Below are 56,065 nucleotides of genomic sequence, written 5' to 3'. Positions count from 1 at the left end.
CTTGAGCTGGGCGTCGAGGTCGGCGACCCGGGCGTAGTCGGTGGCGTTCGCGGCGAGCTGGTCGAGCAGGGCGGCCTCCTTCTGCTCCAGCTTGCCGACCTGCCGCTCCAGCCGGGCGAGTTCCTTGCGGGCCTGCCGGGCCCCGGCGGCGGACATGCCGGTGGCGGCGGACGCGGCGGGCGTCGCGGGACCGGTCACGACCGGCGTCGGGGCGCTCCGCCCGGCGGCGCGGGCGAGGTACTCGTCGACGCCGCCGGGCAGGTGCACCAGCCGGCCGTCGCCGAACATCCCGTAGACCACGTCGGTGACCCGCTCGACGAGGTAGCGGTCGTGGCTGGCCACCACGACCGTGCCGGGCCAGGAGTCGAGCAGGTCCTCCAGGGACGCCAGGGTGTCGGTGTCCAGGTCGTTGGTGGGCTCGTCGAAGAGGAGCACGTTGGGCTCCCCGGCGAGCAGGCGGAGCATCTGGAGCCGCCGTCGCTCGCCACCGGAGAGGTCCCCGACCGGGGTCCAGAGCCGGCGGTCGTCGAAGCCGAACGTCTCGGCGAGCTGGGCGGCGGAGAGTTCCCGGTCGCCGAGCTGCACCCGGCGGGCGACCTCCTCGACGGCCTCCAGGACCCGCAGGTGGCCCGGGAGTTCGGCCAGCTCCTGTGAGAGGAACGCCGGTCGGACGGTGGAGCCGGTGACCAGGCGACCGCCGTCCGGCCGGGTCACCCCGGCGAGCATCCGCAGCAGGGTCGTCTTGCCGGCCCCGTTCGCGCCGAGGATGGCGATCCGGTCGCCGGGGCCGACCTGCCAGGTGACGTCGTGCAGGATCTCCTTCGGGCCGGCGTGCAGGGTGACCTGCTCCAGGTCGTACACCTGCTTGCCGAGCCGGGCGGTGGCGAGCCGTTGCAGCGACATGGTGTCGCGCGCCGGCGGCACGTCGGCGATCAGCGCGTTGGCGGCGTCGATCCGGAACCGGGGCTTGGAGGTCCGGGCCGGCGGGCCCCGCCGCAGCCAGGCGATCTCCTTGCGGAGCAGGTTCTGCCGGCGGGCCTCGGTGGCCGCCGCGACCCGCTCCCGCTCGGCGCGGGCCAGGGTCCAGGCGGCGAAGCCACCCTCGTAGGCGCGGACGGCCTGGTCGGCGACCTCCCAGGTGGCGGTGCATACCGCGTCGAGGAACCACCGGTCGTGGGTGACCACCACCAGCGCGCCCTTCCGGCCGAGCAGGTGCCTCGCCAGCCAGTCGACCCCGCCGACGTCGAGGTGGTTCGTGGGCTCGTCGAGGATCAGCAGGTCACTCTCGCGGACCAGCAGCGCGGCGAGGGCCACCCGGCGGCGCTCCCCACCCGACATCGGGCCGACCGGCTGGTCGAGGCCGAGGTGGGGCATGCCGAGGCCGTCGAGGATGGCCCGGACCCCGGCGTCGCCGGCCCACTCGTGCTCCGCGCCCATGCTCTCGTCGAGCCAGGCGGTGCCGAGGACGACGTCCCGCACGGTGGCGTCCGGGGCCAGCGTCAGGGTCTGCGGCAACCAGGCGACCCGCAGGTCGCGGCGGTGGGTGACCCGGCCGTCGTCCGGCTCCTCCTGCCGGGTCAACATCCGCAGCAGGGTGGACTTGCCGGCTCCGTTGAGGCCGACCACGCCGATCCGGTCGCCGTCGTCGAGTCCGAGCGAGACGTCGGTGAGCAGTGGCCCGGCGGCGCCGTACCCCTTGGACACGCGGTCCAGGTTGACGATGTTGGCCACTCCCCCACCTCTCATGATCAAGGCGTCCGGATGCCGGAGGGGCACCACGGGACGCCGGCCCCAAGCCTAGCCGCCCGGACCGCCGCGCCCCGACACGAGATCGACTCCGCCCCGGGCCCGGGGCGTGGGGGTCAGCAGATGCGGGCGCCGGCGACCGGGCCGTGGGCGGGACGGGCCTGGCGGCACACCCCGGCGACGGCCAGTTCCCCCGCGATCCGTTCCGCGTCGTCGGCGTTCCTGGCCAGGAAGACACAGGTAGGACCGGATCCGGAGACGAGGCCGGCGAGCGCGCCGGCGGCCTCCCCGGCGCGGAGCGTGGCGGCCAGTGCCGGCCGCATGGACAGGGCGGCGGCCTGGAGGTCGTTGCCGAGCACGGCGGCGAGCACGGCCGGGTCCCGCTGGCGCAGGGCGGCGAGGAGCGGGTCCGTGCTGCCGATCGGTGCGGGCGCGTCGCCGGTGTCGCGGAGCCGGTCGAGTTCCCGGTACGCCTCGGGCGTGGAGAGGCCACCGTCGGCGATCGCCACCACCCAGTGCCAGGAGGTAGGGCGGACCAGGACGGGGCTGACCGCCTCGCCCCGGCCGGTGCCCAGCGCGGTGCCGCCGTGGACGAGGAACGGCACGTCGGAGCCGAGTCCGGCGGCGATCGTGGCGAGGTCGTCGCGGGACAGCCCGGTACCCCAGAGCGCGTCACAGGCGACCAGGGTCGCGGCGGCGTCGGCGCTCCCCCCGGCCAGCCCGCCCGCGAGCGGGATCTGCTTGCGCAGGTGCAGCCGGGCGTGGGCGGGGCGGCCGGTCTGCTCGGCCAACGCCCGAGCGGCCCGGATCACCAGGTTGGAGTCGTCCAGGGCCAGCTCCCCGGCCCCTTCGCCCTCCATGGTGAGGGTGAGGGTGTCGCCCCGACGGGCGGTCAGCTCGTCGTGGATCGAGATGGCGTGGTAGACGGTGTTCAGCTCGTGGTAACCGTCGGCACGCAGCGGCCCGACCCCGAGATGAAGGTTGATCTTGGCCGGTACCCGGACCCGGACCGGGCCGCTGGCCCCCCGCTGCTGGTCGTCCCCGTCCGGTCGCCACGCCCCGGTCACCGGGTGACGTCCCGGACGCGCAGGCGGATGTCGAACGGCTTCTCCACGATCAACTCCTCGGCGAAGTCGGCGGCCGGCCCGTGGCGGGCCCCCGACCAGGTCGTCGGTACCCGAGTCCGCCTGACGGAGGCGGACTCGCGCGTCAGCCTACTGTGCGGGCGGCGTACCGGCGGGAGCCGACGCGGCGATCGCGGCGAACTGCGCCACCGTCAGCTGCTCGCCCCGGGCACCCGGATCCACACCGGCGGCGGTGAGCGCCGCCGCCGCCCGGTCCGCACCCTGCGCCCAGCCGGCCAGGGCGGCCCGCAGGGTCTTGCGACGCTGGGCGAACGCCGCGTCCACCACGGCGAAGACCCGGGCCCGGGACACGTCGGGCCGGGGCGGCTCGTGCCGGGTGAAGGCGACCAGACCGGAGTCGACGTTCGGAACCGGCCAGAACACGTTCGGCGGGACGCGACCGGCCGACCGGGCGGACGCGTACCAGGCGAGCTTGACCGAGGGGATGCCGTACACCCGGGAGCCGGGGCCGGCGACCAGCCGGTCGGCGACCTCCTTCTGCACCATCACCAGGCCGCTGCGGAGGCTGGGCAGCTCGGCGAGGAGATGCAGCACCACCGGCACCGCCACGTTGTAGGGCAGGTTGGCCACCAGCGCGGTCGGCGCCGGATCGGCCAGCTCGGCGGCGGTGACCCGCAGCGCGTCGGCACGGTGCACGGTGAGCCGGGCGGCGGCCGGGCCGGCGAACCGGGCGGCGGTCTCCGGCAACGCCCCGGCCAGCGTGGGATCGATCTCCACGGCGTGCACGTGCGCCACGGCCGGCAGCAGCCCGAGGGTGAGCGACCCGAGCCCGGGGCCGACCTCCAGGGCCACGTCGTCCGGGGTGAGGCCGGCGGCGGTCACGATGCGGCGCACCGTGTTCGGGTCGTGCACGAAGTTCTGGCCGAGCTTCTTGGTCGGTGCCACGCCCAGTCGGGCGGCCAGATCCCGGATCTCCGCCGGGCCGAGCAGGTCTACGGCCATGGCCCCACACCCTACGTCGCCCGCCGCCCACCCCCCGGCGGGGTGGTGGGCTCGCGGACTCACCGCCACGGGCCGAAGACCCGTTCCCCGTTCGCCGACAGGTGTGCGCAGAGGTCGTCCAGGTCGGTCCCGCTGGTGGCGGCCAACGCGCGGACGGTCAACGGGACCAGGTAGGAGGCGTTCGGCCGCCCTCGGTGCGGCATCGGGGTCAGGTACGGCGCGTCCGTCTCCACCAGCAGCTGCTCCGGTGGGGTCAGCGCGGCGGCCTCCCGCAGCGCCTGGGCGCTGGCGAAGGTGACCGTGCCGGCGAAGCTGAGCAGGTACCCCCGACGCACGCACTCGGCGGCGAACTCCGCGTCGCCGGAGAAGCAGTGCAGGACCACCGTGTCCGGCGCGCCCTCGTCGTCGAGCACCCGCAGCACGTCGGCGTGCGCGTCCCGGTCGTGGATGACCAGGGGCTTGGCGTACCGCTTGGCGATGGCGACGTGCGCCCGGAAGCTCTCCTCCTGCGCGACGCGCCCCTCCTCCCCGGTCCGGAAGAAGTCCATTCCGGTCTCGCCGACGCCACGGACCCGGTCCCGGGCGGCGAGCGCCTCGATCCGGCGCAGCGCCTCGTCCAGGTCGGCCAGGCGGGGGGCCTCGTTGGGGTGCAGGGCGACGGTGGCGACCACCGCCGGATAGCGGTCGGCGACGTCGGCGCCCCAGCCGGAGGAGTCGACGTCCACGCCGACCTGGACCAGCCGGTCGACGCCCACCGCGGCGGCCACCTCGATCACCGCGGCGACCGGATCGTCGGCGGGGCCGCCGGGCGTACCGGCCTCGCTGACCGTGATGTCCAGGTGGGTGTGGCTGTCCGGGACGGGGTGGGGCAGCGGCTCCGGGGCGGGCGGGAACTCACCGGCCCGGCGGGCGGCACGCTGGCGGCGGGATTCGGTCGGCTCACTCATCGCCGATGAGCATCACACACCGGCGGCGACCAGCGTCCCCCACCCGCAATCCCCCGTTCATCCCTGCGGTGCCCAGGGCGTTTACCGTTCGGCCGGTGAGTGCCCCCACCCAGACCGGCGACGCCGCCCCGCCACGGGTCGGCCCGCGCGTGACGTACCGGGGGACGGCGTACCCGGCGGAGGAGATCGCCCGGGGCGCCGCGTACGAGATCTTCAGCGGGGTGGAGCGGCCCGGCTTCGAGTGGGCGCCCCGCCCCGGCGCGCCCCTGCCGTGGCGGCGGTTCGTGCACGCGACCGAGGTGACCGCCGTGCACGACGGACCGGGGCAGGCGGAGGAGGAACCGGACGCGCCCCTGCTGGTGCCGTTGCACCGGGACCGGACCTGGTCGCAGGTCCAGCAGCTCACCCAGCAGCCGTCCGCCGCCGAGGACCCGGTGCTCGCCACGCTGCGCGCCTCGGCCGTCGTCCGTCGGGGCACCCGGATGGTGAAGGTGCTCTCCGCCCGCCAGCTCACCGCCCACGTACGGGGCCTGCTGCCGCACGGCTTCTGTCACCGTGAGCACGACGTGGCGCACCTGCGCACCCCGTCGGCGCTGGCGGTGCTCCGCACCGACGGCGGTCCCGCCCAGGACGTGATCTACGCGCTGCGCTGGCGCGCCGTCGACCCGGCCGACTACGACATGCCCAGCGGCGCGGCGCACCGGGGCCTGGTGGAGCTGGCGTCCACGGACCGGATCGGTGCGGCGGTGCTCGGCACCGGGTTCGCGCCGAGCAGCACCCAGGTGGTCCCGGAGTTCGTCACCCGCGACTTCGCCGACCTGCCGATGCCGGCGAACGCCACCCTGGTCGCCTACCCGGCGGAGGGGGTGGAGGTGGTGCTCTACGCCTACCAGGCGGAGCAACGGGGCTGGCTGCGGATGGTCGGGCCGCGCTGGCGGCACCTGCTCGCCACGGTGCCCGACCTCTCCCCCGACCAGGAGTACCTGCCGATCGCCGAGCCGGCCGCGTCGACCCGGCTGGTCGGCGGCTACGCCGGCGGTGAGTACGAGGCGGTGGCCGACCTGCCCGGCGGATTCCGGGTGCAGGCGTTGACCCGCTCCGCCCGCTATCCGGTGGAGTCGGTGGCCCGGCGGCTGCGGTACGCCCGGTGGCGTGACGCGGCCTGCGTGGTGCTGCGGGAGGAGACCGGCTGGCTGCGGCTGCGGCTGTGCCGGCCGGGTCCGGAGGCGGTGGCGGCCACCGGCGCGCAGTGCCACGAGCGGGGCGTCTACGAGACCTGGGCCCCGGCCGCCGACGTCGCCGACGACCGGGTCGTCGACCTGCCGTACGCCCTCTGAGGCCCTGCCGCCGGTCACGGACCCGCCCACCGGGGCGGCGGCACGCGGTGCATAACCCCGGGCGGTACGGGAAGACGCCGACGTCAGACCGTCACGTCTCGGGGGAGGCCGCATGCCCTTCATCACCGTCAGCTCGGAGAACTCCGGGCCCATCGACATCTACTACGAGGACCACGGCGCCGGGCAACCGGTGGTGCTCATCCACGGCTTCCCGTTCAACGGCGCGACCTGGGAGAAACAGACCATCGCCCTGCTGAACGCCGGCTACCGCGTGATCACGTACGACCGGCGGGGTTTCGGCAACTCCGGGCAGCCGACCTTCGGGTACGACTACGACACGCTCGCCACGGACCTGAAGATGCTGATGGACCAGCTCGACCTGCGCGACGCGGTGCTGGTGGGGCACTCGATGGGCACCGGCGAGGTCACCCGCTACCTCGGCGCGTACGGGTCGGACCGGGTGAGCCGGGCGGTGCTGCTGGCCCCGCTCGCGCCGTTCCTGCTCAAGACGGCGGACAACCCGGAGGGCGTCGAGCAGAAGCTCTTCGACGGCTTCAAGCAGGCGATCGCCGCCGACCGGTTCGCCTTCCTGACCAGCTTCTGCGACAGCTTCTTCAACTACCAGCAGAACAGGGGCAAGCTGGTCAGCGAGGAGGCGTACCGGGCGCACTGGCAGATCGGCGCACAGGCGTCGGCGAAGGGGACCCTGGACTGCGTGGACGCCTGGTTGACCGACTTCCGCGCCGACCTGCCCCGGATCGACGTACCGGTGCTGATCGTGCAGGGCGACGCGGACGCCGTGCTGCCGTTCCCGGCCACCGGCCAACGGCTGGCGTCGATGCTGCCGGAGAGCACCCTGGTCACGTTGCGCGGCGCGCCGCACGGCATCCCGTGGACCCACGCCGAGCAGGTCAACCGGGCGATGATCGAGTTCATCGGCACCCGGGCGATGGCGCACGCCTGACCCGACCGATCCACCCGGCCGGGGCGCTGACCCGCCGCCCGACGTCCGTCCCGGCCGGGGCACCGCCGCTCGACGTGGGGCCCGGCCGCTGGCGGTGTGCCGGGCTCTCGGCGTCGTCGCCCGTTGCCCCCGGGACCACCGGCCCCGGGGGCGTTCGGCGGTCAGCCGCCGAGACGGGCCAGTTCCTCGTCGACGATCGACGGGTCGAGCTTGCGGAAGACCGGCTTCGGCGCGGCCAACGGCCGGCCCGCCTCCAGCGGTACGGACTCCCAGCGCGTGCCCTGCGTGTAGTCACCGGTCAGCACCGGGTACGCCGGCCCGCCGTCGAGGTCGTCCACCTCGACGACGGACGGCATCGGGGCGTGTACACCGGTGCCGCCGAGCAGCTCGTGCACCTTCTGCGCGGAGTGCGGCAGGAACGGGGTGAGCAGCGTGTTGGCGTCGCTGACCACCTGGAGGGCGACGTGCAGGATGGTGCCCATCCGGGGCTTGTCGTCCGCCCCCTTGAGCTTCCACGGGGCCTGGTCGGAGAGGTACCGGTTGGCCTCGGCGACCACCTTCATCGCCTCGCCGATGGCCTGCTTCTGCCGGTGCCGGGCGATCAGGTCGCCGACCGTGTCGAAGCCGGCGCGGGCCACCGCGAGCAGCGCCTCGTCGGCCTCGGTGAGCCCGGCCGGGTCGACCGGCGGGACCGCGCCGAAGTTCTTCGCCGCCATCGAGATCGACCGGTTGACCAGGTTGCCCCAACCGGCGACCAGTTCGTCGTTGTTGCGGCGGAGGAACTCGGCCCAGGTGAAGTCGGTGTCGTTGTTCTCCGGGCCGGCGACGGCGATGAAGTAGCGCAGCGCGTCCGCGTCGTACCGTTCGAGGAAGTCCCGGACGTAGATGACGACCCGGCGGGACGAGGAGAACTTCCGCCCCTCCATGGTCAGGAACTCGCTGGAGACGACCTCGGTGGGCAGGTTGAGACGCCCGAGCGCGCCGGGCTCGCCGTCCTTCGCCCCCTCCCCGGAGTAGCCGGAGAGCAGCGCCGGCCAGATCACCGAGTGGAAGACGATGTTGTCCTTGCCCATGAAGTAGTAGGCGCGGGCGTCCTTCCCCTCGGCGTCGGTGGACCACCACTTCCGCCACGCCTCCGGGTCGCCGGAGCGGCGGGCCCACTCGATCGAGGCGGAGAGGTAGCCGATGACCGCGTCGAACCAGACGTAGATGCGCTTGTCGGGACGCTCCCGCCAGCCGTCGAGCGGAATCGGCACCCCCCACTCCAGGTCGCGGGTGATGGCCCGGGGCTGGAGGTCGTCGAGGAGGTTCCTGGAGAAGCGCAGCACGTTGGGCCGCCAGCCCTCCCGGCTGTCCAGCCACTGCCGCAGCACGTCGGCGAGGGCCGGTAGGTCGAGGAAGAAGTGCTCGGTCTCGACGAACTGCGGGGTCTCACCGTTGATCTTCGACTTGGGGTCGATCAGGTCGACCGGGTCGAGCTGGTTGCCGCAGTTGTCGCACTGGTCGCCCCGGGCGCTGTCGTACCCGCAGATCGGGCAGGTGCCCTCGATGTACCGGTCGGGGAGGGTGCGCCCGGTGGACGGGGAGATCGCGCCCATGGTGACCTTCGGGACGATGTACCCGTTGCGGTGCATCCCCTCGAAGAGTTCCTGCACCACGGCGTAGTGGTTGCGGGTGGTGGTCCGGGTGAAGAGGTCGTACGACAGCCCGAGGCCGTGCAGGTCCTCGACGATCACCCGGTTGTACCGGTCGGCGAGGTCGCGGGCGGTGACGCCCTCCGCGTCGGCCTGCACCTGGATCGGCGTGCCGTGCTCGTCGGTGCCGGAGACCATGAGCACGTCGTGGCCGGCCATCCGCATGTACCGGGCGAAGACGTCGGAGGGGACGCCGAAACCGGAGACGTGGCCGATGTGGCGCGGACCGTTGGCGTACGGCCAGGCTACCGCCGCAAGTACGTGACTCATGACCAGCAAGCCTAGTGACCACCGGGAACCGACCGCGAACCAATAGGCCGTACCGGCTGGGCGATCCGCCCGGGTCGACCGGACCACCGCCGCACTCCCTGTCCGCTTTGTCGCCGACACGCGGTGTGAGCTGCGTGTTCACCACGACTAATCGGTGTCCAATGAACGTCGTGACTGGCAGAGGAGCCGCCCGCGAGCACGAGCAGCCACCCCCCGGTCGCGCCGTCGGTGCACCCGGGCCCCCCACCCCCGACCGCGCCGACGACGACCCCGGGTCGCCACCTGCCGACCCCGCCGATCCGGCGGCCGGCGGTACGTCCGGCGACCGACAACCACACCAACTCCCCGGTCGACGGGCTCCGGGCGGCGGCGTACCTCCGCGCCCCCGGCCGCATCCCCGGGAGGATCCGGCCCCGGACCAGCCGCCGCACGGACCGGAGCGGACCGAGGCCGGGGACGTCCCCGACCCGACCGCCGGCGCACCGGACGCCCCACCCACCGGGGCCGGGACGACGACCGGCGCGGTGACGCTGACGGCGGCGACCGGGGTGGAACCCACCACCGGGGCTCCGGTCGGGGCGGTGCCGCACCGGGTACCGATCCGCCAGCACCTCGACGTGCCGCGTCCGGACGGGTCCGACGACGACGGCGTCGACGGGAGCGACTTCTGGCTGCCGATCGAGGAGGTGCACTGGGACGGCACCCCGATCCGGGTCGAGCAGTCGATCGACGACGGACGCGCGGCGTCGGCCGTCCGGGCCCGCGACCGGCTCCGGACGAGACCCCGGGTGGTCCGCCAGCGGGATCCCCTGCCCGGCCTGGCGGGGCTGCTCGGCCTCAGCCTCCTCGCGGCCTTCTTCGCCTGGGTGAGCGCGGAGCCGTTCTGGCTGGCCGTGGGGCACGGCACGACCGGCACGGTGGTGGGCGAGTGCACCGGTGACGGCCTGGCCCAGCGGTGCCGGGGCACCTTCGCCGCCGCCGACGGCCGATTCGTCGCCCACGGCGTCCGCATCGGCGGGATCGACACGGACGGCCAGCGGGCCGCGACGGCGGTGCCGGCCCGGATGACCGGGCCGGACGGCGCCACGGCGTACGCGGACGGCGGCGGCACCCTGCACCTGCGCTGGCTGCTCGGATTCGGCCTGGTGGCGGCGTGCGCGGCCGGGATTCCCCGGGTGACCGGTACGGCCGGACTGACCGGACGACGGGCCCGCCGGTGGGCGATCACGGCAGCCGCCGGCGGCCCGCTGGTGGTGACCGTGGGCTTCCTGGTCACCGCGTTCTGAACCATGTGTCCGGCACGGCACCGCGCACCGCCCGAGCCGCCGCCCGTCGCCCGACCGGGCGGGGCCCGTCTCCGGCGGTCCGCCCCCGGGTCAGCGGAAAACTCATCGACAAACGTCCCGGTAATGGAGACAAGGCCTCCACCGGGGACCCGCGCGGCCTACGATTCCGACGTGACCCAGGCGTCGACAGCGCAGAGCGCGAGCGAAGGCCAGCCGGAGAGTGGCCCGGCGGAGCGGACGGACGACTCCGCGGAGCGGCCCGCAGCCGTCCCGCCCGGTGCCGCCGGAGGTGGCCGGCTGCCGGAGTTCGTCCGTCGCCGGCTGGCCACGGTCGACAACCGGCTGGACGGGCGTTCCTGGCTCGCCACGGCCGTGGTGGTGGCGATCGCGGGGATCCTGCGGCTGGTCGGGCTCGGCGACATCAAGGGCAAGATCTTCGACGAGACCTACTACGCCCGGGAAGGCTGGGCTCTGGTCGAACACGGCGTCGAGTGGAACTTCAAGGACAACGGCCCGTCGTACGTGGTCCACCCGCCACTCGGCAAGTGGCTGATCGGGCTCGGCGAGTGGGCCTTCGGCTACCAGGACACCGAGCACAACATCTCGGTACCGGGCCACCTGTTGACCACGAGCCCGGAGTTCGGCTGGCGGATCTCCGCCGCCGTCATCGGCACGCTCTCCGTCCTGCTGCTGGTGCGGATCGGCCGGCGGATGTTCCGGTCCACCGCGCTCGGCTGCGCCGCCGGCCTGCTGCTCGCCCTGGACGGCTTCCACCTGGTGCTCTCCCGCACCGCCCTGCTCGACATCTTCCTGCTCTTCTTCGTCCTCGCCGCGTTCGGGGCGCTGGTGCTGGACCGGGACGCACGACGGCAGCGGTGGGCCACCGCGATCGACGCCGGCCTCGACCCGTCCCGCCCCGGCCGGGCCGGTCGGCCCCCGTTCACCGTCCCCTGGTGGCGGCTGGCCGCCGGGGTGCTGCTGGGGTGCGCGATCGGGGTCAAGTGGAGCGCCCTCTACTTCGTGCCCGTCTTCGCGCTCCTGGTGGTCCTGTGGGAGGTCGGGGCCCGCCGGTCGGTAGGGGCCCGTCGCCCGTGGCGGGACGCCCTCCTCGACGAGTTGCCCTGGCTGGTGCTGGCCGGGGTCGCGATGCTCCTCACCTACCTCGCCACCTGGTCGGGCTGGTTCCTCTCCGACGACGGTTACTACCGCGTCGCGGCGCGCTACCCGAACACCCCCGGGCTGAGCGACACCCCGGTCCTCGGCGCGTTGCAGAACCTGTACACGTACCACCGGGCGGCGTTCGACTTCCACACCGGGCTGAGCACCCCGCACAAGTACCAGTCCTGGCCGTGGCAGTGGCTGCTGCTCGGCCGTCCGGTGGCGTTCCACTGGTCGGGTGAGGGCAACTGCGGCGCGCCGAGCTGCGCCAGCGAGATCCTGCTGCTCGGCACCCCGCTGCTCTGGTGGTCGTTCCTGCCGGCGTTGGCCGCCGTGGTCTGGCTGGGCATCGCCCGGCGGGACTGGCGGGCCGGGGCGATCCTGCTCGGTGCGGCGGGCGGGCTGCTGCCGTGGTTCTGGTTCGCCCTCGACGGACGCGTGATGTTCTCCTTCTACGCCGCACCGGCCCTGCCGTTCCTGGTGCTGGCGGTGGTCTACGTGCTCGGCGCGATCGTCTCGCCCGCCGAGGCGCGCGCGCCGGCTCCGCCGGGATCGCCCGCCGCCCAGGAGGCGTACGACCGGCGGCTGTTCGGCGGCGTGGTCGCGGGGGCGTACGTGCTGCTCGTGGCGATCTGCTTCGCCTACTTCCACCCGGTCTTCGTCGGCACGTTGCTCCCCTACGCCGACTGGTCGGCGCGGATGTGGCTGGACGGCCGCTGGATCTGACCACCGCCCGTGCCCGCTGTGCGGGTGGCAGGGGCTCCTCGCAGGGCAGGAACCACCTGTAGGGGCCTCTGCCACCACCCGGGTGGGGTGGGCACAACGAAGCGCGCCCCGATCGCCTGCCACGGGGGAAGCGGGCGATTGGGGCGCGCAAGAGAGAGCTTAACCACCCCTGGTTCATCGACACAACGGGTGCGCCCGGTTCAGATTCCCGGTCCCCGCCCGGCCGGACAAATAGTTTACATCCGTCACATAACGGTCCGTGGTCCGGCGTGGACGAAGCGGCTCGCCGGCACCGGTCAGCCATCGTCACACCCCTATCCCGCGCCGGGCGATGTATTGATAATTTTCTCTATCAGTTCACGCGGTCGGGGATCCGTGGAGATCTTCGGCACGTCGAATGACGGCAAGACCGCAATCGGATGGAGATGTCGTGAACCGCACCCTTCGTTGGCTCGGTGGCCTGTCCGCCGCCGTCGCCGTCGCCTCCCTCGGCCTCACCGCCCCCGCCCAGGCGGCCACCGTGTCGGTGCCCCTGCGCACCCTCGTCGCCGACCTCCCCGTCGCCAGTGAGAACCGCACCGGCTACTCGCGGGACCTCTTCCCGCACTGGACCGACGCCGACGGCGACGGCTGCAACACCCGGTACGAGGTCCTGATCGCCGAGGCCACCACCCGCCCGTCGGTCGGCTCGGGGTGTCAGCTCTCCGGTGGCCGCTGGTTCTCCTACTACGACGGAGCGACCTGGACCAACCCAGCCGACCTGGACATCGACCACATGGTGGCGCTGGCCGAGGCCTGGGACTCCGGGGCCCGGAACTGGACCACCTCCCGCCGCCAGTCCTTCGCCAACGACCTGGGGGACGTCCGTTCCCTGGTCGCCGTCACGGACAACGTCAACCAGGCCAAGGGCGACCAGGACCCGGCGAGCTGGCTGCCGACCCGCGAGCGGTGCCGGTACGTCACCGAGTGGGCCGCGGTGAAGACCCGCTGGCGGCTGAGCGTGGACACCGCCGAGAAGAACGCCCTCACCAGCCAGGCCGCCTCCTGCTCGAACAGCCTGGTCACCGTCACGCACGCCTTCTGAACCCCGACGTCCGCCGTCCCGCCGGGCGGAGTTCCGCCCGGCGGGACGGCGGGGGCGGGTGGTCGGCACCCGGGAGCAACGCGACAATGAGCCGGGCGTCGATGTCCGGCCCGGTCCGCCGCCGGTACCGTGGGACCGGCTCGACGTCGACGTCGCCCGGCTGCGGTCGTACCTGAAGGGGGAGCCTGATGCGTGACCTGCTGCCACCGCCGGTCGTCGTGGTCGTGGCGGGACCGGCGGACTTCACCGGTGAGCTGCTCGACGCCGAGCGGGCCTGCCTCGGCGAACGCGCGGTGGAGAGCCGCCGGCGCGACTTCACCGCCGGCCGGGTGTGTGCCCGGCGGGCGATCGCCGCCCTCGGGCTCGATCCGGTACCGGTGCCGTCGGCCGCCGACCGGTCGCCGGCCTGGCCGGCGGACGTGGTCGGCACCATCACCCACACCAGGGGCTACTGCGCCGCCGCCGTGGCCCGCGCCGACGAGATCCGGTCGGTCGGCATGGACGCCGAGCAGCACAAGATCCTCGACGCCGGGGTGCGCCGGCTGATCCTCCGGCCGGAGGACGTGGCGCACTGCGAGCGGCTGCCGGCCGGCGTCTCCTGGCCCGCGCTGGTCTTCAGCGCCAAGGAGACCGTCTACAAGGTCTGGCACCCGGTGGTCGGCACCTGGCTCGACTTCCAGGACGCGTGGATCGAGATCGACCCGGACGCCGGGACCTGGGTGGCCCACGTCTCGCCGGCGAAGGTCGAGGCGGCCCGGGAGAAGACCACCGACCCGCCCGGTCTGATCACCGGCCGGTTCACTGTGGACGGCGGCCTGGTCCGCACCGCCGCCGTGCTGCCGCACCGCTGACCGACCCGGTCCGCCGAGCGCGGCCGGACCCGGGACGGGGTCCCGGACGGCACGGGTCGGTCAGGCCGAACGAACGATCCGTTCAGCCGACGACCGCCGGGGCGGGGCAGGGAAGGATGGTTCGGTGCGTCGGCGCACCCGGTAGAGCGCGCCGAGCCCTGACCCTCTGCATCCGGGAGCACCGTGAGTCACCCCCCAGGCCCGCCGCAGGATCCCTTCCCGGGCCCGCCCCAGGATCCCTTCCAGCCGGACCCTGATCCGTACGCGTACTCCGATCCGCCGTACTACCCGGATCCGACAGCTGAGCCGTCGCCGTACCCGCCGGCCGGGTCGGCGTACCCCGGCCACCCCCGGGAGCAGACCACGCCGGTGCCCCCGTACCCGACCAGCGGAGCGCCCGACGCGGGGTACCCGCCGGTCTCCGGGGCACCCGGCTACCCGCCACCCGGCTCGGGCGGCCCCGGCTACCCGCCACCCGGCTCCGGCGGGCCCGGCTACCCGCCACCGGTCTCCGGGGCGCCCGGCTACCCGGGAGCGCCGGGGCACCCACCGGCCTCCGGCGTGCCCTACCCGCAGGGGCCGACGCCGATGGCGTCGTACCCGCCCGGTCCCACCGGCCCGTACCCCGGCCTGCCCCTGCCGCCGTCGACCGCCTCCGGCGGCGGCGGCGGCAAGAGCACCGCGCTGATCGTGGTCCTCGTCACGGTCGTCCTCGTCATGCTCTGCTGCGTCGGGGGCGTCGTCGTCGTGCTGGCCAGCGACGACAGCGCCGACCAGGCCTCCGGCCTCGGGCGGGCATCGACGCCGGGGAACTCCTCCGCTCCGCTGGTCCGGCCGACCGAGGACCAGCCGTTCGGCGCGGCCGCCCCGACCACCGCCGCTCCGCAGCCGAGCAACAGCGGCAAGGACGGCGAGACCTTCAACATGAAGGTCGGCGACACGTTGGTGATCACCGACGACGAGGGCACCGTCGAGATCATGATCAGCCGTTTCACCACCTCGAACAAGGGTTGCCGGTCCTTCGCGCCCGATCCGGACGAGGGGATGTACCTGATCGCCGACGTGTCCGTCCGGGTCACCAAGGGCACCGCCTCGGTCAACCCGTTCTACTTCGAGTGGGTCGGCCAGGACGGCAAGACCGCCAACGGGCTGGTCGGCGCGCTCTCCGGCTGCGGCACCCCGCTCTCCTCCGGGGTGAACCTGCGGACCGGCAGCAAGCGCAGCGGCACCGTCGTCTTCGACGTGGCCGACAAGAAGGGCGTGGTCGAGTACCAGCACAACTTCGAGGCCGCCGGCTCCTGGAAGCCCTGACCGCCGTCATTCGTCGGGGCCGGTCCGCCGTGGCGGACCGGCCCCGACGTCTGTCCGCCCCGGGCACCTGACCGGCCCGGTCCCGCCGCACCCTCGGGATCGCGGCCGTCAGGCCGGGGAGCGGCGCGCGGTGCCCCGGCCGAGCAGCGCCGCGACCGCCGTGCCGGCGGCCGATCCCAGCGCCATCAGGGCCGCGCCGATCGGCCAGAAGCCCGGCTCGGGGCCGGTGACGGCGCTGACGACGAACGCCAGGGTGAGCGCGGTCGGGATCGCCACCAGCGCCGCGACCACCTGACGCCGACGGCCCGCCACGAACGCCAGCGCTGCCACCACCAGGGCCAGGCCGACCACCTGCCACGCCTCGTACGGCCCGGTCTCGGCACCCGTCACCGGATTGAGATCCTTCTCCCGGTCCCAGCCCAGCAACGCCAGGTAGGCCAGGGCGGTGGCGGCGCCGAGCGCCACCGTCCAGAGCACCGGCCGGGCCGGGCCACGCGACTTCTCGTCCATGCGATCCACCCTGCCGATCATGCGCCGAACACGAGCAGAGTACGCATACCCGGTCGCGACCGTGCCATCACGGAGGAACGCTCGCGAGGTCGCGATGGACTCCGAGGTGGGCGGGCGTCGTGTCCCGATACGCCGACCGGCGTTCTGATACATCGGGGCTGGTTCTCTGGCACCCAGCGACAAAAAGACGCCTGACGATACGTCGGCTGTTCTTCCGCCCCCATCCACCTCGATAGATTTCGGAAACCCATCCGGGTCTTCCCACTCGGCCAGCGAGTGTCGGACCGGCCTGGGCAGAAGGAGGCCTGGAGATGGATGTCCCGCGCAGGACTGCCGGCACCCCGTCCCGGCGGCGAGGACGGGTGACCGCGACCGTCATCGCCGCCACCACGCTGGTCGCCGCCGTCCTCGCCACTCCGGCCGCCGCGGCGCCCGGGTCCGACCGGGCCCCGGGCCCCGTCGGGCGGATCCTGGGCGCCGACGGGCCGACCACCGTGCCGAACAGTTTCGTCGTCGTCCTGAAGGACAGCGCGGTCGGCGGCCCGGCCGGCACCCGGCAGTCCGCCGTGTCCACACTGGCCGCCGACGTGGCGCACCGATTCGGTGTCCGACCCGACCAGGTGTGGGGCGACGCGCTCAACGGCTTCTCCGTCCGCGCCCCGGAGGCCGTCGCCCGCCGGATCGCCGCCCACCCGGCCGTGGCCTACGTCGAGGCCGACCAGACCGTCCGGGCGGCCAACCAGTCGAACGCCCCGTGGCACCTGGACCGGCTCGACGCGTACTCCGGTCTGGACACCACCTACACCTTCCAGAGCCGGGGCACCGGCGTCCGGGCATACGTCATCGACAGCGGCATCCGGATCACCCACCAGGAGTTCGGCGGCCAGGCCCAGTACGGCTACGACGCGACCGACGGCACGCTGCCCGCCGACGACTGCGCCGGGCACGGCACCCACGTGGCCGCCACCATCGGCGGCACCACCTACGGGGCGGCGAAGGACGTCGTCCTGATCGCGGTCAAGGTCCTCAACTGCGCGGGCAGCGGCACCATCTCCGGCGTGCTCACCGGGATCAACTGGGTGCTCGCCAACAACGTGCCCTCGGGTCCGCCCGCCGTGGCGAACGTCGGGGTGACGAGCGGTCCGAACACCTCGTTGAACACGGCGGTGGCGAACCTGGTCACCGACGGGATCGTGGTCACGGTGCCGGCGGGCAACTCGAACGTCAACGCCTGCACCGTCTCGCCGGCGTCGGTGCCGTCCGTCCTCACCGTCGGCGCCACCCAGACCAACGACAGCCGGGCCTCCTTCTCGAACTGGGGCAGCTGCCTGGACCTCTTCGCCCCCGGCGTGAACGTCCTGTCGGCCACGCACACGTCGAACACGGCCGTCACGCCCCTGAGCGGGACGTCCCACGCCTCCCCGGCGGTGGCGGGGATCGCCGCGCGGGTGCGCGGCACCAACCCGACCTGGACCCCGGCCCAGGTGCACGCCTACGTGGCCAGCGTCGCCGTTCCGGTCGTCACCAACCAGGGCACCGGCTCGCCCAACCTCCTCCTGCACATGTCGCCGCTGCTCTGACGGCACGTGTCACACCGGTGCCGAGCCGGCCGAACGCACCACCGTCACGCACCACCGTCAGGAGTACCGCAACGACCCGAGCAGAAGGAGGTCCGGACATGACACCGTCCCGCAGGTCCACCGCACGTCTCCGCCGAGGTGCCCTGGCGGTCGTGGCGGTCCTCGCGGCCGGCACACTGGTCGCCGCCGCCCTGACCACCCCGGCCACCGCCGGTCCGGTAGCCACGTCGACCGTCGGCCAGATCATCGGTGCCGACCGCCCCACCGCCATCCCCGGCAGCTACCTCGTCGTCCTCAAGGACAGCGCCGTCGGCGGCCCGGCCGGCACCCGGAAATCCACCGTCACCCGCCTCGCCACCGACATCACCCACCGGTTCGGCGTACGACCCGACCACGTCTGGGGCGACGCCCTCAACGGCTTCTCCGTCCGCACCACCGACACCATCGCCCGCCGCATCGCCACCCACCCCGCCGTCGCCCACGTCGAAGCCGACCAGAGCGTCCAGCCGGCCAGCGTCACCCAGTTCAACGCGCCGTGGAACCTCGACCGGCTCGACCAGTACTCCGGTCTCGACAGCACCTACACGTACGAGAGCGACGGCAGCGGGGTCCGGGCGTACGTCATCGACAGCGGCATCCGGATCACCCACCAGGACTTCGGCGGCCAGGCCGAGTTCGGCTGGGGTGTCGGCGGCTACGTGCCGAACTGTCACAGCCCTCAGGCCACCCACATCGCCGCCACCATCGGCGGCACCACCTTCGGAGTGGCCAAGGACGTCGTCGTGGTCGACGTACGGATCACCCCCTGCACCGGTGGTGGTGGCGGCCTGCCCGACCTGATCAACGGCATCAGCTGGGTGGTCGCCAACCACCTGCCCGGAGCGCCCGCGGTCGCCAACCTCTCGTTGATCGGCGCCCTCAACCCGTCGGTCAACACGGCGGTGGCGAACCTGATCGCCGACGGCATCACGGTGGTCGTGCCGGCGGGCAACTCCAACGCCAACGCCTGCAGCTACTCCCCGGCCTCGCTGACGACCGCCATCACCGTCGGCGCCACCCAGTCGAACGACAGCCGGGCCAGCTTCTCCAACTACGGCACCTGCCTGGACCTCTTCGCCCCCGGCGTGTCCGTCATGTCGGCCTCGAACGCCTCGAACACCGCCGTCGCCACCCTGAGCGGCACCGCGCAGTCCACCGGGAACGTGGCCGGGGCCGCCGCCCGGGTGCTCGAAGCCAACCCCACCTGGACGCCCGCGCAGGTGCACACCTACCTGACCAGCACCGCCAACCCGGTGGTGACCGGCGCCGGCACCGGCTCGCCCGCCCGGCTCCTCCATCTCTCGCCCCTGCTCTGACCGCCCTGACCGAGCCGGTCCGTCGACCCCCGCGCGGCGGTCGACGGACCGGGCAGAGAGGAACCCGGACATGCAACCCATGAGCGGAGCACCATCCGTCCGTCGTCGACCCGGCGTGGTGGCCGTCGCCGTTCTCGCCGCCGGCACGCTGGTCGCCGCCGGCCTGATCACCCCGGCCGGCGCCACCACCGGATCCGCATCGGCCGTCGGCCGGATCCTCGGCGCGGACAGTCCGACCGCCATCCCCGACAGCTACATCGTCGTGCTGAAGGACAGCGCCGTCGGCGGCCCGGCCGGCACCCGGAAACCCACCGTCACCCGCCTCGCCACCGAGGTGACCGACCGATTCGGCGTACGACCCGACCACGTCTGGGGCGACGCCCTCAACGGCTTCTCCGTCCGCACCACGGAGACGATCGCCCGGAGGATCGCCGCCCACCCCGCCGTCGCCCACGTCGAGGCCGACCAGACGGTCGAACCGGCCACCACCCAAGCCAACGCCCCCTGGAACCTGGACCGCCTCGACGCGTACTCCGGCCTGGACACCACCTACAGCTACCAGAGTCAGGGCAGCGGGGTCCGGGCGTACGTCCTCGACGGCGGCATCCGGACCAGCCACCTGGAGTTCGGCGGTCAGGCCTACTTCGGCTGGGGCATCGGTGGTTACCCGACGAGCTGCCACAGCCTGCACGCCACCCACATCGCCGGCACCATCAGCGGCACCACGTACGGAGTGGCCAAGGGGGTCGTCGTGGTCGACGTGCGAGTGACCGGTTGCACCGGCACGGGGACCTGGACGGACCTGATCAACGGTGTCAACTGGGTGGCCGCCGACCACCTGCCCGGCGCACAGGCGGTCGCCAACATCTCGCTGACCGGCAGCCTGAGCGCCGCGGTGAACGCGGCAGTGGCGAACCTGGTCGCCGACGGCGTGACGACGGTGGTGGCAGCCGGCAACGCCAACGCCAACGCCTGCAACTACTCCCCGGCCTCGGTACCGACCGCGATCACCGTGGGAACGACCATGGCGAACGACACCCGGGCCACCTTCTCCAACTACGGCCCCTGCCTGGACCTCTTCGCCCCCGGCGCGACCATCGTGTCGGCCTCCAACGCCTCGGACACCGCCGTCGCGACCCTGAGCGGCACCTCGCAGTCCACCGGGCACGCCTCCGGGGCCGCCGCCCGGGTGCTCGAAGCCAACCCCACCTGGACGCCGGCCCAGGTGCACGGCTACCTGACCAGCACCGCCAACCCGGTCGTGATCAACCCCGGCACCGGCTCACCCAACCAGTTCCTGCACGTCTCGCCCCTGCTCTGACCGCCCGGACCGAGCCGGTCCGTCGACCCCCGCACGGCGGTCGACGGACCGGGCAGGAAGGAACCCGGGCGTGGTCAACCAGGGTAGCGGCTCAGCAGACCGTCTCGCGTACCTGTCGCCGACGTACTGGAGGACTCGCGTCGCCCCGGCGCGTCAGGCCGCCTCGTCGGCCCGGCGCGCCGGGTTGGCGTCCGTGGCGGCCCGGACGAACTCCCGGACCCGGGCCGTCGTGTTGCTCTCCAGCCAGACCAGGCCACGGTGGATCGGCGGCGCGTCGTGGATCGGCACGTACGCCACGTCGGGACGCGGGTTGTACCGGCGGGTGTGCTCACCCACCGGCAGGACGCCCCGGCCCAACGCCACCAGGGAGATCATCTCCGCGAAGGTCCGGCCCGCCGGCCCCTTCGGCACCGGCCGTCCCGACGGGGTCCGGTCCGGGGTACGGTCGCGCTTGAAGGCGGCTGAGGTGACCGCCGGGTACTGGATCACCGGGTGGTCGGCCAGCACCTCCAGGGAGACCGACTCCGCCCCGCTCAGCGGGTGGCCGGCGGGGACGGCCAGCAGTCGACGCTCCGCCAACAGCGGCGGACCGCACGCCATCCCGTCGAACGGGAACGAGGCGATGAGCAGGTCGACCGAGCCGTCCACCAGGCTGGCCCGGGAGTTCGCCAACTGCGCCTCGTGCACCTCGACCGCGCACTCCGGATGACGCTGCGCGAAGAGGGTCACCGCCCGGAGCAGGGTCGGTGCCGTCCACTCGCCCAGGAACGCCACCCGCAGCCGTCCGGTGACCCCCCGACCGGCTTCCACGGCCCGACGTACCGCCTCGGTCATGCCCGCGACCAACGGAGCCAGGTCGTCCGCCAGCTGCCGGCCGATCGGGGTGAGCCGGACGACGCGGCTGGTCCGGGCGAAGAGCGGTGCGCCGATCCGGCGTTCCAGCTTCCGGACCACCTGGCTGATCCGTCCGGTGGTGACCCGCAGGCGTTCGGCGGTCCGGCCGAAGTGCAGCTCCTCGGCGAGGGTCAGGAACATCTCGATCTCGTGCCGCTCCAGCGGCAACCCGTTCGGGCTGGCCGGGTCCGGCCCCGCACCGCCCGGTGCCGCTCCGCCGTCGACGCCCATCACCCACCTTTCGTTGACTCTCGCTAAACGATCGTAGCGTGATCGGCTCTTGGTCCCTCGCCCGTCAGGGCGAACAGTGGAACGCGTCGACCCGCCGACCCCGGACCGGTCCGCCGCAGGCTCGCGGACCGTCCCCGCCCGGAACGGAACCCCGCCATGGACCACACCGCCCCCGACCACGCGGCAGCAGCACCGACATCGGCTCCGGCCGGGTCGCCGACCGGCTCCGACCGAACCACGACCCGGGCACCGGAGCGCACCGTGCTCCGCGTGACGGCCTTCGACCACCTGGTGCTCCGCGTCACCGACGTGGAACGCGCCCTGGACTTCTACTGCGGGCGGCTCGGGCTGGAGCCGGTCCGGGTCGCCGAGTGGCGGGAGGGCAGCGCCCCGTTCCCGTCGGTCCGGGTCGCCGCGACCACCATCATCGACCTGGTACGCGGCGACGGCACCGCGCCGCTCGACCACCTCTGCCTGGTGGTGGAACCGCTCGACTGGCAGAGCGTGGTCGACTCCGGCCGGTTCGACGTCGTCGACGGCCCCGGCCCCCGGTTCGGCGCGCGGGGCACCGGTGAGTCGCTCTACGTCCGCGACCCGGACGGCAACACCGTCGAACTGCGCTGGTACCCCCGGGAGGGTGCCCCCGCCGAGCAGTCAGCCGGCTGACCGGGACCGGCACACTGGGCCGATGACCGATGACCTCGACGCCGCCCGTTACGCCCGGATGCGGTGGAACGCACCTCTCTCGGAGGAACACGCCGCCCTGCTCCTCGACCGGCTCGCCGTTCCGGACGGTGCCCGCCTGCTGGACCTCGGTTGCGGCTGGGGTGAACTGCTCCTCCGGGCGGTCAGCGGCACATCCTCGACGACAGGCGTCGGCGTCGACACGAACGAAGCGGATCTCGCGCGGGGCCGCACCCTCGCCGTCGAACGGTCACTGGACAGCAGGGTGACCTTCGCGCAGCAGGAGGCGTCCGCCTGGCGGGAACCGGCCGACCGGGTGCTCTGCATCGGCGCGTCGCACGCCTTCGGCGGCACGGCTGCGGCCCTCGACGCGCTCACCGAACTCGTGCCGGCGGGCGGACGCCTGCTGTTCGGCGACGGTTTCTGGGAGCGCCCACCCTCGGCCGAGGCCACCGGGATCTTCGGCGACCAGACCATGCCGCTGGCGGACCTCGTCGAGCAGGCCCGGACGCGGGGCTGGCGGGTGCTGCACCTCAGCACCGCCGACCAGCGGGAGTGGGACGACTTCGAGAGCACCTGGCGGGCGGGCCGACAGGAATGGTTGCTGGCGCACGCCGACGATCCCCGGGCGGCCGGGGTCCGCGACGAACTCGACACCCAGTTACGTCAGTACGTAAGCGGCTACCGGGGCGTGCTCGGTTTCGCCTACCTCGTCCTCGGTCGCTGACCTGCCCACGGCCGGTCGCTGACCTGCCCACGGCCGGTCGCTGACCTGCCCACGGTCGGTCGCTGACCTGCCCACGGCCGGAATCCGTGCCCTCGACGGCTCCGGGCACGGCGGTCCGCCGGCCGGTTGCGCACGTGCCACGGCTCCGGGCACGGCGGCCCCCGGTCCGCAAGGGCCGTGGCGCGGAGCCCGACACCCCTAGGATGCCGCACATGCGACATCGGCTCGGGGTGGCGGGACTGCTGGTGGGCGTGGGACTGGCCGCCGGCTGCACGGTGGACGACCATGACGCGCCACGGCCGCCGGAGGAGATGTCCCGGAAGCGGACGCAGGCGATGCTCCGGGAGGTCGCCGCCGACGCCGTACGCAAGCAGTTCGGCGACCTGCCGGCACCGCACCGCGAGTCGGAGCTGCCCTGTGACAGCGCGCGCTGGTTCGACGACGACCGCGCCTACGTCATGCAGGCCGTCTGGGATCTGCCGCTGGCGCCGGAGGACCACGAGCGGACCCTGCGCGCGCTGTACAACGGCGCCGGAGCGGCCGGCAGCCGCTTCACCGAACTCGGCGACGGGCGGTTCTCGGTGTACGGCTACGACCCGGAAAAGTCCATCGGGTACTCCGTGACGAGCGGCGAGACCCCGACCACGGTACGGCTCTGGGCCAGCTCGGCGTGCTTCCTCGACCCGGATTGACGGGCTTGCCGTCGTCTCCTGGTGGTCGATCCCTGCCCCGCCGGTCGGTCCGCTGCCGAGGCCCGGAAGGTCACACCATGTGGCCCGGCCGGTCGTAAACCCGGAATCTCCCCTCGCCCAAGCAGAGGATCAGGTCCTCTGTCGTTACGCTCTGGTCCACCTGACTCCACTGTGGACCGTGCCAGTGGCCAGGTTCCATGAACGTCACACCCAGTCCAGGGGGACAGCTTGACCAGAAGGTTGCTCAGCATGATGTCGGCGCTCGCCATCGCCGCCGGTGGTTCCCTCGCTGCTGCCGGCCCAGCCCAGGCCGCCACCCCGCCCGTGATGATCACGAAGGTCTACTACAACTCGCCGGGCAGCGACACCGGTTCCAACTCGAGCCTGAACGGCGAGTACATCCGGCTGACGAACACGCGCAAGGCGGTCACCAACTTCAAGGGCTACCACGTACGCGACAAGACGGGCTACACCTACTCGTTCACGAGTGACTTCAGGGTCGCCGCCGGCAACAGCATCATCATCTACACCGGCAAGGGCACCAACGCCGGCAGCAAGCGCTACTGGGGCCGCTCCGGGTACGTGTGGAACAACGACGGGGACACCGCCTACCTGCGGAACTCCTCGGGCAGCCTCGTCGACAGTTGCAGCTGGGGCAAGGGCAGCGGCTCCACCAACTGCTGACCATCGCCCGTCCGGTCCGGTCCAGACCCGGCCGGTCGTCGGCACCGGGTGCGGGTCGTCCTGACGAATGGCCGGACGTTCTCCTACTCGTCGCGCTGCGACAGCCACGTGACGGGGGCTTGCGGAACACCTCCACAGGCCCCCGCCCACCGGTTACCGGCGTGCCCCGAGGCCGTGGGCCAGCAGCACGTTGGCCATACCCTGCTCACCCCGGGCGTTGGGGTGGAACGGGGCAGCCGCGTTCAACGGGATCAGCCCCTCGACCCACCGGGTTCCGCTGCTCTTGCAGGTGTCGTAGCCGATCGACGGGGCGTAGACGTCGGCGTAGCTGGCGTTGTTCGCGGCGGCGGTGCTGGCGAGCATCGCGTTCAGCGACTTCTGGACGCCGCGCAGGTACGGCACGTCCTGGTAGGCGATCGGGACCACCGGCCAGCAGCCGTAACCACTGTCGGGCAGGATCGCCGGATAGCCGAGCACGACGACCCGCGCACCCGGGGCGGTACGGCGGATCGCCTGCAACACGGCGGTCACCTTCGGCGCGGTGGCAGCGATCCTGGCCTGCAACTGGTCCGATCCTCCGGCGGTGTACCTGTTCTTGCACGGCGAACCGAGGGGGCTGCTCAGGCTGGCCTCCACGCAGTCGCTGATGATGCCGGAGAAGCCGATGTCGTTACCGCCGATCTGCACGGTCACCAGCGCCGTGTCCGGGGTGACCGCGTTGACCTGCGGCGGTAGTGGAATCCCCAGTGCGCCGCTGCCGCCGTAGAGGATGTCGTCGGTGGTGGCTCCGGAACAGCTCACGTCGGCCAACGACGACGAGCCGACGGAGGCGGCAACCAGGGACGGGTAGTTACGGCTGGACCGCAGACAGTTCAGATCGATCTGCGAGGGGACCAGTGGAGCGGAGGTGTACGAGTCGCCGAGTGCGACGTAGCGGCCGTTCGGCACGGCGGCGCTGACCGGGGCGGTGAAGGCGAACAGCACACCGGCGGTGGCCGCGGCGACGGCGACGAGCCGACTGGTCGCACGAAAGAACGGCAGGCGAGGACGGGTCACGGCATCTCCCAGCGGGGATCGTGGTGGTGCCGTGATTCTGTCCGCGCCGTAGCCGACCGTCAATATTGATGGGCATTACGCATATCCGCAGCGGGTGCCGACCATGCAGGCTGGCAGACCCTGCACACGCGCGGCGGCCGCTACGAACTGGGCCGACTCCCGCACCAGCGCGCGAGACTAGGACGGGTAGGACATGGGCCACGGCACCCGCGACGAGTTGCTCGCCCGCCTGGCTGAGGCAGTCGGGTCCGTCACGGTCGCACATCCGACGCGGGTTGCCATCGACGGGCCGCCAGCCGCAGGCAAGACGACGCTCGCCGACGAACTGGCCGTCACCTTGCGCGCACAGGGCCGCAACGTCATCCGCGCGACGATCGACGGATTCCTCGTCCCCCGGGCGCAGCGCTATCCGCGTGGCGAGTACTCGGCCGAAGGCTGCTACTTCGACGCCCACGACTACGACGCGCTGAACCGGGTTCTGCTCGATCCGCTCGGCCCAGGCGGGGACCGATGCTTCCAACACGCGGTGTACGACCGTACCGCAGATACTGTTCTGTCCCCGCCGGTCACGACTGCCCCCTCCGACGCCGTGTTGGTCTTCGACGGCGTCTTCCTCATGCGGCCGGAACTGATTGATCGGTGGGATCTCCGCATCTTCGTGTCGACCGCGCTCGAAAGGACCGTGGATCGTGCCGTGATCCGAGAGCGCCAGGTGTTGTCCCGGGCCGAGGTCGAGCGGCGTTGGCGCGAGCGATACATCCCCTCTCAACAGCTCTACTTCGCTACGGTCCGTCCGACCGATCACGCCGACATCGTCGTGCACAACGACGAGCCTCAGCAGCCGGTCTGGGAGACCCACCCGCGCTGACCGCGCTCAGCCGACATGAGCGGACGTCCCGCTCTGGATGGCGAACGTGGCAAGGGGCTCCGAAACCCTGGGCCGCCCCTTCATGTTCATGCCCGTCCTCGACGATCGTCACCCACCGCCTGCGGTCGGCCTGACCGATAGTGTCCCCACATGTCCGACGCCAGCATCGAGACGCAGCAGACGTACGACGCCATCTCCACGACGTACGCCCGAGTCAACTCGGCCGTGGACTCCCGGCTCTTGGCGGACATCACCGCGCTGACCACGCGCCTGTCACCAGAAGCACTGGTAGCCGATGTCGGATGTGGACCCGGCCGGGAGATCGCATTGCTCCGGGAGCGGAACCTGCGGGTGATCGGCTTGGACCTGTCACTCGGCCAACTACGAACCGGGGGCCAGCCCGGCGTCGTCCAAGCCGATATGCGGCGACTTCCGCTCCAGTCGGGATCAGTTGACGCGATCTGGTGTCAGGCAGCGCTGTTGCATATTCCTCGTCGAGAGGTACCCGCAGTTCTGCACCAGTTCGCCCGCGCCCTTCGCCGCGGCGGCCAGCTCTACCTGAACGTGACGGAAGGCGACGGTGAGGGCTGGGACATCGCAGCTACGGATCCGAACGCCGACGCTGGTTCACCTTTCGCGAACTGCACCACCAGGGGCCTTCAGGGCATCACTGTGCTCCAACACGGTGAAGACCAGCGCTCGTCAGCTTGGAAGAGGTTCACTAGTTGGCTCTCGTGTCGCGGACCCTGCCCCCGGCGGACACTGCCACAGCGGCGCTCTGCCCTGACCGCGCGACCGGCTACGGCGTCGGCTCCTAAGATCGGCGTCGACCACGGCCACCACCCCTCCCAGGTGCCGGTTTTGACCTGACTGCGGTAGCAGCTGGCGCGGCAAGGTGCGAGGGGAATCGGGTTGAGCCGCACTGCTCGGCGCTGGCTAGATTGGGTCGCATGCGCACCATCGCCAGCGACCGCCTCCTGCTGCGCCCCTGGCGCGACGAGGACGCCGACTTCCTTCTGGATCTGGAGTCGCGCTGGGAGGTCGTGCGGTTCTTGGGCGCGCAGCCCACGATCATGACTAACCGCGAGGACGCCCTCGCCTCGATCGCACGCCGATGCGCGATCGACGACCCGATCAACGGGATCTGGGCCATCACCACAGCGGCGGACGGCCGGCTGGTGGGAAACCTCCTGCTCAAGCCAATTCCCCTGTCGGCCGGAGAGCCGGCTGGCAGGCCAACCGATGTCGAGATCGGCTGGCACCTGCATCCGGACGCCTGGGGGCACGGCTACGCCACCGAAGCAGCGGCGGCGGTCCTGGACGACGCGTTCAGCCGGGGACAGACGAGGGTCATCGCGGTCACGGATCCGGACAACCATGCCTCCCAGGCTGTCTGCCGGCGGCTCGGCATGACGCACATCGGTCGGACGACGAGGTACTACGACACGCCGAACGAACTGTTTGAGAAGCTGGCCAACTGATCGGCAAAAGACCGCACGACCGCCTCTGCCGCCTCTAGCTCGCCGGCCCCTGTCACACATCACTCGGCAGAGATGCGTCGCACGTCAGCTGTCGGATCACAGGCACCGCCTTCCGTGCGGGGTCACGGCGGGTTGACGTCCGGCACCCGGTGCCACTCTGGCCATCGTCGAGCACGCCAGCGTGGTCTTCCTGCCGGGTCGCCGGTCTCGACCTCGGAGTTGCCGAGCGGCCTTCCTGCCGCTGATGCGGATTCACATCCCGCCGGCTCTCCATCGCACCCGCCGCTGTGCCGGTCCCGGAATCGAATCCGCTGAGCGGCCCAGCACGGCCTTTCATGCCGGCCATCATGGTGCGGATTCACAGATCGGAAAAGGCCGTCTCCGACTGGCGGAAACGGCCTTTGAACTGGGTGTAGCCGAGGGGATTGAACCCCTAATTCCGGATGTCGCTGATAGATCAGGGAGGCGCACACCACGGCCACCGCCACGACGGCCACCACCGGCCAACGTCAACGTGGCCGGAACGGCTCAACCCGCTGATCCGGCACGCTCGCCGGTACGCCCTCCCCCAAGGTCATCCGCGCACGATAGATCGACTAGCAGGTGTCTCTGCCCCGCCCCCTGCGGACGCCGCACAGCAGCGCCTTTGACTGACCAGGACCGACTACCGAGTTGTCCCAATCGCGACAGATCAGGTCGGACGCGGAGGTTTGTAGCCAGACTAATGGTTATCCGTGCCAACACTCACCCTGAGAGGTCTTCGTGAAACGACACCTCACCGCTCTCATCACGTCAGTCTTCCTCACTTTCTCCGCCGTCATCGCGGGAGCAGCGCCCGCGAGTGCTGCGGACTGCGGAACCACCTTCAACCCGCCAGCACCCGACGGTGGACCGATGATGCAAACCTACCGCAATTGCGACCCCCATTTCACACCCCACGTCGCACCCTTCTACCGGACACCCTCCAGAACCGTGGTCTACCTGAACAACTGCACCACGGTCGAGGCCCAGAAGGAGATAACATGGCAATTCTCCACCACAATTGCCGGAGCAGAATACGGAACAGCAGCGTGCCACAATGGCCTTCTTATCATCGATAAGCGGATCACCGACAGGGAAGCGTTTATGGGCTGCAAGACCAGCCTTTGGTTCTACGGCCCCCTCATGGAGCAGATGTACCCAAACTGCAAGACCGTGGGCCAGGACGTAGCCGTCGGTTCAACGATCGACGGGCAACTTCTCGCCCCGTCAAACAGCAGAGTTTGGCTTAACCCGGATGAGGCAGCCGTGTGGTTGATCCACTACCAGGTTGAGGCAACGTACGAGACTGTCTTCGTACACGGCACAACTCTTCCCATCGTGAGCCCTCAGCCGTGACGACACTGCGCATCCTGCGGTCGAGACCCTGCTGGTCGGCTCTCGTGTCACGGGCCCTGACCCCGGCGGACACCGCCACAGCGGCGCTTTCGACCTGACCTGGACTGGCTACGGGGTCGGCTCCTGGGGGACCGGCCCGACCCGACCACGGCGGCCACCACCCCCTTCCCAGGTGCGGGTTCTGACCTGACCTGGACTGCGGTAGCGGCTGGCGTGGGCCTCGTCTGCTCGGGGCACGGCGGACACCGCCCCCATGCTTGGGGCTTGCCGGGCGAGCCTTGCAAGGGCATTCTCGGCGCTGCGCCCCGTGGCGGTCGGTTCTTACTCCTGGAGCGCCGTGCGTCGGGGCGTGCCCGGCCGCCGGGCCGCACGCGCGCCCCGGCGCGACACGGCGGCGGGCCGAAGGCCCGCCCTTGACCAAGTAAAGAAAGTCTGAGGCTTCCGGGCTGAGTTGTGCCGGATCTGTGCCAAATGATCAATGACCAGCGTTCCCGCTGGTCATTGATGGTATGGGTGGAGCTGAGGGGATTTGAACCCCTGACCCCCTCGATGCGAACGAGGTGCGCTACCGGTCTGCGCCACAGCCCCTCCACCGGCGAACCGGCTTCGGTCCCACCCGGCATTCACCGGGCGGGCCGGCGACAAGGCTAACAGGTTCCCCACCCCGAGGGCGAATCGCCCCACCCTCCCGGAGGACCGTGGTGGTAAACGGCCCCCGGAGGGGCCGAAAGCCACCATCGTCCGAACCCCGGCCAGCGTCCGCCCGTGCCCCGTCTGTGCGGGCAGCTCCAAAGCTCGCCCTACTCGACTACTAGACCGCCCGCCCCTCGACCGCTCGACCACCCGACCGCCGACACCCGACGCCGGGCGCCGGGCGCCGGGCGCCCGATCACCCAGTGCCCCATCCACCCATTGCCCTGCTACCGACTTCCTCGGGGCTCGTGGCGCCCGACCACCCCGCAGGGCGGCGCTCAGCGGCGGGACTGGTAGGGGCGGCCCCGCAGGCCGCCGGTGCGCCGGTAGGAGACCGAGCCGCCCCCGCTGGCCGCCGCCGGCAGGTCGTCGGGCCGGTCCAGTCCCATGGCGGTACGCCGCACCGCCTCGCGCTGGGCCGCCAGGCGGCGCTGCTGTTCCCGGCGGGCCTCCGCGCGGCGGGCCTGTTCCCGGCGCACCTCGGCCTGCCGGTTGGCCAGCCAGGCCGCCTCCCGGGCCCGCGCCCGCCGCCGACGGCGTTCGGCGACCGCCCGCGCCCGCAGGTGGACGACGTACGCCACGAGCAGGGTGCCGGTCACCGAGACGCTGATCCAGAATCCCGGACCGGCCACGATCACGCCGATCAGCTCGACGACGTTGAGCAGCAGCAGCGCGGCCAGCACCCGGCGGCGGCGGTAGACCACCGGGGGGTGCTGCCGGCGCGGAGTGCGGCGGCGCGGGCGGCCGGGGGCGGGCGGTACGGCGCGCAGCCGCCCGGAGCGGCGCCCGGAGCCCCGGCCCGGCGAGCCGGCGCGGGCCGTACCCGTGGATTCTGCGGCCGGCGGGCCGCCGGTGGTCGCGGGGCGGGCGACCGGGGTCGTTCCGCCGGCACCGTCCGGACCGAGCGTGACCACCAGGGAGCGGGACGGGTTCACCGGACGTCGGCCGGGCACAGTACGGCGTCGCCGACGGCGCTGGAGCACCCGCGCCGTCGACTGCGCCCGCTCCGCCACCAGCCGCTCGGTGGCGTCGTACCGGCGGACGAGCGCCGGGGCGAGAGCCAGCAGGCCGGCGGCGGCGAGGACGGCGAGGAGCACCGAGGTCGGCACCCTCACCCCTCCCGTCACCGAAGTTCGGGCATCCGCGCGTCGGCCGCAGGATTGTCGGCCGGACATCGCCCGTTCCGCCGATCGTGCGGCCACCGCAGCGCTTGCCACAGCTTGCAGTTACTTGAGGTTACGGGCGACCAAGCAGGAAGATTGTGCGCCGCGCCGGATTGCCGACGGTGGGACGCGTCATCCCGCGGCGGCGCGCAGCCGGTGCCAGCGGGCCAGCAGGCCGCCCTCGGCGGCCACCTCCTCGCCGGTCATCGCGTATCCGATGTGGTCGCGCCAGGCGCCGTCGATGTGCATGTACCGCTGGTGGTACGCCTCCTCGCGGAAGCCGAGCTTCTCCACCACCCGCCGGGACGGCTTGTTCTCCGGGCGGATGTTCACCTCGACCCGGTGCAGCCCGCCGGGGCCGAAGGCGTGGTCGACGGCGAGCGCCATCGCGGTGGGGATCACCCCGCGCCCCGCGACCCGACTGTCCACCCAGTAGCCGACGTAGCCGGAGCAGAACGCCCGCCGGACGATGTTGCCGATGTTCAGGTGCCCGACCAGGCGCTCGCGCCCGTTCTCGTGCACGCAGACCGCGAACGGCATCCCCTCGCCGAGCCGGGCCGACCGGCGCTGGTCACGGTGGACGTAGCGGAACGCGGCGGGCGAGTTCATCTCGTCCCAGCGACCGGGCACCGAGGACTCCCAGGGGGTCAGCCACTCCCGGTTCGCCCGGCGCACCTCCGACCAGGCCGCCGCGTCCGAGCGGCGGTACGGCCGCAGCACCACCGGACCGTCGACGAGGACGGCCGGCCAGCCGGGGACGGTGCCGAACAGCATCCTGATCATCGCCCGGTCCACCCTCCGCACCCGACCGCCCGGTTCACCGGTCCAGCATGCACGCTCACCGGCGACGGTCCAGCAGCAGCACGTCCACGGTGGAACCGGCCGCCGCGGAGGTGACCCGCTCGCCGAGCACCATCAGCCCGTTCGCCTCGGCCAGGCCGGAGAGGGTGAACGGGCCGCCCGGCAGGGGCTGGACGGTGTAGCCGCCGCCGCGCCGCTCGGCCACGTGCGCGGGGCGGAACTCGCGCAGGCCGCCGGGGGACGTGATGGTCTCCAGCAGGTGCGCGCGGACGCTCGGCCGGAAGACCGGTTCCGCCCCGGCGAGCAGGTTGATCGCGGGACGGGCCAGCACCTCGAAGCCGATCATCGCGGCACCGGGTTCTCCGGGCAGGCAGACCACCGGCACCTCCTCGGCTCCGACCGTACCGAACCCGAGGGACGTACCGGGGTAGAGGGCCACCTCGGTGAAGGTGACCGGCCCGGCCCGGCCGCCCTCCCGGCGGGTGAGGATCCGGCGGACCATGTCGCCCGGCCCGGTGCCGGTACCGCCGGTGGTGATGATCAGGTCGGCCCGCAGCGTCTGGTCCTCCAGCAGGCCGCGCAGCGCCTCCGGGTCGTCGTCGCAGATCCCCACCCGGTACGCCAGCGCGCCCACCTCGGCGGCGGCGGCGGTCAACGCGTGCGAGTTGGCGTCCACCACCTGGCCGGGCTGGCTGCCCCGCCCCACGTCGACGAGTTCGTCGCCGGTGGCCACGATGACCACCCGGGGGCTGGGGCGGACCACCACGTGCCCGAGACCGGTGGCGGCGAAGACCGCGACCAGGGCCGGGGAGACGTACGTGCCGGCGCGGGCGAGCAGTGTGCCGGCGGGCAGTTCCTCGCCGGCCCGGCGGGCCCCGTACCCGCGCTTGGGGACGCGGAAGATCTCCACCGCGGCCATTCCCTGATCGGTCCACTCCACCGGCACCACCACGTCCGCGCCGGCCGGCAGCGGCGCGCCGGCCGCCACGGAGAAGCACGAACCGGGGGTGAGCCGGACCGGCCGCCAACTGGCCGCGCCGAGGTCACCGACCACGTTCAGCCGGACGGTACGGCCGCCCGGCGACCCGGCGCGCCCCGGGGCGTATCCGACGCCCCGGCCCGCACCGGATCCGATGTCCTCCCAGCGTGCCGCGTACCCGTCCACCGCGGCCTGGTCGAAGGCCGGGTACGAGTGCGGCGCGACGACGTCCTCGGCGAGGACGTTGCCGTACGCCTGGGTGAGGTCGAGGTCGAGCGGAGGCAGCGCGCGTAACCTGCGCAGCACGCTGCCCAGGTAGTCGGCGAGCGGCGTCAACTCGTTCGCGGCCGCCTCGGCGTCGGCCGTCGCGGTCATGTACTAGGACCGCCCGACGCGTCGGAGGCGACGAACTCCCCCAGCCACTTGCGGAACTCGGCGCCCAGGTCCTCCCGTTCGACGGCGATCTGCACCACCGTCTGGAGGTAGCCCAGGGGCATGCCGGTGTCGTAGCGGGTGCCCCGGTAGACGATGGCGTGCACCGGTGTGCCCTCGCTGCGTAGCAGTTCCATCGCGTCGGTGAGCTGGATCTCCCCGCCGCTGCCCGGCCCGGTCCGGCGGATCGCGTCGAAGATCGTGCCGGGCAGGACGTACCGGCCGAGGACGGCCAGGTTGCTCGGGGCCTCCTCCGGCTTCGGCTTCTCCACCATGCCGGTGACCCGGACGACCTCGCCGACGTCCATCAGCTCCGGCTCGGCCGGCTCGACCGAGGCGATGCCGTACCGCTTGGTCTCGGCCGGGTCGACCTCGAAGAAGGCGAGCACGATGCCACCGGTGCGGGCCTGGAGTTCCAGCATGGCCGGCAGCAGCGGCTCGGACGGCTTGACGAACTCGTCGCCGAGGAGCACCGCGAAGGGCTGGTCGCCCACGTGGGACTCGGCGTACCCGACGGCGTGGCCGAGGCCGAGCTGCTCGGGCTGCCGGCAGGTGTAGATCTCGGCCAGCTCGCTCGGCCGGCGGACGGCGGCCAGCCGCTCGGCGTCGCCCTTCTCCTCCAGCCGGGTCTCCAGGTCGGGCCGGCGGTCGAAGTGGTCGACCATCGAGGTCTTGCCCCGACCGGTGATCAGCAGGACGTCGCCGATCCCGGCCTGGGTGGCCTCCTCGACGATGTACTGCAACACCGGCCGGTCGACCACCGGCAGCAGCTCCTTGGGCACCGCCTTGGTCGCAGGCAGGAAGCGGGTGGCCAGACCGGCGGCGGGGATGACGGCCTTGACCGCCCGGGGGCGGCCGGTCGAGGTGGGCGCCGTTGAAGGATTCGCTGGTTGCTCCGACATGTCGCGAGACTATCGGCCACGGCTCTGCCGCGGCGGGTGTGGCCCGGAAGACGCGCCGCCGTCGACGGCGTGACGCGCGCCTCCACCGGCACCCGCGCGGGGCATCCCGTCCTCCGGCGGGACGGCCACCGCCCGGATGGTGATCTCCTCGGCCGTGGCCCGCACCGGCACCGCCGCCACCCGGTACGTGTCCCGGCCGGCCGCCTTCGCCGCGTACAGGGCCTCGTCGGCGGCGTCGAGCACCTGCTGCGCGGTGCTGCCGTGGTCGGGGTAGACGGCGATACCCACCGACACGGTCACCGCGATCCGCACCGGCGCGGCGCCCGGTACGCCCGAGTGCGACTCGGTCTCCACCGGAACGTCCCGGACCACCGTGCCGAGCCGCTCCGCCACGATCGCCGCGCCACGCGCGTCGGTCTCCGGCAGCAGCAGCACGAACTCCTCGCCGCCCTGCCGGAAGGCCAGGTCCACCTCGCGGATCTCGCCGCGCACCCGGCGGGCGAACTCGACCAGGACGGCGTCGCCGACGGCGTGCCCGTAGGTGTCGTTGACCTTCTTGAACAGGTCCAGGTCCAGGGCGAGGACGCTGAGCATCCGGCCGAAGCGGCTGGCCCGTTCCACCTCCCGGCGGATCGAGTCGCGCAGGTAGCGGTAGTTCCAGAGCCCGGTGAGCGGGTCGGTCAGCGAGAGGCGCTGCGCCTCCTCGTGCACCCGGACGTTCTCCACCGCCACCGCCGCGTGCCCGGCGAAGGTGCGCAGGGTCACCAGGTCGTCGTCGTCGAACCCCTCCGCGCCGAGCCGGTCGTAGAGGACCAGCACACCGAGCGTGCCGGGAGCGGCCTCGCCGGTGACGGCGGCCCGTCCGGGGACGTCGGCCGTCGCGCCGGGCGCGGCGAAGGGCACCGCCACGTACGTCCGGTCACCCGGCCCGCCGGGCGGCCCGTCGTCCGGTTCGACCCGACCCCGTCGGGGCTCGCCGGTGGCCGCCACCGCCCCCACGACGCCGCTGCCCACCGGCACCCGCAACGCGGCCGGCTCCGGGGTGTCGTCGCCGTCCGGGCCGGTCGCGCACCGTCCGACCAGGACGCCGTCCTCCTCCTCCACCAGCAGCACCGCGCCGGAGCGCGCGCCGGTCGCCGCGATCGCGCTGTGCAGGATCACCCGGAGGATGCGGTCCAGGTCGTGCGTGCTGGCGAGGGTGTCGCCGAGCACCGCGAGGTGCCCCCGCATCTGGTCCCGGCTGCGGGTCAGGGCGGCCACGTAGGACTGGGTCTCCCGGGTCATCCGGTTGAACGTGCCGGCCAGCCGGCCGATCTCGTCGGAGCTGCGCACCGGCACCCGGACGGTCAGGTCCCCCCGGGCGACCCGGTCGACGGCGTGCGCCAGCTCGGCCAGCGGCCGGGTGGTCAGCCGGGCCAGCCGCGCGGCGGCGAGCACGGCGAGGAGCCCGGCGAGGAGCACCGCGGCGACCAGGGCGGCGTGCAGGCCCGGTGACTGGTCGCTGGGGACGGAGAGGAGCAGGGGCAGCGGTTGCCCGGGAGCCGGTCCGGCGCGCCGGACGTACCGGCCGTCCCCGGTGTCGGTGACCCGGTCGTCGCCGACCGGGGCGGCGGCGGCCAGCAGTTCCTCGCGTGCCCCGGTCGCCTCGGTGGTCTGCGCGATGCCGGCGTCGCCGGCGAGGAGGGTGACCTCGACCCCGGTGACCGCGGCGAGCCGCGCCACGAATCCGGGGTCGACGAGCTGGGCGGCGGCGACCCGGCCCAGCATGGCTCCGGCGCGGTCGCGCAGCTCCACCTCGGCGGTGAGTGCCCGGACCGCACCGTCGATCCGGCGGGTGCCGGCGCAGTCCAGCCAGGGACGCTCCGGCGCGCCGGGCGTGGTGTAGGCGGTGCCCCCGGCCACGTCGGTCACCAGCACGGCGGCGGCGAGTCCCCGGCTGACCACCTGGGTGGCGGCACCGACCCGACCGACCGGGTCCGCGCCGCTGAGCGCGACCGCGTCGGCGGCGGCCCGCAACTGCTGGCAGAGCGCGTCGACGGAGGTCCGCACGGCCCCGACGGCCAGCCCGAGCCGTTCGGTGGAGCGCCGCTGGTCGACCGTGGCCAGGGTGGTGCCGACGAAGAACGCCCCGAGCAGGACCGGACCGAGCACCACCGTGAGGAAGGCTCCGGTCAACCGCCCGCGTAGCGTCACTCTTCCCCCCGGAAGTCCTACGCCCGATGCTGCGATGCTGACACAGTGGCACCGCCAGATGAGCGTTGCGTCAGGAGTGTTGCGTGACGGATTTTTCTGATGGAGCGGAAGTGGCCACCGGGACGAAGTCCCGGACCCGCGCCGACCTGCTCGCCCGCCGCCGGACCCTGGGCGTCGCCGAGCGCGCCCGCGCCGCCACCGCCGTCGGGGGCACGCTGGTCGATCTGGTACGCCGGCTGCGTCCGCGCCGGGCGACCGGGTACGTGCCGGTGGGCTCCGAGCCGGGCGGCGACCTGCCGGAGGTGCTGCGCGCGGCGCTTCCGCCCGGCGCGGAACTGCTGCTGCCGGTGCTCCGGGACGACCTGGACCTGGACTGGGCCGGGTACTCCGGTCCGGAGGCCCTGGTAGCGGCGGGCCGGGGGATGCGGGAGCCGGCCGGTCCCCGGCTGGGGCGGGCGGCGGTGGCCGGGGCGGAGCTGGTGGTCGTACCGGCGCTGGCGGTGGACCGGCGGGGGATCCGGCTCGGCCGGGGTGGCGGCTCGTACGACCGGGCGCTGGCCCGGGTGCCCGCCGGGGCGTGGACGGTCGCCCTGCTGCACGACGGTGAGTTCGTGGACCGGCTGCCCGCCGAACCGCACGACCGGCCGGTCCGGGCGGTGATCACGCCGGCCGGCGGACTGCGGGAGTTGACCACGGCTTGACCACACCGGCTGGACGAACCAGGGTGCGATGACGCACCATTGGCACTCGAACAGGTCGAGTGCCAAGAGGCCGTGCCAGATCCGGAGGAGAACGTGCCCACGTACCAGTACGCCTGCACCGCGTGTGGCCACCAGCTCGAGGCGGTGCAGTCCTTCTCTGACGAGCCGCTCACCGAGTGCCCGGCGTGTACGGGTCGGCTGCGCAAGCTGTTCAACTCGGTCGGCATCGTCTTCAAGGGCTCCGGCTTCTACCGCACCGACTCGCGCTCCTCGGGTGCGGACTCGCTGACCGGCGGCAAGTCGGGCAAGTCCGACTCGTCGTCGAACGGGTCGTCCGGTGGTGACTCCGGCTCGTCGTCCTCGTCGTCCTCGTCGGCGGCCGGCGGCAGCGGTTCCGGCGGCTCGTCGGGCACCTCCTCGGGCGGCTCCTCGGCGGCCAAGGCGCCCGCCGCCAGTTCCTCCTCGTCCTCCTCCTGACCGCACCGGCGGCGGCTCTGCCCTAGCAGATCCACTCCGCCACCGGGGCGTCGTCCACAGGCACGCGGGTCGTCCACAGGCGGCCCGCGTCGCCGTGTTCCACCGCCTAGCCTGCTGACCCGACGCGTCCCCGCGTCGATCCGGCGACGACCGGGGCGCGCAGCCGCGGCCCGACGCCGCCACCACGGGTGAGGGAGGCGGGCATGCGCTTCGGTCGTACGGTCGGCGAACGGTCACTACGTCCGGTCCGGTGGCCGGGCCGGCCCGGCGCGGGCCCGCTGCTGCGGGCGGGGCTCGTCGTCACGCTCCTCGGCCTGGCCGCCACCGTCCTGTACGCGCCGCCCGGATGCGGTCCGGCCCCCGGCGCGGCGCCCACCGGGACGACCTCCACCCCCACCGGTCCCGCCCCGTCTCCCGCCCCCACCGGCTCGCCAGCGGTGACGGCCGACGGAGCGGTCGGGGACCGGACCGGCGGGGCGCTGCCGCTGCCCGGCGGCACGGTCGGGGTGCCGGTACGCCTGGCCGAGCCGGCCGCCCTCGCCGTCGTCCGCCCGGGAAGCCGGGTGGACCTGCTGGCGCTGCCCGCCACCGGGCCGGGTACGACCGTCCTGCTCGCCTCCCGGGCGCTGGTCCTCGCAGTGGTCGGCGCGGGTGAGCTGGACGGTTCGTCCGCGCTCTACCTGGCGCTCCCGCCGCCACAGGCGGAACGGGTGGTCGGCCAGCCGGAGGGGAGCCGGTTCGCGGTCCTCGTGCGCGGCTGACCGCGCCCCGCGCGAGGTGCGGTGCCCGGGGCCGGCCGCCCGGCGTCCGGCGGACCGAACCGGCCGGCCCGGCGCGGGCGGTGCCCGGCGGGTGTCAGTCCCAGTGCGGGGGGCGCTCGGCGAGCAGGCGGTCGTCGTTGCCGCCGGTGACCTCACCCCAGCCCCGGTCCGTGTCGTCGGTGGTCTGCTCGGGCAGCACCACGAACTCGTCGCTCAGGTCGACGACGCGGTCGTCGTCGCCGGGCGCGTGCGGCAGCCGATCCTCCGTGCTCACGAGCACAGATCGTAGCCGAGCGCGGAGGAATCGGCCCGGTGTCGGGTGCGGCGACCGCCGGTCGCCACGGGTGGCCCCGCGTGCCGCGTCCCGGTGCGGCACGCCGGCTCCCGGTAGCGTCGGAGAGCGTGACGACGCCCCACGGTTCCGAGGACGACTACTGGCGTCGGCCGCCGGACGGCGAGCCCACGCCACCACCACCCCCGCCGACGGTCACCCCGCCGGCCGGCGGTTACGCCGGTCCCCCGCCCACCACCGCGCCGCCGCCGGGTTGGCGTCCGCCGCTGCACCTTCAGGCCCCGCCGCCGCGCCGGCTCCCTCCGCAGGACGCGGACGCGCTGGACGCCGCCGAGCAGCGGGCCCAGCGGGTCACCCAGGTGGTCGGAGCGGTGGTCGGGGTGGTGCTGCTGGGAGTGATCTGCCTGGTCTGCTCGCGGGCGCTGTTCTGAACCCCGGCACCGGACGCCGGGCTGCGTGGCGCCGGAGGCGGAGCTGAGTGGCACCCGGATCAGCCGTGCCGGCTCGGGTCAGACCACGCCGTCCCAGACCGCGCGGGCGCCCGTCTCGCCGGTCAGGTAGACGTAGCCCGTGGCGAGCACGGCCAGGGCGGCCACCACGACCGTCAGCACCACCGGCAGCCAGGACGGCAGCGCCAGGGCACGGGCCCGACCGCTCGTCGCCAGCAGCAGCGCGATCGCCGCGACGGCCAGCGCCACGGTGACCCAGAGCAGCCGGTCGCCGTACGCGGCGTGCGTCTCGACCTGGGAGAGGATCTCCGGCGGGTAGCCGCCGTCCCGGAGCCGCCGCTCGAACGCCTCGCCGGACTCGGTCGCCACCCAGGCGACCACGGGCGTCACCACGGCCAGCGCCGTCACCGCCCAGCCGAGGCGGTCACGCCACCGGGGCAACACCCCGTACCCGACGGCCAGCAGCGCCAGCAACGGCACGAACACCACGACGGCGTGCACGACCAGGACGTGTCCCGGCAATCCCGCGACCTTCTCGAACATCCGCCACCTCCGATGGTTCCGCGCCCCGCCAGCGTACGTCGCACGCGGGCCCCGCCCGAAGACACGCGTGCGGGCAAGATCCGGTTCAGCGGCACCGGCGGCGGTCTGGACCGTGGCTGCGCCGACGTCTGACCGCCAGCGGGCACGACCCGCCCCGGGCGTGGCACTCTTGATCGGTGGAACCCGATGACCTAGGCCTCTTCGGTCCCGACTCGGTCACCTGGAAGGTGCACGAGGAACCCGTCCTGCTCGTCGCCGGCCTGCGCGCCCTCTACCTCCAGGCCCTGCACCCCCGGGCGATGGCCGGGGTGGCGCAGAACAGCAACTACCGCCGGGACGCGTGGGGACGGCTGCTGCGCACCGCCACCTACGTGGCGACCACGGTCTACGGCACCACCGCCGAGGCGGAGGCCGCCGGCCGCCGGCTGCGGGCACTGCACGCCCGGCTCCGGGCCGTCGACCCGGTCAGCGGGGAACGGTTCCGGATCGACGAGCCGGACCTGCTCCGCTGGGTGCACGTCACCGAGGTCGAGTCGTTCGTCGGCACCGCCCGGCGGGCCGGACTGTCGTTGACCGACGCCGAGGTGGACGCCTACTACACCGAGCAGCGCCGGGCGGCCGCCCTGGTCGGGCTGGACCCGGACACCGTCCCCGGCAGCGCGGCCGAGGTGGCGGCGTACTACCGACGGCTCCGCCCGGAGCTGCGGATGACCCGGGAGGCGGCGGAGACCGCGCTCTTCCTCACCGCACCGCCGCTGCCCGGGGGGTTCAGCCTGCCGGTGCGGCTCGGCCTCACCCTGGGCCCGCCCCGCTGGGCCTACTTCGGCGTCGCCGGTACGGCGCTGGGCCTGCTGCCCGGCTGGGCCCGACGGCTCTACGGCGGTCTCGGGCTGCCCACCACCGCCCTCTCCGCCGAGGTGGGCCTGCGGGCGTTGCGCCTGGCACTGGCCGCCGTCCCGCAGCGCTACCGGGAGGGTCCGATCCAGCAGGCCGCCAAGGCCCGCGCGGCCCGGTTCACCGCTCCCGCCCTGCCGGTCTGAGGGACCCGGTGGCGCGGGCGGGCCGCCGGGTCAGTTCCCGGGGGCGGCATCCGTGAGTCGCTCCACGGCCGACCACGGCTCCCGGCCGGGAACCCGCGCCCCCTCGGGGCAGGTCCGCCGGTAGTCGCACCAGCCGCAGCGCGTGCCGGGGAGGGTGGGGAACGCCTCGTCGGGCTCGGCGCCGTCGGCGATGGCCCGCTCGGCGGCCATGATGTCCCGTGCGGTGTCCTCGGCCCGCCCGACCTGCCGGGCGAGGGACTCGGGGGTGTGTTCGTGCGCGGCGACCGTGCCGGTCGGCAGGTGGTGCAGCTCGACCCGGCGGCACGGCCGACGGAACACCCGCTCGGCGGCGTACGCGTAGAGGGCCAGCGCCTGTGAGCCCCGGGCGTCGTCGGCGTCCTGCCCGGCACGGCCGGTCTTGTAGTCGACGATGACCAGCTCGGGACCGGCCGGGCCGGGGCGGGAGTCGATCCGGTCGGCGCGGCCGTTGAGCGCCAGCACGGCGGTCTTCGCCGCCACCGTCCGCTCCACCCCGACCGGCTCGTCGTCCGGGTCGAGGGTGTCGACGTACGCCTCCAGCCAGGACAGCGCCCGCCGGAAGGCGACCCGCTCCTGCTCGTCGTCGCGGTAGCCGTCCCGGACCCAGGTGCCCTTGAGCAGGGTGGCCAGCGCCTCCGGGCGACGCCGGTCGCCGGGGAGCGCGTACCAGTTCTTCAGGGCGGTGTGCACGCTGGCGCCGAGGGAGTTGTGCGCCCACGGCGGCCCCTTCGGCGGGGCGGGACGGTCGACGTAGGAGTAGCGGTAGCGCCGGGGGCAGTCGGCGTACGCCCCGAGTTTGCTCGGTGTGCAGACGAAGAGCCGCTCCGGCATGCCGGCGAAGCCGAGCTGCTCGGGCTCACCGGCGCGGGGTCGGGGCGGCCGGCCTCCGGCGCGGCCGGGCCGGTCGGCTGGGGAACGTCGCACCCCGTGATCCTGCCATCCCGGTACGACAGTCGGGTAACCGGCGAGTCAGGTCAGATCGGCGTACTGGGTCACGAACGCGGCGATCGCGTCCGCGATGAGCTGGACGGCGATCGCGGCCAGCAGCAGGCCGGCGATCCGGGTGAGCACCTCGATCCCGCCGGGGCGGAGCACCTTGACGATCCCGCCGGAGAAGCGGAGCACGATCCAGACGGTGATCATCACCGCGACGATGGCCGCCGCGATGGCGCTCACCTCGGCGGCCCCCTCGGACTGCTGCACGAAGAGCATGGTCGCGACGATGGCCCCCGGGCCGGCCAGCAGCGGGGTGCCCAGCGGCACCAGGGCGATGTTCGAGGTGGACTGCTGGCTGGGGTCGTCCGCCTTGCCGGTGAGCAGTTCCAGCGCGACCAGCACCAGCAGCAGCCCACCGGCGGCCTGGAGCGCCGGCAGGTCCACGTGCAGGTAGTCGAGGAGGGTCTGCCCGGCCACCGCGAAGACCACGATCACACCCAGCGCCAGCGCCACCGCCTGCCAGGCCGCCCGGTGGCGGTCCCGGGCCGACATCGGGCCGGTGAGCGCGAGGAAGATCGGCATCATGCCCGGCGGGTCGGTGATGACCAGCAGGGTCACGAAGACCTCTCCGAACAGCTTGGCGTCCATTTGATCACCGTAGCGACGGCCGGGACCGGCCGCAGCGGAGTCAGTCGGCGACGACCGGGCCGACCCCGCTCGACCGCGCGACGATCTGCTCGTACGCCTGCGGGCTGGTGGTGTGCGCGCCCAGCCGGACGGTCTTGTGCGTGCCGTGGAAGTCCGACGAGCCGGTCACGATCAGCCCGAGCCGGTCGGCGAGGGCCCGGACGTGCGCCCGTTCGGCCGGCGAGTGGTCCTCGTGGTCGGCCTCAAGCCCGGCCAGGCCGGCCTCGGCCAGTTCGACGATCAGCTCGTCCGGCACGATCCGGCCCCGCCGGCTGGCCCGGGGGTGGGCGAAGACCGGCACCCCGCCGGCCGCCCGGACCAGCTCCACCGCCCGGAACACGTCGATGTCGGGCTTGGCGACCCGGTACCGGTGGCCCAGCCACTGCGGGCCGAACGCCTCGTCGGTGGTGGCCACCAGCCCGGCCCGGATCAGCGCCGCCGCGATGTGCGGGCGGCCGACCGCGCCGCCGGCGGCGGCGGTGTGGATCTCCGTCCAGCTCACCTCGAACCCGTCGGCCCGCAGCAGCTCGACGATCCGTTCCCCCCGGACCTCCCGGGCCGCCCGGACCCGGGCCAGCTCGGCGGCGAGCGCCGGGTGGTCCGGGTCGAAGAGGTACGCGAGCAGGTGCAGCGACACGCCGGGCCGTACCCCGTTCCACAGGCAGGAGATCTCCGCGCCCCGGACGAGGGTGAGCCCGGCCGGCAGCGCCCGTCGCGCCGGTTCCCACCCGGCGGTGGTGTCGTGGTCGGTGATCGCCACCACGTCGAGTCCCGCGGCGGCGGCGGCCCGCACCAGCTCGGCCGGGGTCAGCGTGCCGTCACTGGCGGTGGAGTGGGTGTGCAGGTCGATCCGGCGGGCGGACGAGGGCGGCGGGGTCACGGTCCGGACGCTACCGGCTGCGGCGGGGCGGGCACCGGTCAGCGGGCCGCTGCGGTGACGAGCGCGGGCCGCTGCCCCGCCGGCAGTCCCGGCACCGCCGCCGCGGTGGCCCGCACCGGGTTCCGGGCGGGCTCGAACCGCACCAGCGTTCCGTCCACCGCCGGATAGGCGGCCTCGGCCGCCGGCCACGCCGCCGGGCCGGCGACCGCCGGACCCACCGGGCGGACCACCGGCTGCGTACCGAAGGCGTTCGCGAGGTCGACCAGCAACGCCGTCGTGTCGGCGGGCCGGCTGCCGGCGCCGTTCACCAGCAGCCACCGCCCGTCCGGGGAGACCGATCCCGGCCCGGACCCGATCGTGGGCAACGCGCAGCCGGTGACCGAGACGGTCAGGGCGCGGGCCGGATCGAGCAGGGCGAGGCAGGACCGGGACGACCCGGTCACCCGGGCGACCAGCCGGCCGTCCGGGAGCCGGCCGTAGACGTCGAGGACGGATCGGTCCGCGCCGACCTGGAAGGGGCTGCCGTCGGTTCGCCAGAGGGCGAAGCCGGCCCGGTCCGGACGTACCCGGACCAGGACGTCGTCGCCGACGAAACCGACCGGTGCCGCCGACTCGGGGACCGGGGTCCGTAGCCCCGGCAGGAGTTGGCCGTCGACGACCGACGCGACGAGGAGTTCGGCCCCGTCCCGCCAGGCGAGACGTCGGCCGACCGGGTCCACCGCCACCGCGTCCGCCCCGGCGAGCAGCACCCGGGAGGTGCCGGTGCCTCCCACCGCCCAGACGGTCCGGCCGGCCGCCCCGGGGGTGCCGACGAGGAGCCAGCCCTCCCCGGTGCGCAGTCCCCGCTCGACCGGGCCGATCCCGCCGAGGTCCGTTCCCCGGCCGTCGACGACCAGGGTGGAGCCGGCGACCAGGGACAGTCCCGCGAAGACCGGCCCGTCGAAGCGCACCGACGGCCCGGTCGGCGTGGCGGGCGGCCCGACCGGGTCGCCGAGCACCACGGTCGGACTGGTGTAGCCCGCGGTGCCGGTGTTCAGCTGTGCCATGCCGGCGCTGACCGCCACGGTGGCGACCGCGGCCAGGGCCACCCCGCTCAGGGTCCGTCGCCGTTGCAGCCGTTCGGCGCGACGGACCGCCTGGCCGGCCGGGTCGACCGCGAGCGGTCGGGGCGTGCCGGCCTGCCGGGCCAGGGTCTCCCGCAACGCCCGCTCCAGGTCCTCCCGTGTCACACCGGATGGACGCTGCGGACCACCCTCCGGGTTGTCGGGGCGGTTCACCGGTGCTCCCCGGTCGACGCGGGCAACGCGAGCACCGGCGGCCGGGCCGGTGCTGCGGGGGCCGGCACCGACTCGACGCCGGGGTCGTCGGGGGCACGGGCCCCGGTGCCGGCGGCGGGTCGCGGTGCCACCGGCCGCACCGGGGTACGCGGCACCGCGCGGGACCGCGTCGCCGGGGTGGGCGCCACGTCCGGGGTGGCGGGCGTACCGGCGGACAGGTGGAGGGCTTCCTCGGTGCCGAGTCGGCGGCGCAGCGTGTGCAGCGCGCGCGAGGTCTGGCTCTTCACCGTCCCGACGGAGATGTCGAGCAGGGCCGCCGTCTGCGCCTCGGAAAGGTCCTCGTAGTAGCGGAGCACCAGCACCGCCCGCTGCCGGACCGGCAGGGCGCGCAGGTGCCGCCAGAGCACGTCCCGGTCGAGCTGCTGCTCGATCTCGTCGGTCGCGGGCCGTTCGGGGAGCACCTCGGTGGGGCGTTCCCCGTGCCAGCGGCGTCGCCACCAGCTCGTCGAGGTGTTGACCAGCACCCGCCGGGCGTACGGCTCCACGGCGTCGATCCCGCCGTTGCGTTTCCAGGCCAGGTAGGTCTTGGTCAGCGCGGTCTGGAGCAGGTCCTCGGCGGTGGCCCAGTCCCCGGCGAGCAGGTACGCGGTACGCAGCAGCGCACCGGAGCGGGCCGCGACGAAATCGCGGAACTCCTCCTCCAGGCTGTCCCTGCCGGCCACCGCTCACCTCCCGCCCCTGTAGGTGGCAGGCTGCCACGCGCGGAGGGCCGGGTCGACGGCAGAAAGGTGCGTGTTCCTCCGATGTTCGGACGGAAACCTACGCCCCGTCGTCCGCCTTCGCCTCGTCGGCCTCCTTGCCCAACCGCGCCTCGACCGCCTGCGGCTCGTACATCTCCTCGACGACGCGCAGGTAGAGCTCGTTCGGGTTGGGCAGGTTCTTGACCTCGCGGAGTGCCTGGTCCTGACCGGCGGACTCCAGCACGAAGGTGCCGTAGTTGAGGGCCCGACCGGTCGGGGTCTGCTCGTACTTCATGTCGGTGACCCGGGCCAGCGGCATCATCGCGACCTTACGGGTGATGATCCCGTTGACCACCATGACCCGCTTGTTGGTCAGGATGAAGCGGTCGTACCACCAGTCGGCGACCTTCCAGGCGACCCAGCCCATCACCGCGAACCAGAGCAGCACCGCGACGGTGGTCAACGGGCCGATGTTCCGGTTGGCGAGGGCGCCGGAGAGGTAGCCGAGGACGAAGGTCGCGGCCACCCCGACCAGGATCGGGGTGGTGAGGTGGATCCAGTGCCGTTTCCACTCGCCCCGGTACCGCTCGGTGGGGAAGAGGTAGCGGGCGACCAGTGAGCTGGGCTCGTCCTCGAGGGGCAGCACCCGGCGCGGCGCCGAGCCGGCGGCGTCCGCCCGGAGGCCGGCCAGCTCGTCGTCGCTGAACACCGGTGGCTGGTACTCGGCCTCCGGGTCGCGGACCCAGGTGCGGCCGGACCGGGCATCGTCCGGATAGGGCGGCCCGTCGACGGGGTAGCCGAGGTCGTCCGGATAGGACGAGCGCTCTCCGCGCTCCGGGCCGTAGCCCGGAGGCGGCTCGTCGTCCCGGTACCGGGGAATCGGCTCCGTGTCGCGCTCCCGGCGCTCCCGGTCGGGATCGTCGGGGTCGGGGGGCAGGCCGGAGGGGCTTCCCATCGCTGGCTAGGCGAAGAGGTTGGTGAAGAAGTCGCCGAAGCCCTGCGCGATGTCCATGATGCCTCCGCCGAGCGACTTGAAGACGTCGGCGGCGGAGTTGGGTTGGAACGCGATGAAGAAAATCAAGAACGCGACTCCGGCCCAGGTGAGGACCTTCTTGACCATGACGGGCCCATCCTCTCGCGCGGTGCCGGGTCCCATACCGCAGCGGCACCCAGAGTATCAGTCAGGTGTCGTACGGTGAATACTGCGTCAGTTCTCCGGCATTACGGGAGACTTGTCAAGCCCTGCGGGCGGGTCAAGCCTTCCCGTGCAGATACGGAGAGGGCGCACCGTACACGAGCTCGGGCGGAGTCCACTCGGTCAGGTCGTGGAGGACGACGTCTTCCGCGAGGAGGTGACCCGCGCTCGCCGGCCAGGCTATCGCATGGAGCCACATTCCCCGAGCTTCGCCGGCGTACGCGCTTCGATCCGTTGAGGAATCGACGAGCCACAGTGGAGTGGGGTGGCCGCCCACCCGGATCTTCGCGGTGGCGACGTGCTCGGGATGCCCCGGACCGGGATCGGCCAGCGCTTCGGTCAGCCGGGGACCCGGGTCCGGGCCGGGCGTGCCGGCGAGGCGGGTGCCGAGCCCGACGCCGGGCTCCTCGGCGACGAAGACCACGTCCGCCGGGCCACCGCCGAGCGGGGCGGGGCCGGCGCAGGCGACCACGGTGGCGCGGACCCCGGTGCGGTCGTCGCCGGCCCAGGCGACACCGGTCACGGTCCAGCCGGGCGGCAGCGGCCACGGCGACCAGAGGGGGACGGCCGGCGCGCTCCCGGCCGGACCGGCCATGATCCGTTCCACCACGCTCGACACGATCTCCGGGCCGATGTGCTCCGGAACGTGCAGCGGGGCGACCGGCCCGCAGGCCAGGCAGCGCGACTCGGCGTGCATCAGGTCCGGCCCCCGTACCGACCCGCCACACCGCGGACAGCTCACCGAAACACTCATATCCACACGGTCACCCCGGATCGCCACCCCGTCAAGCGGAGCAGCCTTTTCGGTCACATCCGGCCCCCCACCTGGTAACGGCCGAAGAAGGAGCAGGTCAGCCCGGGGGCGGGCCGGCGTGTGCCCGGATCCAGGCGTGCATGGCGATGCCGCTGGCCACCCCGGCGTTGATCGACCGGGTCGAGCCGTACTGGGCGATCGAGAAAAGCTGGTCGCAGGCGGTACGGGCCGCCCCGGAGAGACCCGGCCCCTCCTGACCGAAGAGCAGCACGCAGCGCCGGGGCAGCGTGGTGGTCTCCAGCGGACAGGACCCGGGGAGGTTGTCGATGCCCACCACGGGCAGGGCCCGCCCGGCCGCCCAGGCGACGAACTCCTCGATCGTCTCGTGGTGCCGGACGTGCTGGTAGCGGTCGGTGACCATGGCACCGCGCCGGTTCCAGCGCCGCCGCCCGACGATGTGCACCTCGGCGGCCAGGAAGGCGTTGGCGTTACGCACCACGGTGCCGATGTTGAAGTCGTGCTGCCAGTTCTCGATCGCCACGTGGAAGTCGTGCCGGCGGCGGTCCAGGTCCTCGACCACGGCCTCCCGCCGCCAGTAGCGGTACCGGTCGACCACGTTGCGCCGGTCGCCGTCGGCGAGCAGCTCCGGGTCGTAGCGGGGGTCGTCGGGCAGCTCCCCGGGCCACGGTCCCACGCCGACGTCGAGCTGGTCACCGGTCACGCTGGCACAGCGTACGGTGCCCGCCGGGCCGCCTCAGCGCAGGCCCAGAGCCACTCCCAGCCGGTCGAGGAGGCGCTGGTCGGCCGGGCCGAGCGGGCAGGCGTCCTGGTCCGCGCGGCAGACCCGGGCCGCGACCGACTGCACCCACTGCCGGTAGGCCGCCGAGTCGGCCGGGTCGGCCCGGCGGCGGAGCACCCGGGTGGCCGCCCGGCAGTCGGCGAGCAGCTCCACCGGGTCGGTCGGGGCGGCGCCACGGCGGCGACGACCACGACCGACCCGACCGGAAGGGGCGTGTTCTTCCTGCCGGGCGTAGATGGTGGCGACCACCGCGCGCACCAGATCGCTGTCGAAGGCCCGCCCGCCGGCCACCGCCTCCAGGCCCGCGAGCCCGGCCGCGACACCACGCGATGATCGGCCGGGAGCCGGGGCGGCGGCGACGACCACGACCCGTCCGGGCAGTCCGGTGAGCAGGTCCCACTCGGTAGCGGAGTAGACGGCGGTGGTCAGTGGTGCGGCGCGCCGGCCGGCGGGGGGCGGTCCTCCGGCGAGGGAGTGACTCATCGGAACCTCCGGCGCCAGCATATGACGGCCACCGGGCGGGCGGACGCCGGACCGCCCCGACTGCGGGACCACTCCCGGACGCGCGGCGGGAGGCGGCCTCGGCCGGCGGCCGGGTCAGCGGGGTTCGGGGAAGCCGGGCCGCTCCGGGTCGACGCCCTCTGCGGCGGCGGCCGGCGCACCGCGCCGACCTCGAACTCCTCGCAGTCGCGCCCGAACCCCATCCCGGCCCCGCTAGATGGGGGCGACGACGCTCGGCACGCCTTAATGAGGGTTAAGGCAGCTCCGACGGGCTGCGGACGCAATGAGCGGCGGGGCCCTCCCCGGCACCCGCCGCCCACGCTCTGATGGGACATATTCTGCCTCACGAGTTGTAACAGAGAACAGAGACGCAAGTCACATTTATCTTTTCGTTACAGTGCGGAGAGTGACGGAGATCGACTGATGGAGCGATCACCGCAGCTAGAATCCCCCCATGTCAAGCGGGCGTCGATCGCGCGCCGAGCGCCACGGCTGTCGATTTGCGTGGGAACGCTCCCATCACCCCTTGTCACGCAAGTGCAGTCTGCAAGTGCAGATGGCACCCGACCTGTTAACAGACGTGCTTCGATCTCACCGGTGAGCTGCGGAGTTTCGGCACCGCACTCGCGGGAATTCGAGATGACCCCGCCTGGTTCCACCTGGCGTACGTAATCCGCTCTGATCGGAGACTGGAATGGCAACCGTTGAGCTGACCACGGCGAACTTCGACGAGGTGACCGGACAGGACGGCATCGTCCTGGTCGACTTCTGGGCGGAGTGGTGCGGCCCGTGCAAGCGGTTCGCCCCGGTCTACGAGCGGAGCTCCGAGAAGCACCCGGACATCGTCTTCGGGAAGGTCGACACCGAGGCGCAGCAGGCCCTGGGCGCGCAGTTCGACATCCGGTCGATTCCGACGATCATGGCGATCCGCGACGGAGTGATCGTCTTCGCCCAGCCCGGCGCGCTCCCCGAGTCGGCCCTGGAGAACCTGATCGAGCAGGTCCAGGCGCTCGACATGGCGGACGTCCGCAAGAAGCTGGCCGAGCACCAGCACTGAGCAACCGCAGTCGGCTCCGGACGGCCACGCCCGTCCGGAGCTGACGCGCGCCCGGGTTCGGATGATTGCCGACACGGACCACCACGGATGGACGACGGAGGGATCCCCGCCGACCCGGCACATTCCGTATCGTCACCATCCGATGGAGATTCTGACCCCGCAGGGCCGGGCGGTCCGGCTGGGCGCCACCGCGCTCGGCCTCGCGCTGCTGCTCACCGGCACCCTCGTCGGTTCCGACGACCACTTCCCGTTCGGGCCGTTCCGGATGTTCGCCACCAGCAACTCCCCGGACGCCCCGGCGCCGGACACCCGGGTCGAGGGAGTCGACGCGACCGGCGCGCTGATCGAACTGGGTCAGGACGCCACCGGCATCCGCCGTGCCGAGATCGAGGGCCAGCGGGGCCGCTACGAGGCCGACCCCGAACTGCTCCGGGAGGTCGCCGACGCGTATGCCGACCGTCATCCGGACGCGCCCGAGGTGGTCGAGGTCCGGATCGTGGTGCGCTGGCACGGCATCCAGGACGGGCGCCCCACCGGCCGGCACGTCGACGAGACGGTGGTCCGGTGGGAGGCGGCCCGGTGAGCGCCCTCGGCCGTTGGCTGACCGAGGCGGTGCCGCGCGGTCGGATCGCCGCCTTCCGGACCCTGGTCTACCTCTTCGTCGCCGGTGACCTGGTCCTCTTCACCCCCTGGGTGCGCACCCACGCCAGCGTGCCGGGTGAGCTGTACCGGCCGCTGTTCGTCAGCCGGCTGCTGCACCTGCCCACCCCCACCGAGTGGCTGATCACCGGGATCTTCTGGACGCTGCTCGCGCTCGCCCTGCTGGCCGCGACCGGCCGGGCGCCCCGCCTGCTCGGCTGGTCGGTCTTCGTGCTGTACCTGCACTGGATGATCATCGCGATGAGCTACGGCAAGGTCGACCACGACCGGTTCGGTCTGCTGGTGGCGCTCGCCGTACTGCCCACCGCCGGACGGGCCCGGCACGGCGACCTGACCCGTACCGAGGCGGGCGGCTGGGCGCTGCGGGTCACCCAGATCGCCGTCATCTGCACGTACTTCCTCGCGGCCTGGGCGAAGCTGCGCTTCGGCGGCCTCGACTGGATGACCGGCTCGGTGCTGGCCCGGGCGGTCCTGCGGCGGGGCACCGACCTGGCCGACGTGATCGCGCAGGTGCCCTACCTGCTGATCGCCGCCCAGTTCGGGATCGTGGCCTTCGAACTGTTCAGCCCGGTGGTCTTCCTGCTGTCCGGTCGGTGGCGCACGGCGATGGTCGGGTTCTTCTACTCGTTCCACGCGGTCACCATGGCGACCATCACCATCTCGTTCGCGCCACACCTGGTGGCGATGGCCAGCTTCCTGGCCCTGGAGCGGATCCGCCCCCTGGTCCTGCTGCGCCGGCTGATCGGCCGCACCGGCGGCACGGCGGTACCCCCGCACGCGACAGCGGTCGAACCCGACCCGACGATGGGCGGTTCCGGTCAGCCGCCGGGGGGCTCCGGTCAGGCCGTGGTGGGCGGGCCGCCCGCCGGCCCGTAGAGCCGGTCCCGGGTTTCCTGCGGCAACGAGCAGGCCGCCGTCCCACCCGGCAGGCGGTGCCGGTTGCGGGCCACCCAGCGGTACACCGGCCAGGCGACGAGACGTACCGGCGGCAGGCGCAGCACGGCACCGGCCGCCCGCCAGGCGACGGTGCTGGCGCCGAGCAGCCGGGCGATGGCGTCCGGCCCGGCCGCCGTACGCCCGTCCGTGCCGACCCACTGCACGGCCTCCTCGCACGCGGCGGCGGTCAGCCCGAGGGCGGCCAGGTCCGCGAACTGCCAGGGCAGCACGCGTACGTCGGTCGGGATACGCCGCTCGATGAACTCTGCGCACCGGGTGCAGAACGCGCAGTCCCCGTCGTAGACGAAGGCCGATTTCTCCATGTGCCCCATCCTCCCCCGTCCGGGGCGGCCGGGGCGGCACCGGGGCTCGCGCCCGGCGGCGAGGACGCACCGGGGTTACAGTCGGCTGGTGCGTACCGCCCAGCAGATCCTCGCCGACGCCGCCGTGATCGCCGTCGTGGGCGCGTCCCGCGACCCCCGCAAGGCCGCGCACAGCGTGCCGGCCCAGATGCAGCGGTACGGCTGGCGGATCATCCCGGTCAACCCGACCGCCGACGAGCTGTTCGGTGAGCCGGTGTACCGGTCCCTGGCCGACATCCCGCACCCGGTCGACCTGGTGGACGTCTTCCGTCCCGCCGAGGACGCCGTCGAGGTGGTCCGCGAGGCGGTCGCCATCGGCGCGCCGGCGGTCTGGTTGCAGCTCGGGATCGTCTCGCCCGAGGCCCGCCGGATCGCCGAGGAGGCGGGCGTCGACTACGTCGAGGACCGGTGCCTGATCGTCGAGCGGGCCGCCGCCGGGCTCACCCGCCGCTGACCCTGCTGCCCCGCCGGAGGCGCCCCGTTCGTCGGACCACGCCGGCCGGTGGTCTTCCCTCACGGGCTGGCTCCGCCCCGTCTGTGCGGGCAGCTCGACAGCGTTCCGGTAGGGACATCACCGCCGCCCAGGTGACCCGGCGGCGGCCGTGCTCTCAGGCCGGAGCGCCGCCCACAGAGGCGCGGGTCCGTGCGGGAGCGTCCGGATACGTGCGAGAGGGTGCCCGCAGGTCAGAGCCGGTACTGCCCTCGCCGGTCAGCAGGAAACGGGGCGTCCCGCGTCAGCCGCGGCCGGTCCACCGGTCCCCTGGGAAAAGCCCCACCACTACTGTTAGCGTCCGGCAGGAGAGTCCGTTCCGCCAACGGGCGGTGTAGGAGGGCAGTCGTGAGTTACCCGCCACCGTCCGGTCCGGGTTGGGGCGAACAGCCGCACAAGGGCGACCAGCCGCACTGGGGCGAGCAGTTGCCGTACACGCCGCCACCGCCGTACGGGCAGTACGGCCCGCCGCCGTCCAACAGCGGCAACATGAACGTGATGGCGATCCTCGCGCTGGTCTTCGCGTTCGTGTTCGCCCCGGTCGGCATCCTCCTCGGGCACATGGCCCGTCGGCAGATCCGGCAGACCCACGAGGACGGCGAGCAGCTCGCCCGCTGGGGCCTGATCCTCAGCTACGTCTTCACCGGGCTCTACCTGCTGTTCTGCTGCGGGTGGATCGGCCTGGTGGTGTGGGCCGGCTCGAACAGCGGCACCACCACCTGAGGGTCAGCGGAACTGCGCCTCCCGGACGCTGTTCCCGCCGTCCACCACGAGCATCTGCCCGGTGATGTACGAGGCGGCCGGTGAGCAGAGGAAGACGATCGCGGCGGCCACCTCGTCGGGCGTACCGGGCCGGCCGACCGGGGTGCCGAGGCCGTGCCTGATCTCCGCCACGGTCGACGCCGCGGTGTGGATGGTCCCCGGCGCGACCGCGTTCACCGTCACCCCGTCGGCGACCATCTCCATGGCCAGCGCCCGGGTCAGCCCGACCACGCCCGCCTTGGCCGCCGAGTACGCCGCCTCGGTGGGCAGGGCGTTGACCGCCCCGGCGGTGGCCGCGAGGTTCACGATCCGCCCCCAGCCCCGCTCGGCCATCCCGCCGATGAACGCCCGGCTGCACAGGAACGCGGTGTTCAGGTTCCGGTCGATCTCCGTACGCCACTCGTCGTAGCTGAGCTGGGCCACCGGCCGGAGCACCTCGGGGCTCGCCCGGCTGGCCAGACCGGCGTTGTTGACCAGCACCTCGACCTCGCCGAGCTGCTCGGCGACGGCGTCGGCCAGCGCGCCGACCTCGGCCTCGTCGGTGAGGTCGGCGACGAACCCGGTGGCCCCGAGTTCACTGGCCCGCTCGTGGATGCGCCGGGTGGTGGAGACGATGGCGACCCGGGCACCGAGATCGGTGAGCCGACGCGCGGTGGCGTAGCCGATGCCGTCCGGGCTGCCGGCCCCGGTCACCAGCGCCACCCGTCCGTCCAGTCGCATGGTCACCGGCTCGGGCAGGGCCATCGGCTCGTCCTGGTCGGTCAGGGCCGCGGTCAGTGGGGCACGGGCCCGTCGGGCCGCCCCCGGGCGGCTCACGTCCCGACGGGATCGGCCGGAACGGTCCGCGGCACGCGCGTCAATCGCCATGCCGCGATCCTGCCCGGTCGGCGGGGCGCGGGCAACGCGGCACCCGGTAACGCGATGTTCCGCCTTCGCCCGGGGTGACTACCCTGACGGCGCAGCCTGGACACGACGGAGAAGACCTGATGACATATCCCTCGCCCTCGGATTGGCAGGACCCGGCCCGGCCGGCCCCCTCCTCCGCCCCTCCGGTCGACCCGACCCGGTCGTTGACCGACCCGCCCGTGCCGGAGCAGTGGACCGGGGCCGATCCGTACGCCCCGGTGCAGCCGGCGTCCGGACAGCCCGCCGCCGACGCCTACGCGGCGCCCGCCTACACCGTGCCGGCCTACCCGGCGGCCGGCTACCCTCCGGCCGGGTACCCGCCTGCCGGCGGCTACCCGGCGTACCCGTACCCGCCGATCCGGCAGACCAACAGCCTCGCCCTGGTGTCGCTGATCCTGTCCGTGATGGGCGTCGCCTCCTGTGTCACCGCGCCGATCGGCGCGATCCTCGGTCACGTCGCCCGCCGGCAGATCCGCGAGCGGGGCGAGGACGGCGACGGCCTGGCGAAGGCCGGGATCATCGTCGGCTGGGTGCTCACCGGCCTCATCGGACTGGCGATCGTGGGCTACATCCTGCTCATCGTCTTCGCGGTGTCCCAGTCGAGCAGCAGCACCTACTGATCGGACAGGTGCCGGCCCGGTGCGCCCGGACGGCCCCTCCGATCGGGCGGGTGAGGCGACCGGCGGAGTGGAGGGCGGAGGTCCGGGTCAGGCGACCGGTGGGGTGAAGGCGGAGGTCCGGGTCATCCCGGCGGCCCGCCCCTTCGCCGCGATCACCAGCGCCATCTTGCGGGACGCCTCGTCGATCATCTCGTCGCCGAGCATCACCGCGCCGAGCCGGCCGCCGGCCTCCGAGGTGTGGTGCTCGTACGCGTCGAGGATCAGTTCGGCGTGGTCGTAGTCGGCCTGGGTCGGGGAGTAGACCTCGTTGGCGGCGTCGATCTGACCCGGGTGCAGCACCCACTTGCCGTCGAAGCCGAGCGCGGCGGAGCGCTTCGCCACCTCGCGGAAGCCGTCGACATCGCGGATCTGGAGGAACGGCCCGTCGATGGCCTGCCGGTCGTGCGTCCGGGCGGCCATCAGGATCCGCATCAGGACGTAGTGGTACGGGTCGCCCGGGTAGTCCGGGATCAGCGCGCCGACCGCCAACGACCTCATGTTGATCGAGGCCATGAAGTCCGCCGGGCCGAAGACGATCGTCTCGACCCGGGGCGAGGCGGCGGCGATCTCGTCGACGTTGACCAGCCCGGCGGCGTTCTCGATCTGCACCTCGATGCCGATCCGGCCGACCGGCAGGCCGAGCGACTTCTCCAGCTGGGTGAGGGTGAGGTCGAGCCACTGGACCTGGGCGGCGTTGCGCACCTTGGGCAGCATGACGCAGTCCAGGTTGGCGCCGGCCCCCTCGACCACGTCGATCACGTCCCGGTACGTCCACGGGGTGGTGAGGTCGTTGACCCGGACCACCCGGGTCTTGCCGGCCCAGTCGCCCTCGTTGAGCGCGGCGACGACGTTCTTCCGGGCGTCCGGCTTGGCCAGCGGGGCGACCGCGTCCTCCAGGTCGAGGAAGACCTGGTCGGCCGGGAGCCCCTGGGCCTTGCCGAGCATCTTGACGCTGGAACCCGGCACCGCGAGGCAGGACCGGCGGGGACGCCCAACTGCGGCCATCGACTGCGCTCCTTATCCTGTCCGGCGACGACGGCGGACGTGACGACACGGGGGCCCGGCTACGTCACGGTAACCTCGCGCCATGACGCTGGAGAACGCACCTGTGGAAGATGTCACGCGGCGTCGACTGGTGGTGGTGACCGGCGCCAGTTCGGGCATCGGTCTGGCCGCCGCAGAGGAACTGGCCCGCCGGGGGGACCGGGTGGTGCTGGTCGGCCGCGACCCGGCCCGGCTCACCGCCGCCGGGGAGCGGGTGTGGGAGGCCGGTGGGGAACAGCCCGAGCTGTTCCGGGCCGACTTCGCGGTGCTGGACGACGTACGCGGGCTGGCCGAGCGGCTCCGTGCCACGTACGACCGGATCGACGTGCTGGCCCACAACGCCGGGGCCATCGTATTGCAGCCGGTGACCACGATCGACGGCTTCGAACTCTCCCTCCAGGCGAACCACCTGGCCCCGTTCCTGCTGAGCAACCTGCTCCGGGACCGGATCGGCCGGATGGTGGTGACCGCCTCGGCGGCGCACCGCAGCGGCGTGCTCGACCCGGACGACCTGAACGCCGTCCTGCGCCGGTACCGCCCGATGCGCGCGTACGGCACCAGCAAGCAGGCGAACATCCTGTTCACCGCCGAGGCCGCGCGCCGGTGGCCGGAGATCCCGGCACACTGCTTCCACCCGGGCGTGGTCCGGACCCGCTTCGGCAACGAGAGCCGGCTGGTGGCGTGGGGCATGCGGATGCTGCCGTTCCGCAGTCCGGAGCGGGGCGCGGACACGCTGGTCTGGCTGGCCCACGAGGACCCCGCCCGGCTGGTCGACGGCGGCTACTACGCCGACCGGCGTCCCCGCCGACCGCTGCCGAAGGCCGCCGACCGCCAGCTGGCCGCCCGGCTCTGGGAGGCCAGTGCGCGGGCGGTCGGCTGCGGCTGACAGCGGTAGCGGCTCGGGGTGGTTGCCGGGCCCTTCCTGTCGTTGTCCGGTGAGGAAGGGCCCCGGGAACCGGTGGGGTCAGGTGGTCTCGACGATCATGGCGGCGGCGACGGTACGGTTGGTGGCCTCGTCGATCACGATGAACCCA

57 protein-coding genes and 1 tRNA gene (1 of these 58 cut by a window edge) are annotated in these 56,065 nt (G+C 73.1%); 30 read left to right on the top strand and 28 right to left on the bottom strand.

Annotated elements, in window-relative coordinates; genetic code table 11:
• From AB0F58_RS28435 to AB0F58_RS28420, 4 genes are all read right to left on the bottom strand, one after another.
• Positions 1-1,731 carry the 5' portion of an ABC-F family ATP-binding cassette domain-containing protein gene (locus tag AB0F58_RS28435; RefSeq protein ID WP_357149410.1) on the bottom strand. 72 nt of this gene lie to the left of the window's left edge, so the window shows 1,731 of its 1,803 coding nt (coding positions 1-1,731); the start codon lies at positions 1,729-1,731; its stop codon lies off the left edge, out of view.
• A 131-nt stretch (positions 1,732-1,862) separates the two neighbouring features.
• The gene (locus AB0F58_RS28430; protein ID WP_357149407.1) at positions 1,863-2,813 is read right to left on the bottom strand and encodes a 4-(cytidine 5'-diphospho)-2-C-methyl-D-erythritol kinase; all 951 of its coding nucleotides are present in this window, start codon (positions 2,811-2,813) and stop codon (positions 1,863-1,865) included.
• Positions 2,814-2,960: 147 nt separating this feature from the next.
• Positions 2,961-3,833: a 16S rRNA (adenine(1518)-N(6)/adenine(1519)-N(6))-dimethyltransferase RsmA gene (gene rsmA / locus AB0F58_RS28425; protein WP_357149404.1), complete on the bottom strand. Its 873-nt coding sequence runs from the start codon at positions 3,831-3,833 to the stop codon at positions 2,961-2,963.
• 59 nt (positions 3,834-3,892) lie between these two features.
• A complete protein-coding gene (locus AB0F58_RS28420) occupies positions 3,893-4,780 on the bottom strand; it encodes a TatD family hydrolase (protein ID WP_357149401.1) in 888 nt (295 codons plus the stop codon).
• A 95-nt stretch (positions 4,781-4,875) separates the two neighbouring features.
• Between AB0F58_RS28420 and AB0F58_RS28415 the strand changes: the two genes are divergently transcribed.
• Complete coding sequence (locus AB0F58_RS28415; RefSeq protein ID WP_357149398.1) at positions 4,876-6,117, top strand: hypothetical protein; 1,242 nt, start codon at positions 4,876-4,878, stop codon at positions 6,115-6,117.
• A gap of 112 nt (positions 6,118-6,229) precedes the next feature.
• On the top strand, positions 6,230-7,081 hold the full coding sequence (locus AB0F58_RS28410; protein WP_357149395.1) for an alpha/beta hydrolase: 852 nt from the start codon (positions 6,230-6,232) through the stop codon (positions 7,079-7,081).
• Between the two features lie 161 nt (positions 7,082-7,242).
• On the opposite strand, the gene metG is transcribed toward AB0F58_RS28410, so the two are convergent.
• Positions 7,243-9,045, bottom strand: a complete 1,803-nt coding sequence (metG, locus tag AB0F58_RS28405; RefSeq protein WP_357149392.1) for a methionine--tRNA ligase — start codon at positions 9,043-9,045, stop codon at positions 7,243-7,245.
• Between the two features lie 170 nt (positions 9,046-9,215).
• On the opposite strand from metG, the gene AB0F58_RS28400 reads away from it, so the two are divergent.
• The 5 genes from AB0F58_RS28400 (at position 9,216) to AB0F58_RS28380 (ending at position 15,461) form a co-directional block, all read left to right on the top strand.
• Positions 9,216-10,331: a hypothetical protein gene (locus tag AB0F58_RS28400; RefSeq protein WP_357149389.1), complete on the top strand. Its 1,116-nt coding sequence runs from the start codon at positions 9,216-9,218 to the stop codon at positions 10,329-10,331.
• A gap of 123 nt (positions 10,332-10,454) precedes the next feature.
• Positions 10,455-12,215 (top strand): phospholipid carrier-dependent glycosyltransferase, encoded by a 1,761-nt coding sequence (locus AB0F58_RS28395; protein WP_357149386.1) that lies wholly within the window; start codon positions 10,455-10,457, stop codon positions 12,213-12,215.
• Between the two features lie 430 nt (positions 12,216-12,645).
• Positions 12,646-13,299, top strand: a complete 654-nt coding sequence (locus AB0F58_RS28390; protein WP_357149383.1) for an HNH endonuclease family protein — start codon at positions 12,646-12,648, stop codon at positions 13,297-13,299.
• Positions 13,300-13,487: 188 nt separating this feature from the next.
• Entirely contained in the window at positions 13,488-14,150 is a 663-nt protein-coding gene (locus AB0F58_RS28385; RefSeq protein WP_357149380.1) for a 4'-phosphopantetheinyl transferase superfamily protein, read from the top strand.
• A gap of 183 nt (positions 14,151-14,333) precedes the next feature.
• Entirely contained in the window at positions 14,334-15,461 is a 1,128-nt protein-coding gene (locus AB0F58_RS28380; RefSeq protein WP_357149377.1) for a hypothetical protein, read from the top strand.
• 108 nt (positions 15,462-15,569) lie between these two features.
• Here AB0F58_RS28380 and AB0F58_RS28375 read toward each other — a convergent pair whose 3' ends face one another.
• A complete protein-coding gene (locus tag AB0F58_RS28375; protein WP_357149374.1) occupies positions 15,570-15,971 on the bottom strand; it encodes a hypothetical protein in 402 nt (133 codons plus the stop codon).
• A 362-nt stretch (positions 15,972-16,333) separates the two neighbouring features.
• Between AB0F58_RS28375 and AB0F58_RS28370 the strand changes: the two genes are divergently transcribed.
• From AB0F58_RS28370 to AB0F58_RS28360, 3 genes are all read left to right on the top strand, one after another.
• A complete protein-coding gene (locus AB0F58_RS28370; protein WP_357149371.1) occupies positions 16,334-17,551 on the top strand; it encodes a S8 family peptidase in 1,218 nt (405 codons plus the stop codon).
• Between the two features lie 98 nt (positions 17,552-17,649).
• A complete protein-coding gene (locus AB0F58_RS28365) occupies positions 17,650-18,906 on the top strand; it encodes a S8 family peptidase (RefSeq protein WP_357149368.1) in 1,257 nt (418 codons plus the stop codon).
• 79 nt (positions 18,907-18,985) lie between these two features.
• Positions 18,986-20,227: a S8 family peptidase gene (locus AB0F58_RS28360; RefSeq protein ID WP_357149365.1), complete on the top strand. Its 1,242-nt coding sequence runs from the start codon at positions 18,986-18,988 to the stop codon at positions 20,225-20,227.
• A gap of 153 nt (positions 20,228-20,380) precedes the next feature.
• On the opposite strand, the gene AB0F58_RS28355 is transcribed toward AB0F58_RS28360, so the two are convergent.
• Positions 20,381-21,262, bottom strand: coding sequence for a LysR family transcriptional regulator (locus AB0F58_RS28355; protein ID WP_357149442.1), 882 nt, complete (start codon positions 21,260-21,262; stop codon positions 20,381-20,383).
• Positions 21,263-21,622: 360 nt separating this feature from the next.
• Between AB0F58_RS28355 and AB0F58_RS28350 the strand changes: the two genes are divergently transcribed.
• From AB0F58_RS28350 to AB0F58_RS28335, 4 genes are all read left to right on the top strand, one after another.
• Positions 21,623-22,018, top strand: a complete 396-nt coding sequence (locus AB0F58_RS28350) for a VOC family protein (protein ID WP_357149362.1) — start codon at positions 21,623-21,625, stop codon at positions 22,016-22,018.
• 22 nt (positions 22,019-22,040) lie between these two features.
• Positions 22,041-22,763: a class I SAM-dependent methyltransferase gene (locus AB0F58_RS28345; RefSeq protein WP_357149359.1), complete on the top strand. Its 723-nt coding sequence runs from the start codon at positions 22,041-22,043 to the stop codon at positions 22,761-22,763.
• Positions 22,764-22,975: 212 nt separating this feature from the next.
• On the top strand, positions 22,976-23,455 hold the full coding sequence (locus AB0F58_RS28340) for a hypothetical protein (protein WP_357149357.1): 480 nt from the start codon (positions 22,976-22,978) through the stop codon (positions 23,453-23,455).
• A 228-nt stretch (positions 23,456-23,683) separates the two neighbouring features.
• Positions 23,684-24,139: a lamin tail domain-containing protein gene (locus tag AB0F58_RS28335; protein WP_357149355.1), complete on the top strand. Its 456-nt coding sequence runs from the start codon at positions 23,684-23,686 to the stop codon at positions 24,137-24,139.
• Positions 24,140-24,292: 153 nt separating this feature from the next.
• Here AB0F58_RS28335 and AB0F58_RS28330 read toward each other — a convergent pair whose 3' ends face one another.
• Complete coding sequence (locus AB0F58_RS28330; RefSeq protein WP_357149353.1) at positions 24,293-25,195, bottom strand: SGNH/GDSL hydrolase family protein; 903 nt, start codon at positions 25,193-25,195, stop codon at positions 24,293-24,295.
• Positions 25,196-25,388: 193 nt separating this feature from the next.
• Between AB0F58_RS28330 and AB0F58_RS28325 the strand changes: the two genes are divergently transcribed.
• The 4 genes from AB0F58_RS28325 (at position 25,389) to AB0F58_RS28310 (ending at position 28,921) form a co-directional block, all read left to right on the top strand.
• Complete coding sequence (locus AB0F58_RS28325) at positions 25,389-26,063, top strand: uridylate kinase (protein WP_357149350.1); 675 nt, start codon at positions 25,389-25,391, stop codon at positions 26,061-26,063.
• Positions 26,064-26,213: 150 nt separating this feature from the next.
• Complete coding sequence (locus AB0F58_RS28320; RefSeq protein ID WP_357149347.1) at positions 26,214-26,933, top strand: class I SAM-dependent methyltransferase; 720 nt, start codon at positions 26,214-26,216, stop codon at positions 26,931-26,933.
• Between the two features lie 80 nt (positions 26,934-27,013).
• Entirely contained in the window at positions 27,014-27,544 is a 531-nt protein-coding gene (locus AB0F58_RS28315) for a GNAT family N-acetyltransferase (protein WP_357149344.1), read from the top strand.
• A gap of 972 nt (positions 27,545-28,516) precedes the next feature.
• Positions 28,517-28,921, top strand: coding sequence for a hypothetical protein (locus AB0F58_RS28310; protein WP_357149342.1), 405 nt, complete (start codon positions 28,517-28,519; stop codon positions 28,919-28,921).
• 514 nt (positions 28,922-29,435) lie between these two features.
• Here AB0F58_RS28310 and AB0F58_RS28305 read toward each other — a convergent pair.
• The 6 genes from AB0F58_RS28305 to AB0F58_RS28280 form a co-directional block, all read right to left on the bottom strand.
• Positions 29,436-29,509: transfer RNA gene (locus tag AB0F58_RS28305), tRNA-Ala, on the bottom strand.
• Positions 29,510-29,892: 383 nt separating this feature from the next.
• Positions 29,893-30,729: a hypothetical protein gene (locus AB0F58_RS28300; RefSeq protein WP_357149339.1), complete on the bottom strand. Its 837-nt coding sequence runs from the start codon at positions 30,727-30,729 to the stop codon at positions 29,893-29,895.
• Between the two features lie 180 nt (positions 30,730-30,909).
• Positions 30,910-31,551 (bottom strand): GNAT family protein, encoded by a 642-nt coding sequence (locus AB0F58_RS28295; protein WP_357149439.1) that lies wholly within the window; start codon positions 31,549-31,551, stop codon positions 30,910-30,912.
• Positions 31,552-31,615: 64 nt separating this feature from the next.
• Positions 31,616-32,932, bottom strand: coding sequence for a gephyrin-like molybdotransferase Glp (gene glp / locus AB0F58_RS28290; RefSeq protein ID WP_357149336.1), 1,317 nt, complete (start codon positions 32,930-32,932; stop codon positions 31,616-31,618).
• On the bottom strand, positions 32,929-33,891 hold the full coding sequence (locus AB0F58_RS28285) for a UTP--glucose-1-phosphate uridylyltransferase (protein ID WP_357149333.1): 963 nt from the start codon (positions 33,889-33,891) through the stop codon (positions 32,929-32,931). Before AB0F58_RS28285 ends, glp begins: the two co-directional genes overlap by 4 nt.
• Before the next feature lie 9 nt (positions 33,892-33,900).
• The gene (locus AB0F58_RS28280; protein ID WP_357149331.1) at positions 33,901-36,084 is read right to left on the bottom strand and encodes a diguanylate cyclase; all 2,184 of its coding nucleotides are present in this window, start codon (positions 36,082-36,084) and stop codon (positions 33,901-33,903) included.
• Positions 36,085-36,167: 83 nt separating this feature from the next.
• Between AB0F58_RS28280 and AB0F58_RS28275 the strand changes: the two genes are divergently transcribed.
• The 3 genes from AB0F58_RS28275 to AB0F58_RS28265 all read left to right on the top strand — a co-directional run bounded on the left by AB0F58_RS28275 (position 36,168) and on the right by AB0F58_RS28265 (position 38,023).
• Complete coding sequence (locus AB0F58_RS28275) at positions 36,168-36,785, top strand: 5-formyltetrahydrofolate cyclo-ligase (RefSeq protein ID WP_357149328.1); 618 nt, start codon at positions 36,168-36,170, stop codon at positions 36,783-36,785.
• 72 nt (positions 36,786-36,857) lie between these two features.
• Positions 36,858-37,262, top strand: a complete 405-nt coding sequence (locus AB0F58_RS28270; RefSeq protein ID WP_357149325.1) for an FmdB family zinc ribbon protein — start codon at positions 36,858-36,860, stop codon at positions 37,260-37,262.
• 203 nt (positions 37,263-37,465) lie between these two features.
• Positions 37,466-38,023, top strand: coding sequence for a flagellar biosynthesis protein FlgA (locus AB0F58_RS28265; protein ID WP_357149322.1), 558 nt, complete (start codon positions 37,466-37,468; stop codon positions 38,021-38,023).
• Between the two features lie 94 nt (positions 38,024-38,117).
• On the opposite strand, the gene AB0F58_RS28260 is transcribed toward AB0F58_RS28265, so the two are convergent.
• Positions 38,118-38,297 (bottom strand): hypothetical protein, encoded by a 180-nt coding sequence (locus tag AB0F58_RS28260; protein WP_357149320.1) that lies wholly within the window; start codon positions 38,295-38,297, stop codon positions 38,118-38,120.
• A gap of 128 nt (positions 38,298-38,425) precedes the next feature.
• Between AB0F58_RS28260 and AB0F58_RS28255 the strand changes: the two genes are divergently transcribed.
• Positions 38,426-38,746 carry a hypothetical protein gene (locus tag AB0F58_RS28255; RefSeq protein WP_357149316.1) on the top strand — a complete coding sequence of 107 codons (321 nt, stop codon included), beginning with the start codon at positions 38,426-38,428 and terminating at the stop codon, positions 38,744-38,746.
• Between the two features lie 78 nt (positions 38,747-38,824).
• Here AB0F58_RS28255 and AB0F58_RS28250 read toward each other — a convergent pair whose 3' ends face one another.
• Complete coding sequence (locus tag AB0F58_RS28250; protein ID WP_357149313.1) at positions 38,825-39,307, bottom strand: DUF2231 domain-containing protein; 483 nt, start codon at positions 39,305-39,307, stop codon at positions 38,825-38,827.
• 176 nt (positions 39,308-39,483) lie between these two features.
• Between AB0F58_RS28250 and AB0F58_RS28245 the strand changes: the two genes are divergently transcribed.
• Entirely contained in the window at positions 39,484-40,347 is an 864-nt protein-coding gene (locus AB0F58_RS28245) for an oxygenase MpaB family protein (RefSeq protein WP_357149310.1), read from the top strand.
• Between the two features lie 30 nt (positions 40,348-40,377).
• Here AB0F58_RS28245 and AB0F58_RS28240 read toward each other — a convergent pair whose 3' ends face one another.
• The 9 genes from AB0F58_RS28240 to AB0F58_RS28200 all read right to left on the bottom strand — a co-directional run bounded on the left by AB0F58_RS28240 (position 40,378) and on the right by AB0F58_RS28200 (position 48,158).
• Positions 40,378-41,217: a PD-(D/E)XK nuclease family protein gene (locus tag AB0F58_RS28240; RefSeq protein WP_357149436.1), complete on the bottom strand. Its 840-nt coding sequence runs from the start codon at positions 41,215-41,217 to the stop codon at positions 40,378-40,380.
• A gap of 138 nt (positions 41,218-41,355) precedes the next feature.
• Positions 41,356-41,970 carry a MarC family protein gene (locus tag AB0F58_RS28235; protein ID WP_357149307.1) on the bottom strand — a complete coding sequence of 205 codons (615 nt, stop codon included), beginning with the start codon at positions 41,968-41,970 and terminating at the stop codon, positions 41,356-41,358.
• A 40-nt stretch (positions 41,971-42,010) separates the two neighbouring features.
• On the bottom strand, positions 42,011-42,889 hold the full coding sequence (locus AB0F58_RS28230; protein WP_357149304.1) for a PHP domain-containing protein: 879 nt from the start codon (positions 42,887-42,889) through the stop codon (positions 42,011-42,013).
• Between the two features lie 38 nt (positions 42,890-42,927).
• Positions 42,928-44,118: a hypothetical protein gene (locus tag AB0F58_RS28225; protein WP_357149301.1), complete on the bottom strand. Its 1,191-nt coding sequence runs from the start codon at positions 44,116-44,118 to the stop codon at positions 42,928-42,930.
• Between the two features lie 44 nt (positions 44,119-44,162).
• Complete coding sequence (locus tag AB0F58_RS28220; protein WP_357149299.1) at positions 44,163-44,888, bottom strand: SigE family RNA polymerase sigma factor; 726 nt, start codon at positions 44,886-44,888, stop codon at positions 44,163-44,165.
• Between the two features lie 97 nt (positions 44,889-44,985).
• Positions 44,986-45,861, bottom strand: coding sequence for a PH domain-containing protein (locus AB0F58_RS28215; protein ID WP_357149296.1), 876 nt, complete (start codon positions 45,859-45,861; stop codon positions 44,986-44,988).
• A gap of 298 nt (positions 45,862-46,159) precedes the next feature.
• On the bottom strand, positions 46,160-46,843 hold the full coding sequence (locus AB0F58_RS28210) for a DUF6758 family protein (protein WP_357149293.1): 684 nt from the start codon (positions 46,841-46,843) through the stop codon (positions 46,160-46,162).
• A 109-nt stretch (positions 46,844-46,952) separates the two neighbouring features.
• Entirely contained in the window at positions 46,953-47,576 is a 624-nt protein-coding gene (locus AB0F58_RS28205; RefSeq protein WP_357149291.1) for an RNA methyltransferase, read from the bottom strand.
• A gap of 33 nt (positions 47,577-47,609) precedes the next feature.
• Complete coding sequence (locus AB0F58_RS28200; RefSeq protein ID WP_357149288.1) at positions 47,610-48,158, bottom strand: hypothetical protein; 549 nt, start codon at positions 48,156-48,158, stop codon at positions 47,610-47,612.
• Between the two features lie 691 nt (positions 48,159-48,849).
• On the opposite strand from AB0F58_RS28200, the gene trxA reads away from it, so the two are divergent.
• From trxA to AB0F58_RS28185, 3 genes are all read left to right on the top strand, one after another.
• Entirely contained in the window at positions 48,850-49,212 is a 363-nt protein-coding gene (gene trxA / locus AB0F58_RS28195; RefSeq protein ID WP_357149285.1) for a thioredoxin, read from the top strand.
• 142 nt (positions 49,213-49,354) lie between these two features.
• Positions 49,355-49,795, top strand: coding sequence for a hypothetical protein (locus AB0F58_RS28190; protein WP_357149283.1), 441 nt, complete (start codon positions 49,355-49,357; stop codon positions 49,793-49,795).
• Positions 49,792-50,748: an MFS transporter permease gene (locus AB0F58_RS28185; protein WP_357149280.1), complete on the top strand. Its 957-nt coding sequence runs from the start codon at positions 49,792-49,794 to the stop codon at positions 50,746-50,748. Before AB0F58_RS28190 ends, AB0F58_RS28185 begins: the two co-directional genes overlap by 4 nt.
• Here AB0F58_RS28185 and AB0F58_RS28180 read toward each other — a convergent pair.
• Complete coding sequence (locus AB0F58_RS28180; protein WP_357149277.1) at positions 50,712-51,131, bottom strand: DCC1-like thiol-disulfide oxidoreductase family protein; 420 nt, start codon at positions 51,129-51,131, stop codon at positions 50,712-50,714. The two genes, AB0F58_RS28185 and AB0F58_RS28180, sit on opposite strands and share 37 nt — an antisense overlap.
• Positions 51,132-51,219: 88 nt before the next feature.
• Between AB0F58_RS28180 and AB0F58_RS28175 the strand changes: the two genes are divergently transcribed.
• A complete protein-coding gene (locus tag AB0F58_RS28175; protein ID WP_357149275.1) occupies positions 51,220-51,624 on the top strand; it encodes a CoA-binding protein in 405 nt (134 codons plus the stop codon).
• 384 nt (positions 51,625-52,008) lie between these two features.
• On the top strand, positions 52,009-52,383 hold the full coding sequence (locus AB0F58_RS28170) for a DUF4190 domain-containing protein (RefSeq protein WP_357149272.1): 375 nt from the start codon (positions 52,009-52,011) through the stop codon (positions 52,381-52,383).
• Between the two features lie 3 nt (positions 52,384-52,386).
• Here AB0F58_RS28170 and AB0F58_RS28165 read toward each other — a convergent pair whose 3' ends face one another.
• A complete protein-coding gene (locus tag AB0F58_RS28165; RefSeq protein WP_357149269.1) occupies positions 52,387-53,289 on the bottom strand; it encodes an SDR family NAD(P)-dependent oxidoreductase in 903 nt (300 codons plus the stop codon).
• Positions 53,290-53,408: 119 nt separating this feature from the next.
• Here AB0F58_RS28165 and AB0F58_RS28160 point away from each other — a divergent pair, with 119 nt between their 5' ends.
• A complete protein-coding gene (locus AB0F58_RS28160; RefSeq protein WP_357149266.1) occupies positions 53,409-53,948 on the top strand; it encodes a DUF4190 domain-containing protein in 540 nt (179 codons plus the stop codon).
• 87 nt (positions 53,949-54,035) lie between these two features.
• Here AB0F58_RS28160 and AB0F58_RS28155 read toward each other — a convergent pair whose 3' ends face one another.
• Positions 54,036-54,992 (bottom strand): CoA ester lyase, encoded by a 957-nt coding sequence (locus AB0F58_RS28155; protein ID WP_357149263.1) that lies wholly within the window; start codon positions 54,990-54,992, stop codon positions 54,036-54,038.
• Positions 54,993-55,095: 103 nt separating this feature from the next.
• On the opposite strand from AB0F58_RS28155, the gene AB0F58_RS28150 reads away from it, so the two are divergent.
• Positions 55,096-55,917 (top strand): SDR family NAD(P)-dependent oxidoreductase, encoded by an 822-nt coding sequence (locus AB0F58_RS28150; RefSeq protein ID WP_357149433.1) that lies wholly within the window; start codon positions 55,096-55,098, stop codon positions 55,915-55,917.
• The last annotated feature ends 148 nt before the right edge of the window (positions 55,918-56,065 follow it).

The sequence above is a fragment of the Micromonospora sp. NPDC023956 genome (assembly GCF_040639195.1).
Classification (GTDB): domain Bacteria; phylum Actinomycetota; class Actinomycetes; order Mycobacteriales; family Micromonosporaceae; genus Micromonospora.
This window is presented reverse-complemented; position numbering and strand designations above follow the sequence as displayed.

Coding starts and splice junctions, on each gene's coding strand:
- rsmA (WP_357149404.1), bottom strand. CDS start 3,833: ATGGCCGTAGACCTGCTCGGCCCGGCGGAGATCCGGGATCTGGCCGCC.
- AB0F58_RS28420 (WP_357149401.1), bottom strand. CDS start 4,780: ATGAGTGAGCCGACCGAATCCCGCCGCCAGCGTGCCGCCCGCCGGGCC.
- AB0F58_RS28410 (WP_357149395.1), top strand. CDS start 6,230: ATGCCCTTCATCACCGTCAGCTCGGAGAACTCCGGGCCCATCGACATC.
- metG (WP_357149392.1), bottom strand. CDS start 9,045: ATGAGTCACGTACTTGCGGCGGTAGCCTGGCCGTACGCCAACGGTCCG.
- AB0F58_RS28395 (WP_357149386.1), top strand. CDS start 10,455: ATGGAGACAAGGCCTCCACCGGGGACCCGCGCGGCCTACGATTCCGAC.
- AB0F58_RS28385 (WP_357149380.1), top strand. CDS start 13,488: ATGCGTGACCTGCTGCCACCGCCGGTCGTCGTGGTCGTGGCGGGACCG.
- AB0F58_RS28375 (WP_357149374.1), bottom strand. CDS start 15,971: ATGGACGAGAAGTCGCGTGGCCCGGCCCGGCCGGTGCTCTGGACGGTG.
- AB0F58_RS28365 (WP_357149368.1), top strand. CDS start 17,650: ATGACACCGTCCCGCAGGTCCACCGCACGTCTCCGCCGAGGTGCCCTG.
- AB0F58_RS28360 (WP_357149365.1), top strand. CDS start 18,986: ATGAGCGGAGCACCATCCGTCCGTCGTCGACCCGGCGTGGTGGCCGTC.
- AB0F58_RS28355 (WP_357149442.1), bottom strand. CDS start 21,262: ATGTTCCTGACCCTCGCCGAGGAGCTGCACTTCGGCCGGACCGCCGAA.
- AB0F58_RS28345 (WP_357149359.1), top strand. CDS start 22,041: ATGACCGATGACCTCGACGCCGCCCGTTACGCCCGGATGCGGTGGAAC.
- AB0F58_RS28340 (WP_357149357.1), top strand. CDS start 22,976: ATGCGACATCGGCTCGGGGTGGCGGGACTGCTGGTGGGCGTGGGACTG.
- AB0F58_RS28325 (WP_357149350.1), top strand. CDS start 25,389: ATGGGCCACGGCACCCGCGACGAGTTGCTCGCCCGCCTGGCTGAGGCA.
- AB0F58_RS28320 (WP_357149347.1), top strand. CDS start 26,214: ATGTCCGACGCCAGCATCGAGACGCAGCAGACGTACGACGCCATCTCC.
- AB0F58_RS28315 (WP_357149344.1), top strand. CDS start 27,014: ATGCGCACCATCGCCAGCGACCGCCTCCTGCTGCGCCCCTGGCGCGAC.
- AB0F58_RS28295 (WP_357149439.1), bottom strand. CDS start 31,551: ATGCTGTTCGGCACCGTCCCCGGCTGGCCGGCCGTCCTCGTCGACGGT.
- glp (WP_357149336.1), bottom strand. CDS start 32,932: ATGACCGCGACGGCCGACGCCGAGGCGGCCGCGAACGAGTTGACGCCG.
- AB0F58_RS28285 (WP_357149333.1), bottom strand. CDS start 33,891: ATGTCGGAGCAACCAGCGAATCCTTCAACGGCGCCCACCTCGACCGGC.
- AB0F58_RS28265 (WP_357149322.1), top strand. CDS start 37,466: ATGCGCTTCGGTCGTACGGTCGGCGAACGGTCACTACGTCCGGTCCGG.
- AB0F58_RS28250 (WP_357149313.1), bottom strand. CDS start 39,307: ATGTTCGAGAAGGTCGCGGGATTGCCGGGACACGTCCTGGTCGTGCAC.
- AB0F58_RS28240 (WP_357149436.1), bottom strand. CDS start 41,217: ATGCCGGAGCGGCTCTTCGTCTGCACACCGAGCAAACTCGGGGCGTAC.
- AB0F58_RS28235 (WP_357149307.1), bottom strand. CDS start 41,970: ATGGACGCCAAGCTGTTCGGAGAGGTCTTCGTGACCCTGCTGGTCATC.
- AB0F58_RS28215 (WP_357149296.1), bottom strand. CDS start 45,861: ATGGGAAGCCCCTCCGGCCTGCCCCCCGACCCCGACGATCCCGACCGG.
- AB0F58_RS28200 (WP_357149288.1), bottom strand. CDS start 48,158: ATGCTGGCGCCGGAGGTTCCGATGAGTCACTCCCTCGCCGGAGGACCG.
- trxA (WP_357149285.1), top strand. CDS start 48,850: ATGGCAACCGTTGAGCTGACCACGGCGAACTTCGACGAGGTGACCGGA.
- AB0F58_RS28190 (WP_357149283.1), top strand. CDS start 49,355: ATGGAGATTCTGACCCCGCAGGGCCGGGCGGTCCGGCTGGGCGCCACC.
- AB0F58_RS28180 (WP_357149277.1), bottom strand. CDS start 51,131: ATGGAGAAATCGGCCTTCGTCTACGACGGGGACTGCGCGTTCTGCACC.
- AB0F58_RS28165 (WP_357149269.1), bottom strand. CDS start 53,289: ATGGCGATTGACGCGCGTGCCGCGGACCGTTCCGGCCGATCCCGTCGG.
- AB0F58_RS28160 (WP_357149266.1), top strand. CDS start 53,409: ATGACATATCCCTCGCCCTCGGATTGGCAGGACCCGGCCCGGCCGGCC.
- AB0F58_RS28155 (WP_357149263.1), bottom strand. CDS start 54,992: ATGGCCGCAGTTGGGCGTCCCCGCCGGTCCTGCCTCGCGGTGCCGGGT.